Origin of the sequence: Pseudomonas sp. FP2309 (assembly GCF_030687575.1) — a bacterium.
Lineage (GTDB): Bacteria > Pseudomonadota > Gammaproteobacteria > Pseudomonadales > Pseudomonadaceae > Aquipseudomonas.
In genome coordinates this window covers 2,324,742-2,382,412 of sequence record NZ_CP117439.1, presented here as the reverse complement: position 1 = coordinate 2,382,412, position 57,671 = coordinate 2,324,742, and the positions used below count along the sequence as shown (strand labels likewise).

Annotated in this window: 28 protein-coding genes (2 of these 28 cut by a window edge); 15 read left to right on the top strand and 13 right to left on the bottom strand. The window is 61.9% G+C overall.

The genetic code is table 11. From position 1 onward, the window contains the following. A protein-coding gene (locus tag PSH59_RS10890) for a non-ribosomal peptide synthetase (RefSeq protein ID WP_305395025.1) crosses the window boundary here: on the top strand, positions 1-5,772 show its 3' portion. The gene continues 2,934 nt to the left of window position 1, outside the view; the window shows 5,772 of its 8,706 coding nt (coding positions 2,935-8,706); the start codon falls outside the window, past its left edge; it ends in the stop codon at positions 5,770-5,772. A 318-nt stretch (positions 5,773-6,090) separates the two neighbouring features. Beyond that, a protein-coding gene (locus tag PSH59_RS10885; protein WP_305395024.1) for an IS3 family transposase occupies positions 6,091-7,253 on the top strand; the annotation gives its coding sequence in 2 pieces (ribosomal slippage) (positions 6,091-6,346 and positions 6,346-7,253; 1,164 coding nt in all). Here the strand turns inward: PSH59_RS10885 and PSH59_RS10880 are convergent. The 8 genes from PSH59_RS10880 to PSH59_RS10845 form a co-directional block, all read right to left on the bottom strand. Beyond that, complete coding sequence (locus PSH59_RS10880) at positions 7,184-18,700, bottom strand: hemagglutinin repeat-containing protein (RefSeq protein ID WP_305395023.1); 11,517 nt, start codon at positions 18,698-18,700, stop codon at positions 7,184-7,186. The genes PSH59_RS10885 and PSH59_RS10880 overlap by 70 nt on opposite strands. A gap of 33 nt (positions 18,701-18,733) precedes the next feature. Beyond that, positions 18,734-20,401 carry a ShlB/FhaC/HecB family hemolysin secretion/activation protein gene (locus PSH59_RS10875; protein ID WP_305395292.1) on the bottom strand — a complete coding sequence of 556 codons (1,668 nt, stop codon included), beginning with the start codon at positions 20,399-20,401 and terminating at the stop codon, positions 18,734-18,736. 296 nt (positions 20,402-20,697) lie between these two features. Then, positions 20,698-23,130 (bottom strand): TonB-dependent siderophore receptor, encoded by a 2,433-nt coding sequence (locus PSH59_RS10870; protein WP_305395022.1) that lies wholly within the window; start codon positions 23,128-23,130, stop codon positions 20,698-20,700. A gap of 177 nt (positions 23,131-23,307) precedes the next feature. Further along, positions 23,308-26,469 (bottom strand): amino acid adenylation domain-containing protein, encoded by a 3,162-nt coding sequence (locus tag PSH59_RS10865; RefSeq protein WP_305395021.1) that lies wholly within the window; start codon positions 26,467-26,469, stop codon positions 23,308-23,310. Then, on the bottom strand, positions 26,466-36,752 hold the full coding sequence (locus PSH59_RS10860) for a non-ribosomal peptide synthetase (RefSeq protein WP_305395020.1): 10,287 nt from the start codon (positions 36,750-36,752) through the stop codon (positions 26,466-26,468). The genes PSH59_RS10865 and PSH59_RS10860 overlap by 4 nt, the downstream gene beginning before the upstream one ends. A 212-nt stretch (positions 36,753-36,964) precedes the next feature. Then, a complete protein-coding gene (locus PSH59_RS10855) occupies positions 36,965-38,137 on the bottom strand; it encodes an MFS transporter (protein WP_248083615.1) in 1,173 nt (390 codons plus the stop codon). 40 nt (positions 38,138-38,177) lie between these two features. Beyond that, positions 38,178-39,533 (bottom strand): MATE family efflux transporter, encoded by a 1,356-nt coding sequence (locus PSH59_RS10850; RefSeq protein WP_305395019.1) that lies wholly within the window; start codon positions 39,531-39,533, stop codon positions 38,178-38,180. Between the two features lie 214 nt (positions 39,534-39,747). Further along, on the bottom strand, positions 39,748-40,581 hold the full coding sequence (locus PSH59_RS10845; RefSeq protein WP_248083613.1) for an IclR family transcriptional regulator: 834 nt from the start codon (positions 40,579-40,581) through the stop codon (positions 39,748-39,750). A 242-nt stretch (positions 40,582-40,823) separates the two neighbouring features. Between PSH59_RS10845 and PSH59_RS10840 the strand changes: the two genes are divergently transcribed. The 10 genes from PSH59_RS10840 to PSH59_RS10795 all read left to right on the top strand — a co-directional run bounded on the left by PSH59_RS10840 (position 40,824) and on the right by PSH59_RS10795 (position 50,500). Continuing rightward, positions 40,824-41,852, top strand: a complete 1,029-nt coding sequence (locus PSH59_RS10840) for an ABC transporter ATP-binding protein (protein WP_305395018.1) — start codon at positions 40,824-40,826, stop codon at positions 41,850-41,852. Next, positions 41,849-42,694: an ABC transporter permease gene (locus PSH59_RS10835; protein ID WP_248083611.1), complete on the top strand. Its 846-nt coding sequence runs from the start codon at positions 41,849-41,851 to the stop codon at positions 42,692-42,694. The genes PSH59_RS10840 and PSH59_RS10835 overlap by 4 nt, the downstream gene beginning before the upstream one ends. Positions 42,695-42,698: 4 nt before the next feature. Continuing rightward, entirely contained in the window at positions 42,699-43,493 is a 795-nt protein-coding gene (locus tag PSH59_RS10830; RefSeq protein ID WP_248083610.1) for an ABC transporter permease, read from the top strand. Further along, positions 43,493-43,783: a (2Fe-2S)-binding protein gene (locus PSH59_RS10825; RefSeq protein WP_248083609.1), complete on the top strand. Its 291-nt coding sequence runs from the start codon at positions 43,493-43,495 to the stop codon at positions 43,781-43,783. The genes PSH59_RS10830 and PSH59_RS10825 overlap by 1 nt, the downstream gene beginning before the upstream one ends. Next, entirely contained in the window at positions 43,780-45,123 is a 1,344-nt protein-coding gene (locus PSH59_RS10820) for an NAD(P)/FAD-dependent oxidoreductase (RefSeq protein ID WP_305395017.1), read from the top strand. Before PSH59_RS10825 ends, PSH59_RS10820 begins: the two co-directional genes overlap by 4 nt. Beyond that, positions 45,120-46,217 (top strand): FAD-binding oxidoreductase, encoded by a 1,098-nt coding sequence (locus PSH59_RS10815; protein WP_305395016.1) that lies wholly within the window; start codon positions 45,120-45,122, stop codon positions 46,215-46,217. The genes PSH59_RS10820 and PSH59_RS10815 overlap by 4 nt, the downstream gene beginning before the upstream one ends. A gap of 14 nt (positions 46,218-46,231) precedes the next feature. After that, entirely contained in the window at positions 46,232-47,263 is a 1,032-nt protein-coding gene (locus tag PSH59_RS10810) for an ABC transporter substrate-binding protein (protein ID WP_305395015.1), read from the top strand. A 916-nt stretch (positions 47,264-48,179) separates the two neighbouring features. After that, on the top strand, positions 48,180-48,698 hold the full coding sequence (locus tag PSH59_RS10805) for a PAAR domain-containing protein (RefSeq protein ID WP_305395014.1): 519 nt from the start codon (positions 48,180-48,182) through the stop codon (positions 48,696-48,698). Then, positions 48,695-49,396: a VRR-NUC domain-containing protein gene (locus PSH59_RS10800; protein ID WP_305395013.1), complete on the top strand. Its 702-nt coding sequence runs from the start codon at positions 48,695-48,697 to the stop codon at positions 49,394-49,396. Before PSH59_RS10805 ends, PSH59_RS10800 begins: the two co-directional genes overlap by 4 nt. 15 nt (positions 49,397-49,411) lie before the next feature. Continuing rightward, complete coding sequence (locus tag PSH59_RS10795) at positions 49,412-50,500, top strand: DUF3396 domain-containing protein (RefSeq protein ID WP_305395012.1); 1,089 nt, start codon at positions 49,412-49,414, stop codon at positions 50,498-50,500. Between the two features lie 21 nt (positions 50,501-50,521). Here the strand turns inward: PSH59_RS10795 and nadE are convergent, their stop codons facing one another. The 3 genes from nadE to PSH59_RS10780 are packed head-to-tail and all read right to left on the bottom strand — an operon-like array spanning position 50,522 to position 53,206. Beyond that, positions 50,522-51,328 (bottom strand): ammonia-dependent NAD(+) synthetase, encoded by an 807-nt coding sequence (nadE, locus tag PSH59_RS10790; protein WP_248083603.1) that lies wholly within the window; start codon positions 51,326-51,328, stop codon positions 50,522-50,524. A 1-nt stretch (position 51,329) separates the two neighbouring features. Continuing rightward, positions 51,330-52,547 carry a nicotinate phosphoribosyltransferase gene (gene pncB, locus PSH59_RS10785; protein WP_305395011.1) on the bottom strand — a complete coding sequence of 406 codons (1,218 nt, stop codon included), beginning with the start codon at positions 52,545-52,547 and terminating at the stop codon, positions 51,330-51,332. 11 nt (positions 52,548-52,558) lie between these two features. Beyond that, positions 52,559-53,206, bottom strand: coding sequence for a nicotinamidase (locus tag PSH59_RS10780; protein ID WP_305395010.1), 648 nt, complete (start codon positions 53,204-53,206; stop codon positions 52,559-52,561). A gap of 146 nt (positions 53,207-53,352) precedes the next feature. Between PSH59_RS10780 and PSH59_RS10775 the strand changes: the two genes are divergently transcribed. Beyond that, positions 53,353-54,045 carry an NUDIX hydrolase gene (locus PSH59_RS10775; RefSeq protein ID WP_305395009.1) on the top strand — a complete coding sequence of 231 codons (693 nt, stop codon included), beginning with the start codon at positions 53,353-53,355 and terminating at the stop codon, positions 54,043-54,045. Between the two features lie 42 nt (positions 54,046-54,087). Here the strand turns inward: PSH59_RS10775 and PSH59_RS10770 are convergent, their stop codons facing one another. Beyond that, complete coding sequence (locus PSH59_RS10770) at positions 54,088-54,861, bottom strand: L-iditol 2-dehydrogenase (RefSeq protein ID WP_248083599.1); 774 nt, start codon at positions 54,859-54,861, stop codon at positions 54,088-54,090. A gap of 20 nt (positions 54,862-54,881) precedes the next feature. Then, complete coding sequence (locus tag PSH59_RS10765) at positions 54,882-56,141, bottom strand: sugar ABC transporter substrate-binding protein (RefSeq protein ID WP_370694418.1); 1,260 nt, start codon at positions 56,139-56,141, stop codon at positions 54,882-54,884. Positions 56,142-56,401: 260 nt separating this feature from the next. Between PSH59_RS10765 and PSH59_RS10760 the strand changes: the two genes are divergently transcribed. Beyond that, entirely contained in the window at positions 56,402-57,340 is a 939-nt protein-coding gene (locus PSH59_RS10760; protein WP_305395007.1) for an AraC family transcriptional regulator, read from the top strand. A 155-nt stretch (positions 57,341-57,495) separates the two neighbouring features. Then, on the top strand, positions 57,496-57,671 hold the 5' portion of the coding sequence (locus PSH59_RS10755; protein WP_248083596.1) for a nucleoside-specific channel-forming protein Tsx. It continues 772 nt past the right edge of the window; 176 of the gene's 948 nt are visible here — the first part of the coding sequence; it begins with the start codon at positions 57,496-57,498; the stop codon falls past the right edge of the window.

Here is a 57,671-nt window from a genome sequence, read left to right as displayed (position 1 = left end):
AGCCTGCCGGACTACATGCTGCCCAGACACCTGGTGCTGCTGGACAGCCTGCCGCTGACACCCAATGGCAAACTCGACCGCAAGGCCCTGCCCGCCCCGGATTTGAGCGTCACCCAGCACACCTATGTGGCACCGCAGACCGACACCCAACAGCGTTTGGCCGCTATCTGGCAAGACGTGCTCAAGGTCGAGCAAGTCGGCCTCACCGATAACTTTTTTGAACTGGGCGGCGACTCGATTGTGTCGATCCAGGTGGTCAGCCGTGCCCGTCAGGCAGGTATTCGCCTGACGCCCAAGGACGTGTTCCAGCACCAGACGATTCTCGGGCTGGCCGGCGTGGCGCAGGCCATCGACACGCAGGCGCAGGACCAAGGACCGGTGCAAGGCGCCTCGCCGCTGACGCCGGTGCAGCATGTGTTTTTTGCCGAGACGGTGCCCGAGCGCCAGCACTGGAATCAATCGATCCTGCTCATGCCATCCCAACCGGTCAACGCCGAGGCGTTGAGCCAGGCGCTGGAACAGTTGCTGCGCCACCACGATGCACTGCGCCTGGGCTTCACTGTGCAGGACGGCCAATGGCATGCCGCACACCGCCCGTTCGACAGCACCGGGCACGCGCTGCTCTGGCACCGCCAGGCCGCCGACAGCCAGGCGTTACTCGCAGCCTGCAACGCGGCGCAACGCAGCCTGAACCTGGAACAAGGCCCGCTGCTGCGTGCGCTGCTGGTGGACCTGCAAGACGGCACTCAGCGCCTGTTGCTCACCGCGCATCACCTGGTGGTCGATGGCGTGTCCTGGCGCATCCTGCTGGAAGACCTGCAAACCAGCTACAGCGCCTTGTTGCAAGGCCAGGCGCCTCGGCTGCCGGACAAGACCAGTGCCTTCAAGGCCTGGGCCGAGCAATTGCAAGCATATGCCCGCGGTACCGCGTTGCAGGAGCAGATGCAGTACTGGCAACGCCAATTGCAGGGCGTCAGTGACGATCTGCCAGGCGCCCGCCGCACCGCCAGCCTGGCCGGCAGCCAGGGGCAATTCGTCAGTACCTGCCTCGACCCACAGCTGACCCGACAGTTGTTGCAGGAAGCGCCGGCGACGTATCGCACCCAGGTCAACGACCTGCTGATGACCGCCCTGGCGCGGGTGATCTGCCGCTGGACCCACGCCCCGTCGGCCCTGATCCAATTGGAAGGGCATGGCCGCGAAGACTTGTTCGACGCACTGGACCTGACCCGCACCGTGGGCTGGTTCACCAGCGTGTTCCCGGTCAAGCTCACCCCAGGCCAGCACCTGCCGGACTCCATCAAGGCGATCAAGGAGCAACTGCGCGGCCTGCCGGACAAAGGCATTGGCTACGGGGCGCTGCGCTACCTCGGCGATGCGCAGACCCAACAAACCCTGGCGGCCCTGCCGAAGGCGCGCATCACGTTCAACTACCTGGGGCAGTTCGACCAGAGCTTCGATGAAGACGCCCTGTTCAGCCCCGCGCCCGAAGACAGCGGCGACAATCAGGACCCCAATGCGCCGCTGGATAACTGGCTGAGCATCAATGGCCAGGTCTACGGCGGTCAATTGCAGCTCAATTGGACCTTCAGCCGCGACATGTTCGACGCCTCGTGCATCCAGCAACTGGCCGATGATTACCGTGACGAACTGCACGCCCTGATCCGCCATTGCCTGAGTCCCGAGGCGGGTGCGGTCACGCCGTCGGACTTCCCTCTGGCGAACATCTCCCAAGTGCAATTGGACACCTTGGCGGTGGACGCCCGCAGATTGGATGACCTGTACCCGCTGTCGCCCATGCAGCAAGGCATGCTGTTTCATTCGGTGTATGAACAGCGTGGCGATACCTACGTCAACCAATTGGCCGTCGACATTGAGGGTTTGGACGCGGCGCGCTTCATACGCGCCTGGCAAACGGTCATCGAACGTCACGACATTCTGCGCAGCGGCTTCCTCTGGAAAGACGGGCTGGTTCAACCGTTGCAGTGTGTGCACAAGCACCTGAGCGTGCCGGTGCGCGAGCTGGACTGGCGTAATCAGCCCCTCAAGCACGGCGCGCTGGAGGACCTGGCCAGGGCAGACCGTGAGCAAGGCTTCGACCTGCAGCAGGCCCCGCTGCTGCGCCTGATCCTGGTGCGCCTGGATGAACACGCGTACCACCTGATCTACACCAGCCACCACATCCTGATGGACGGCTGGAGCAACTCCCAACTGATGGGCGAAGTGTTGCAGGCCTACGCCCACCAGCCCCTCGCGCCATTGACCGGACGCTTCAAGGATTACATCCGTTGGCTGCAACACCAGGACCGCGCAGCAGGCCAGGCGTTCTGGACCCGGCAGTTGCAGGACCTGACGGAGCCAACCCGACTGGCCAGTGCCTTTGGCGGCAAGGCCCTTGGGGAGTCTGAGGCACACGCCCACGGCGTGCACCTGCACCGGTTAGACCGCGACAGAACGGCGGCCCTGGAAGCATTCGCCCGGGACCAGAAGGTCACGCTCAACAGCGTGGTGCAAGCCGCGTGGCTGCTCCTGCTGGCCCGCTACAGCGGCCAGGACACCGTGGCGTTCGGCGCCACCGTGGCTGGCCGCCCGGCGGATCTGCCCGGTGTGGAAAGCCAGCTGGGGCTGTTTATCAATACCCTGCCCATCGTGGCCACGCCGCAACCCCATCAGAGCGTGAGCCAGTGGCTGGCACAGATCCAGGCGCAGAACCTGAACCTGCGCGAGCACGAACACATGCCGCTGCATGAGATTCAGCCGCTTTCGCCGCTGGGCGCCCAGGCACTGTTCGACAACATTCTGGTGTTCGAGAATTTCCCCGTGGCGCAGGCATTGCAGCAAGCCGCCCCCGCTGGACTGGTGTTTGGCGAGGTCAAGGACTTCGAGCAGACCAACTACCCGCTGACCCTGGCCGTCTCCCTCGGCGATACGCTGTCGCTGAGCTTCGAATATGCGCTCGCTGAGTTCGCCCCGGCGACCGTTCAGCACATCGCCGAGCATTTGGACACGCTATTGCTGCGCATGCAGACGCACCCGGAGCAGGCGCTCGGACACCTGCAGGTGCTCAGCGATGCGCACCAGCGCGACCTGATCAGCCATGCCGAGGGCGGTGCGATCCACGTCAGCGCCCAGCTGTGCGCTCACCAATTGATCGAGGCTCAAGCGGCAAAGACACCCGACGCCGTGGCGATTGTGCTCGACGACGCGCAACTGACCTATGGCGCCCTCAACGCCAGGGCCAACAGGCTCGCCGGCAAGTTACGCGCCTGCGGCGCCGGACCGGACCAGTTGGTGGGCCTGGCGGTGGAGCGCTCGCTGGACATGGCCGTCGGCCTGCTGGCGATTCTCAAATCGGGCGCCGGCTACGTGCCGCTGGATCCCTCCTACCCCCAGGATCGCCTCAGCTACATGCTTGCCGACAGCGGCCTGAAACTGCTGTTGATTGAAGATGCCTTACGGGACCGGTTGCCGGTGCCCGCCTCGGTACACACGCTGAACCTGAGCGACGGGCTGGAGGGCTTCAGCGTCGCCGACCTGCCCCATACCGTGACGGCGCAGAACCTCGCCTATGTGATCTATACGTCAGGTTCCACCGGTCAACCCAAGGGCGTGGCCATCAGCCATGGCGCGCTGAGCGAATTCTGTGAGATTGCCGGCGAGTATTCGCAATTAACAGCCGAGGACCGTGTGCTGCAGTTTGCAACCTTCAGCTTTGACGGCTTCGTCGAACAGTTCTACCCGCCGCTCTGCCGTGGCGCCCGCGTGGTGCTGCGCGGCACAAGCGTGTGGGACACCACAACGTTCTATGAACAGATCCTGCACCACGGCATCAGCGTTGCCGACCTTCCCTCCGCGTATTGGCACCTGTTCGCCATGGATTGCGCGGCAGCCGGCCCGCGCAGTTATGGGCGGTTGCGCCAGGTCCACGTTGGCGGCGAGGCCATGTCGGTTGAAGGCCTGCGTCATTGGCAGGCCGCCGGCCTGGGTTCGGTGCGCCTGCTCAATACCTATGGCCCGACGGAGGCAACCGTGGTGTCGAGCACCCTGGAGTGCTCGAACCTGAACCCTGCGAGTTTGTCCGAACACGGCATTCCCATCGGTCGCGCCCTGCCCGGCCGCAGCCTGTACGTGATGGACAAAGACTTCTGCGCGGCCCCTCTGGGTGTCGTGGGTGAGCTGTACATTGGCGGTGCCATCGGCCAGGCCCGCGCGTATCACCAGCGCCCCGGCCTGAGCGCCGAACGCTTCGTGCCCAACCCGTTCGTGGGCGGCGGCGAACGCCTCTACCGCACCGGTGACCTGGCGCGCTACAACGCCGAGGGCAACGTGGAGTACGTGGGCCGCATTGACCATCAAGTGAAAATCCGCGGTTTCCGGATCGAGTTGGGTGAAGTGGAAACCTGCCTGCAGGGCTGTGAAGGGGTTCGCGAAGCAGTCGTCATGGCAATTGACGGGCAAACCGGCAAACAGCTGGTCGGCTATGTGGTGGCAACCGCCGCCGCACGCGCGATGGAACAAAGCGCTTTGCTCACGGTGCTGCGCAATCACGTCAAGGCGCAATTGCCGGCGTACATGGCACCTGGGCAATGGGTGATTCTGGACCGACTGCCGCTGACGCCCAACGGCAAACTCGACCGCAAGGCCCTGCCCGCGCCGCAGAACGTCAGCGTGACGGCGCCTGCTGCTGCGCCACGTACCGCGCTGGAACAGCAAATGGCGCAGATCTGGAAAACCGTGCTCAACGTTGAGTCGGTGGGCTTGCAGGATAACTTCTTCGAACTGGGTGGCCATTCGCTGCTGGTGTTGCAGGCGGTCAGCCTGATCAACCAGACCTGCGGCAGCCGACTCAGCCTGCATGATTTCATGGGCTACCCGAACCTTGAAACGCTGTGCCGGAACCTGCAAACGCCGTCCACCCAGCTGGCGGTGCGCCTCAACCCGCATCAAGGCCCGCAGCCGCCGTTGTTCTGTTTCCATCCGATCTTCGGCATGGTCCACAGCTACCAACCCCTGGCCATGGCGCTGCGCGAGCAATCGCCTGTCTATGGCGTGCTCTGCAAAGCCTTCCTCGACGGCGTCTGGCAGGACATCAGTTGGGCCGACATGATCGAGTTGTATGTGACCACTATCCGCAATGTCCAGCCCCAGGGCCCCTACTCCCTCGCCGGCTGGTCACTGGGCGGCAACCTGGCCATGGAAGTCGCCCACCGCCTGGAAGCCGCAGGCGATACGGTGGCCTTCCTGGGCCTGATCGACGCGCCGCCGCCGGCCTCGGTCGAGGTCTTCTGGCAGGCGGTGCAGGCCCGGCACGGCACGCCTGCAGCCCCGGCGCGCAATGCGCTGGAGCTGTTCAAGCGTTTATTCCCCGAACAGGCTGACGCGGCAGAGGTGCACTATCGACAACTGCCGGAGCTTGAGAAGCAGGCACGCTTTATCGACTGGGCAAAACAGCAGCTCAAGGACAGCCCGACTCAAATGGCAAGCCTGTTGCTTGGTGAGCGTGAACTGGCCTTGGGCGAAGTCGTGAGCCAGAAACTGGAAGCATTGGCGCAGGACTTCCGTTATCGCCCGTTGAACGTCGCCTTGCACTGCTGGTGGGCCGGACACGACAAGTCGCCGGCGCTGGTCGAGCTGCTCGAAGCAGAGCTCAAAGCCGCGTTGGGCGAAGAGTGCCTGGCCCTGTCGATGCCCCTGGCGTGCGACCACGAAGCGATTGTCAGCGAGCCCTCGCTGATCGATTCCCTGAGCCATTCGTTGCTCGGCACGCGCTGAGTTGCACACGATGCGGCGACACCGATTGGGGTGTCGCCGCTGCTTGTTCCAACGCGCTTCCCTCCCCCTTTTATCCACGCAAAATTAATTCACCGGTCGCTGCACCCGCGCCGCCTGCTGCAGCCGAATTTCCCTGGGCCTTAGCAACTACGGCGCCTAGTACCGCCTGAGCCATGATGCGGACGGTGTCATTGCCCTTTTCCACAGCAGGTGCCAAAAGCGGCCCTTAAATCACTGTTCAAGCAGATAGACCGTGTAGTGGTCTAATGATTCCGGACACCCATTTAGGCGAGAATGCTCGCCAGATCGAGGTGTCAGATGACCAAACAACGCCGCTCCTTTACTCCCGAATTCAAACGCGAGGCTGCCGACCTCGTGCTCAAACAAAACTACAGCTACATCGAAGCCAGCCGTTCACTCGGCATTGGTGAGTCGGCATTGCGCCGCTGGGTTGACCAGATTCAGAAAGAACATAAAGGCATCACCCCGCAGAGCAAGGCTCTGACTCCGGAACAGCAAAAAATTCAGGAGCTGGAAGCCCGGATTGCTCGGCTTGAGCGAGAGAAATCAATACTAAAAAAGGCTACCGCGCTCTTGATGTCGGAAGATCACGAGCGTTCGCGCTGATTGACCAGTTGAGTGCACATGAGCCGGTTGATTGGCTGTGCAAGGTGTTTGACGTCACGCGCTCGTGTTACTACGCCCAGCGCCTGCGGCGCCGCACGCCCGATGTTGAACAGCTTCGATTGCGAAGTCGCGTCAGTGAGCTGTTCTCGCAAAGTCGTAGCGCTGCGGGCAGTCGCAGCATCCTGTCGCTGATGCGTGAAGACGGTGAGCAGATCGGTCGATTCAAAGTGCGCAGCTTGATGCGCGAGCTTGATTTAGTCAGCAAACAACCCGGCTCCCATGCCTACAAACGAGCAACAGTAGAAAGACTGGATATCCCGAACACATTGAACCGCGAGTTCGACGTGCCAGCGCCCAATCAAGTCTGGTGCGGCGATATCACCTACATTTGGGCGCAAGGAAAGTGGCATTACCTGGCTGTCGTCCTGGATCTTTGTACGCGTCGGATCGTGGGCTGGGCGCTGTCGGAAAAGCCAGACGCTGAGCTGGTGATCAAAGCGCTGGATATGGCTTACGAGCAGCGTGGCAGGCCTTCGGATCTGCTATTCCACTCGGACCAGGGATCGCAATATGCAAGCCGACTCTTTCGCCAGCGGTTGTGGCGATACCGTATGCGCCAGAGCATGAGCCGACGAGGAAACTGCTGGGATAACGCACCGATGGAGCGCGTATTTCGCAGCTTGAAAACAGAATGGATACCGACCGTGGGCTATCGAACTGCGCAGGAAGCACAGCGCGATATCAGCCATTTTTTGATGCATCGCTACAACTGGATTAGGCCTCATCAATTCAACGATGGGTTGGCCCCAGCGCGGGCCGAGGAAAAACTTAACGTCGTGTCCGGGATTAGTTGACCACTACACTTCTTGTCTGGATAGAGCTGGCGCGCTATTAGCTCTCCAACACTAGCGCCTGCCGCTCCGGCCAGCGCTGAGTTGCCCTGCGCTTGCGCAACCAGCGCCCCTAGCACCGCATGCGCCATCAAGTTGGCTTCGGGATTATCGGCGGTCAGACTGTGGATTTGCTCTGCGAGATAGGGCGCAGCGGCGCCGGTTAGCGCCTGCGCGATATTTCCGCCAGCAAGCCCCTGCAACGCTGCTGTGACTGCTTGCGCCGCACGTTGATAATCGCTGCCCGTACCATACTGCTGCATAACGGTATTGGTGATCTGCGTCGCAATTTGCTCCGCTGTTGGATCGGTGTTACCCCCTGCGATCAAACTGTCTCGTGCAGCTGCGATCGCCGCTGGATCTTTCTGAGCTTTGGCAGCGTTAATGGCACCTTGCGTGCGAATGATATCCATCGACTGGGTACCGATCTCACTGATCAGCCTTACCTGTTGCAGGCGCTTCTGCTCTTTCTCTTTATCGAAGATTGGGCTGATGCTGTCGTTGGCGTGTTCGACATCGTGGCTAAGAGTCGCCACATCTTGCTGTTGTTTGGCAGGGTCGCGAATATCGAGGGTGCCATTGGAGAGGGCCGATGAGGTCGTACCGCTTGCGCTACCACTATGGTTGTAAGCGATCAAAGTACCGCTGGGCATGTTGCTGGTAAAACCGCCACTGCCGTCGCTGGAACTGCTGACGCTGGCACTTTGCATTTGGCTCTTGTATTCGGCCTCGTTCTTGATATCACTCCAACCGAGAGTGCCTGTACTCAGCCGATTCTTATCGGCCTCTGCGGTACTGGCGATGACGCTTCCATCAAGTTGTGTGTGATTACCCACATCAACCTGATAACCACCTTTACCCGCGTATAACCCGGTCTGCTCCTGCACGCTTTGGTATTTGGAGTCAATCTTGGTTTGGCTGACGCTAAGACTGGCTGAGCCACCTGTGCCGATGATCGCGACACTCACGCCGCCACTCACATCAGTTTGCTTAGACTTATAATTGTCGGTGTCTTGAAGGCTCTGCAGTGTCAGATCGCGACCGACACTGGCAGCGATTTTGTCAGCACTGACCTGTGCGCCCTTAAGGGCAGTGTCTCGCCCGCTGACCAGGTTAGCCTGATGTCCTGCGTCCAGCGTGGTTTCAGTCCATGTGGTGCCGGTACCTTTTTCATTACCAGTGCCTTTATTCGCGTTGGCGAAGATACTCAGGCCACCGCCTTGAGGCCCAACCCCCAAACTAATCCCGATTGCGCCACCGCCACTATTGTTTTTGCCATCCAGCTTTTGGCTATTGGCGGTTGCTTCAAGACGGATATCCCGCTCAGCGGCCAGCGAAATGTCGTTGACTGCTTTGAGGCTACTACCTTGAACATGGATATCTCCGTCTACCCCAGGAGTACCGTTACCGACGGCGACAATGCTGAGATTGTTGCCGCTGGTCAGGCTACTGCCTTGGCTAATCGTTTGTTCTTGGGTCTGTTTTGAACTGGACTTCTGCGCACCGAGGGAGATGCTAATACCGACAAACTGCCCGGCGTTGTCAGCAGTCATTCCACCGTTCTGCTGAGCAGCCTGCCAAGCCTGAACGCCAGTTAACCCTGCTTTGATACCTTGCAAGGCGGATACACGGCTGTCGTCTTCCTGCTTGGCTTGCTTGGCCGTTTGATAAGCGGTATCGACCGCACTGCCGACAGTTCCGGAGAGTGCCAGCGTCAACCCACCGCTTTTGCTTTTAGAGGTTTGCTCGCTCTTGTTGTTATTTTCGGCCGCAATGATGTTGACGTTTTGGCCAATGAGGTTGATGTCCTTGCCTGCAATAACATCAGAACCTTTTATGGTCAGATCTTTACCGGCCTGAATATCGACACTGCCAAGAACGCTGCCGACGGTACTGGCCTTACTACTCTCAGTAGTGCTGCTCGATGTATTTTGAAAGCTAGTCGAACCTATGGTGAAACCTATACCACCAGTCCCCAACAGGCCGGATTTTTTACTCGACGTAGAATGGCTTTCTTCGAAGGTTTCAGTTGCCCCATCGATCACAACGTTGCGCCCAGCAATCAAGCTGGTGGAATTGGTGGAAACTACGTCACTGGCGGTAGTGCCAATGTCCCGACCGGCACGGACGACCACCGTGTCGGCACTGATGGAGGAGCCCTGTTGAGTGATAGAGCTGCTGCTGTCGATGCGTGTCTGCTGGCTGCTGGACAACAAACCGCTGCTGGTCTTGATTTTGCGGTAGTAGCTGTAATCGCTGTTTTGCGCCGCGTTCAGGTCTAGATCGTTTCCTGCGTACAGGTACGCTTCCTTCCCGGCACTTACACGACTGGCACTTACCAACAGATCCTGGCCCGCATTCAAGGCAACGTTGCCTCCAGCAGTCACTGTCGTGGAAACCTGCTGAACGTGATCCTCCTGACTCGTCACCTTCTTGGTCTTACCATACGAATGCTGCTCATCCGCCGCCGAAGCCAGGGTCAGATCACCCACCGCACTCATACTCACATCACGCTTGGCAGCAATCTGACTGGCAATCGCGGTGACATCCCGGCCAGCGCTGACCTTCAAGTCTTGCCCTGCATCGACGGTCGAGCCGTATTGGGTAATGGTCTGGTCCGTATGCAAACCACGCACGCCGCTGGTGACTTGTTCAGCAGATACAACGTTAACGTCACGTCCGGCAACGATCGTGGTGTCCGTGCCGCTTTTGAGCACGCCACCTGTGTTGTTGACGTCTTGCCCAGCCTTGACGGTCAGGCCGTTGGCGGCTTCGATACGGGCGGCGTTATCGACGAAGTCAGTGCGCTCGGTTCGGTAGCCGCTGCTGCTTTCGTGGGTGGTGACGGTGCGTTCGTTGATCACGTCGCGGCCGGCGGTCAGTGAGACGTCGCGGCCGGCGATGACACCGCCTGCCTTGTTGATCAGGTTATTGCCGGCCAGCAGGTCAAGCCGATTGCCCGCTTCTACCAAGCCACTGTTCACCAGGTCGTTGCCGGCCGTGGCGGAGAGGTTGTTGCTGGCTTTCAACGTGCCGGCGTTGTTCAGGTCCTTACCAGCGATCAGGGTTACGTCACTGCCCTGGATAAGGGCGCCGTTGGCGGCCAGGCGATTGTTGGCGTTGGCCAGGTACAGCACTGGCACCAGCACTTGCTCGCCGTTCACCTCGGCATTTTCCATCCAGACAATGTCGTGGGTCAGGGCTGCGACTTGCTCGGAGGTCAAGCTGACACCAAGCGACAGGTTGAGCTCCTGTTTGCTGGCGACGGCGTTGTTCATCAGGTACTTGAACATGCCCTCGTCGGAGGTCTGGCCGTCGATGTAACGCTGGCCGGTTCGGGCGACTACGGCTTGCTGAATCAGGCTCTGTTCATAGAAACCGTCACCCAAACGCTTGGCGCTTTGGTCCGGGTCGTAACCGAGGTTGGACAGCAGGTAGTCCGAGCTCATGAACTGCTTGAGGTCGGTGAGCACCGGGTTGGTTTCGATCAGGTATTTCTGCGGTTTGGACTGACCGCTGCTGGCGGGCAAGCCCTGGACGCGGTTAACGGTAAACGCCGTGGAACGACCGGGCAGTGCTGAGCTATCCGCGTCAGCGGCCGGCGTGCTGGCATTGATTGCGCTGGCCCCAGCGCTCACGTTTGGCGTCTGACGATCTGTCGCGGTCAGGTCCACGCTGCTGGCCGAAGCCTGAGCGTTGTTGCCCAGTTGAATGCTGCGGGGCTGAACATTGGGCAGTGTTTGCTGACGCTGGTCCGGGCTGACGGCGCCGCTGCCCATGGTCCAGCTCTGCGCACCGGTGGTCACCGGGGTAGTACTGCCTTGAGCGCTCAAACGGAACAGGCCGTTTTGCCCGGTGGGCAGCGCGAAGCCCGGCAGGGACAATGGGTTGACTTGCTGCTGTGAGAGGTTAGGCGGCAATTGCTGGTTGAGGCTGATACGTGTGGAGAACGCACTGCCCGCCGCCCCCGTATCGGTGCGCGGGCCGCTACCTACATAGGTATAACCAGGGCGTACGGCACCGTTACCGATAGTGTTCTGGGCGTTGACGTTGACCGTGCCGCCGGCTTGGATGATCGCCGCGTAGCTCTGGTCGCCGGAAGCCAGTTTGCGGGTGCTGCCCAACCCCACAAGCTCGGATTCGGTCATGCCAATAAAGTTGGCCATCCCGCCCTGAAGGCCACTCAGGTTAGCGGCGCTGTAGCCGCTGCTTTGATACCAATACTGGTTCGTGAAGGCATTTGCGGCGCTGTACCAGCCGCCCGCGTTGCTGGTTCGCTCGGACAAGAAGATACGGGTGGTTTCAGTTTCACCGGTTTCAACACCGCTGTTGGTCAGGTTGACCAACGTGGCGCTCAATTTCCCCGCCGTTGCGATGGTGCTGCTCTGGTTCAGCAGGTCACCACCGTTCAGGGTCAGGTCGCCGCCAGCCGTGATGCTTGACGCAGCGCTGGCCGCAGTGACCTCAAGTTTCTCGCGCTGGACGATCTCCCAAACGTGGTTCTGTTTTCCGCTGCAGTCACCTGCGTTGTACCCTTGGATGCAGGTCACTTCTCCGATCCTGGCGGTGTAGATGCCTGCGTTGTTGACGGTGAGCACGTCCCGAGTGTTCTGGATGGTGCTCGCCGAGAGGCTCATGCTGCCGTCGCTCTGAATCGACGCGGAATTATTGAGGATGCTGGTGGCCTGGGCGCCTTGGCCGTCACGGTCAATCGTGAGGTTGCCCAAGCTGTAGATGTTGGCGTAATTGTTGTTCAGCGCGTTGACCCGCAGGCCCATGTTGCCGCCACTGAAGATCAGCCCGCGATCGTTGGCCAGTGAGCCGGTGGTTACGGTCAGCGCTTGAGCACTGCCCAGCGTGCCCTGGTTGTTGATACCCGCTGCGTTGACGGTCAGGTTAGTCGCCGAGGTCAGGCGACCGACGTTACTCAGTTGGCCACCGACTGACACCGTCGTGTCCCCGCCGCCGGCGATGCTCGAAGCAGAGTTCAGGTTCACTTGCCCGGCACTCAGTCCGAGTGTCCCAAGGCTGCTGAGCCGGCCATTGCCTGAGTACGTGCCACCGAGGTTCAGGCTCAGCGCACCGTCACTGGCGATGAGTCCGTCGTTGGTCCAATTGCCACCGCTACCGACGAGACTGGTGGACGCCAACAGTTGGCCACTGGCGGTCTGGGTGAAGTTATTGACGTTGACGTTCAGCCGCGCGGCCTGGATGACGTTGCTGTTGCTCCAGCTGTCGGCGTTAAGCGTCATGCCGCCGCGAGTGACGATCGAGCCGCCGGCGCCCGTGACGTTGGCGGTAGAGATGTCGAACGTGCCGTCGCCCACATGCAGCAAGCTGCCGCCAGCATTGAGAAAGCCACCTGCCGCCAGGCTCAGGTTGGTGTTCGCGCTTTCCAGCGTGCCGTTGCGGTTGTCAAACAGCCCGCCTATCTGGAAGTCGGTTTTGCCGCTGCCGCCCAGGGCGCGCAGTTGGCCTGTCTGGTTATCGAGGCTCGCGGCCTTGATTGCCAGGGTGCTGTCGCTTTCGATGATGCCCAGCCGGTTGTTCAGTGCGCCACTGAGGTTGAGGTCGATCTGCTGACCGGCAATCTGGCCATCGTTGTCGCCGCTGTTGTCAAAGTTGCTGCCGGTGACGTTGATCTTGCCTTTGGCGTACAGGCCGCCGTTACGGTTGTCGAAATTGCCGGTGGTGATGATCGCATCACCACTTTGCGCCGACACTCGCCCGCCGTAGTTATCGATGCTACCCAAAGCGGTCAGGTTCAAGCGCTGTGCCTGGGTCAAGCCGCCTTGACGGTTGTTGTTCAGGTCATAGCCGTTTTTCAGCGCACCGGTCAGGTGCGTGTTGAACGCGGCTTGCAGGCTGGAAAGCACGCCGCCGCGGTTGTCGAGGTTGTTGGCGTTGATCGACAGGTCACCGGCCTTGGCGATAATCCGGCCGCTCTGGTTGTCGATATCGCCGCCCGTGACGACGGTCAACGCGCCCTGGCTTTGCAAGGTACCTTTGGCGTTGGCGAGGTTGGCCGCCTGGATATTCAAGTCGCCTGTCTGGCTGTAGATCAAGCCGTCAGCACTGTTCTGCAGGGCGCCCGATGTGGTGATCGTCAGCAGATCGTTGGCCGCGACGGTGCCCCGATTACGATTGTCCAGGCCGCCGGTGAGCAGCGTCATCAAGCCTTGGCTGACGAGTTGGCCGCCCTGGTTATAGATTTGCGTCGAACGCTGAACCCGCAACGGGCCAACGCCGGCCAGTTTGCCATTGGTGTTGGTCAGCACGCCCAACAAGTCGAGGGTCACCGCCGCGTTGCCGACCAGGTTGCCACCGGTGTTATCCAGCGTGGTACCGGTGAAGCCAAGGCCCTGATGGGCGTTGACGGTGCCGCCGGCATTCCCCAGCGTCATCGCCTGAATCACCAGCGCCGAACCGCTGTCGATCAGCCCGCCTTGGGTATTGTTCAGCAGGCCGCCGACGGTCAGGGTCTGGCCGCCGCCACTGGAGACCACGCCGCCGTTGCTGTTATCCAGGCTCGCCGCGTTGAGATTGAGGTTTTTGCGGCTGACGATTGCGCCTTCACCGCTATTGAGTACCGCACCACTGACGGCGACGGAAACATCGCCGTCGCGACTCGACAGCGTACCTTTGTTGCGGTTATCAAGACCGTTGCTGGTCAGGTTCAGGCCCTGCCAGCCGGACAGCAAGCCACCGAGGTTTTGCACGGCGTCGGCATTCACTGTCAGTACGTTGTTGCTGATCAGTTTCCCAGCGGTGTTGTCGATCGCCCGCGCATTCAGACCGATGCTTTGAGTGCTGGAGATTTCACCGTTGCGGTTACTCAGGTCGCGTAAGTGCTGAATGCTCAAAACGCCTGCGGTGTTGATCAGGCCGCCGCTGTTGTCCAGGTCTGCCGTGGCCGCTCCAAAATCGATGGCAATTGCGCTGCCCAACAGTGAGCCATTCTGATTATTGAGGCGGCGACTGTTGATGGTCAGACCGCTGGTGGCGTTGATCAGGCCGTTATTCTGGTTATTCAGCTGTCCGTCGAGGTTCAGGTCCAGATTGGCACGGCTGGTCAGCGTGCCGCCGCTGTTGTCCAGGCTGGCGGCTTTGACGTCGAGTGCGGCGGCCGCTATCAGGCCTTTGAGGTTGGTCAGCGCCTGATCAACACGCAGGGTTACGCCCTGATTACTCAACAGCTTGCCATTACTGTTGTCCAGGCTGCGAGCCGTCACGTTGAAAGCTTGGGCGCTGGAGATTTCACCGCCATCGTTGTTGATGTCGGTGAGTTTTTTGAGCATCAGCAACGGCGCGCTGATCAACCCGTTCTGGTTGTTCAGTTGGCCCTGGTTCATGTCCAGCGTCAGGGCGGTGTTGCTGAACAGTTGACCGCCATGTTGATCCAGGCCAGTGACGCTGGCGGTCAGGGCGCCGGAGCTGGCGATTCGACCGCTGTCCTGGTTGGTCAGTTGAGAGGTTGTCAGGTCCAGCGTGTCGCCACTGTTCAGCCGCCCGTTGTGGCTGTTATCCAGCACCCCTGTGTTCACGCGCACGGCGCCTTTGCCGCTGATGCTGCCTTTGTTGCTGTTATCGAGGCTGGCACTATTGAGCACGAGGCCGGCGTCGGTAACGATCTCACCGCCTTGGTTGAGTACGACGCCCGTAGTGGTCAACGTCAGCGGCCCCGCAGCAGACAGGCTGCCGAGGGTGTTGGTCAGGCTGGATGAGGTGACGTCCAGCCTACCTTCGGCACTCAGCAGACCTTGGCTGTTGGTCAGATCGCCGGAGAGTCCGGCCTTGAGATTTTTCTGGCTCAACAGCAAACCACCGCTGTTGTCGAGGTCCTGTCCAATCAGCGTCAGGTCAGTCTTGCCCGACAGCAAGCCTTTGACGCGGTTGATGACATGATCGACTGTCAGTGCCAGCGCGCCCTGCGCAACGACCTGACCGCCATCGCTGTTGTCCAAGCGATTACCCACCAGGCTAACGTCGGATGCGCTCAACAACTCGCCCCCACGGTTATCGACGGAGCCGACGTTCGAGTTCAGTGCGTTGTTTGCCTCGACCAGGCCACCCTTGCGGTTGTCGAGGCTAGTACCGGTCAGCGTCAGGCCACCGGTTGCAATCAACTGCCCGCCCTGGTTATTGAAGTTTGCGACGCTGGTCGTGACATCGGCTTTACCGGCGATCTGGCCACGGCGGTTGTCCACGCTGTCGGCGCTGACCTGCACATTGCCGTCGGCGATCAGGGTGCCATCCTGGTTGACGACCTGACCGTCTACCGTGACCCCGAGGGTGCTGCGGCTGCTGATCAGACAGCCAGTGTTGTCCAGACCGGCGCTGTGCAGGTCCAGGGTCTGAGCGGAAATCAGTCCCTTGACGCTGGTCAGCAACTGTTCGACGCGCAGGGTCAGGCCCTGATTGCTGATCAACTTGCCGTTGCTGTTGTCGAGGTTACGAGCGTCCAGTGCGAATGCCTGTGAACTGGAGATCTCACCGCCCTGGTTGTTGATGTCCTTGAGGTTTTTCAGCATCAGCAACGGTGCGTTGATCAGGCCGTTCTGGTTGTTCAACTGACCCTGATTCAGGTCCAGACTCAGGGAGGTTTTGCTGAACAGTTGACCGCCCTGCTGATCGAAACCGGTGACACTGGCGGTCAATGCTTTATCGCTGGCGATTCGGCTGGCAACACCGTTGCTCACCTGAGTCGCGCTCAGGTCCAGGGTATCGCCGCTGATCAGTTGACCACCCTGGGTATTGTCGAATGCACGGGTCGTTACAACGGTCGCGTTCTTGCCGCTGATCGAACCTTTTTGGCTGTTGTCGAGGCTGGCGCTGTTGAGAGTCAGGGTGCTGTCTGTACTGATAGAACCGCCCTGATTCTTCAGCACGCCCGTGGTGGCCAATGCCAGTGCTCCGGCACTCGACAGGCTGCCGCCAGTGCTATCAAGACTGCCTGCATTGACCGTCAGAATCCCTTCACTGCTGATCAGACCAGCGACGTTGCTCAGGGCGTTGTCGAGGCGAATATCCAGACCTTGCTGAGTCACAAGGTTGCCACCGCTGTTGTCCAGGCTCTGCCCGATAACCGTCGTCGCGCCTTTGCTGAACAGCTGGCCTTTGGTCTGGTTAATGATCTGTGCCACACGCAGGGCCAGATAGGTGCCGGCGAGGATCTTGCCGCTATCACTGTTGATCAGTTGTGAGCCTTGCAGGCTGACATCGACGGCGCTGGAGATTTCCCCTCCACGGTTGTCGACTGCATCGACGTTGAGTTTCAGCGTTTTTGTGGCGCCTACCAGACCGCCACCACGGTTATCCAGTACCTTGCCGCCCAGGGTCAACGCGCCTTGGGCGACCAGTTCGCCGCCCTGGTTGGTGAACTGCGCAACATTGGCGATCAGGTCGGTTTGGCTGGCAATGCGACCGCCGCTGTTATCAGTGCTCGTGGCCTCCAGGCGCAACGGACCTGTGGCGCTGAGCAAGCCGCCACCGTTATCCAGATGCGTACCGTTGAAGTCGATGGCTGCCTGGCTGTTGAGCAGGCCTTGCTGACGGTTATCGAGTTGCCCGACATTCAGTTGCAGGTCATTGGTGGCGCGTACTTTACCGGTGCGGTTGTCCAGCGAATCGCTGCGCAGGGTCAGGCGATCCTTACCGCTCAGGCTGCCATTACGGTTGTCGAGGCCGCCAGTCTGCAGGTCAACCGCGTCTTTGGCGCTGAGGTCGCCGCTTTGATTATCGAACAGGCCCGTGATGCGTGCGGTCAGACTGCCATCGCTGATAAGGCTGCCGTTATGGCTGTTGTCCAGACTGGCGGCAGTGATACTGACGTTCTTGCCGGAGCCCAGCACACCGTTCTGGTTATTCAGGGCGCCTATCAAACCAATGTTCAGTGCAACGTCCCCGGTCACCTGACCATCGCTGTTATCCAGCGAGGAGGCATTCACCGTAGTATTGCCGGCGCTGGAAAGCTCGCCATTGTGGTTGTTCAACTGCCCAAGATTGGCGGTCAGGCTGCCTTGGCTGGTGATGACGCCCTGAGTGTTGAACACCTGATTAGCGGCGAGATTCAGCGTACCGCTCCCCAACACCCGACCGTTGTTCTGATTGTCCAGAGTCCTGGCGTTGAGGGTGGTGGTTTGTCCGCTGAGCGTGCCACCCTGGTTGGTCAGGGTCTGAGTTGCGTTAGCAACCAGGTCACGACTGGCGATGATGTTCTTGCCAGTGTTGTTGACGCTCTGTGCACTGATGCTGACATCGCCCGTGGCATTACGAGTGTTATCGGCATTGACCCCGCCTTCGATGATGCCGTTGTTGGTCAACTGGCCGCCGCTGGTGAGGGTGATGCGGTCCTTGGCGACAAGGTTGTTCTGACTGGTCAGGTCACCTTGGGTTTTCACATCCAGGGTGGTGCCGGCGTAGACCGGCCCCTTGGCTTCCAGGCTGTCAGCCGTGACGTTGACTGCACCGGTGGCCGCAGTATCGACGACGCTCAGGTGCCCATTGGCATCAAGCTGAATGTCACCCGCACTAGCAGCCATCTTGCCATCGAGTTTCACCCCGACACCGGCTTCGCTACTCACCAACTTGATCGCCCCGGCATACATCCCACCCAGGGACGAAGAGTCGATCGCCAGTTGCGGTGCAGTCGCCGGGTCGGCGGCACGCGCGGTGGCCTTGAGCGTCTTGGCGTCAACGTCATTAGCGCCGGCAATGATCGTCAGGTTCTTGGCCTGGATCTCCGCATTGAGCTTGGCCGAGCGGGTGATGATTTCGAAGCGATCGATGTTGTTGGCATTAAGGCCCGCACCTTCGATGGCGACGCTGCCTCCGTCGACTTGGTAACGATTGACCTGGCCGTTTTCGATCACTGCTTTACCGGTGGTCAACGTGGCTTGCGGGGTATTGATAAAACCGCAGCCATTGCAGGTGATGCCATACGGGTTGGCCACGATCACGTGGGCCGATTGCCCCGCCACCTCGGTGTACCCGCGCAACTGACTCGGGCTGCCGCCGTTGACCTCGTTGAGGATCACGCTGGCTGCTGTGCCGTTGAGGTTCTGGTTGCCGAGGATGATCCCGCCCAACTGGGTCGACTGGGTGCGGCTGGTGGCGTTGTTGAGGATGACGCCCTGCTGGCCGACGTTGTAATCCTGGAACTGGTTATGGGACAACCCGCTGCCATTGGGCGCCGCGATATTGACGATGGGTACGCCATTGCCCGCCTGGCCCAGCGTAGTCCCCGGCGCGCTGACCACAATCCCATCCGCCTGCGCCAGCAACGGCTGCCAGAACATCGCGTTGGCCAGCACCAACGCCAAGCCACGCTTGGGCAACCCCAGGAAGTTGGAACGACTTTTCAAGGCCGCAGAAGGTTGGCGCGCGAGGAAGGCGAACTGGCGAACGTCCATGTCATGTCTCGATGCCCAAGGGGCGGTAAAGATTTAAAGGAAGAAATCCAGGCGGAAATAGACCGGCGCTTCACGTTCAGTGATCGGCCCCGGGCGTTCCAAAGAGTGTGCAAAGGTCACCGTGGCGGCGACGTTCTGGCTGCGTGCAAACAGCTCCAGCGAATTGCTGGTCATGCGCCCGTGCTGTTCGGCGTTGTAGCGGCCATGGCTGATCACTCCCTGGTCGTAGCCGAGGCTGGTGCCGTACTCGCTGAACACCGGCTGCATCCAGGCCCAGGTCACCGGGCGACTCCAGCGCAGGTCGTTGCGCCAGTAGCCGCCGCTGTCGCCGGACAGGCTTTGATCCTTGTAGCCACGAATCGACGATTGCCCGCCCAGGCTCATGCGTTGCGGGCTGAACAGCACGTCTTCGCTGCGCTGGCCGGTCATCAGGCTGCTGAAACTGAACGACTCGCCCCACAGCTTGAACGGGTACAGGTAGCTCAGGGTCGCGGTGTATTTGCGGTAGCGCGCATCGGCCTGGCCGGGCCGTGGGTTGTGGTTGGCCTGGGCGTCGAACGCGCCAATGCCATCCTGCATGCCCAGGTCGATGTTGAGGAATGAGCCGCCAATGCGTCGGCCATGGTTGATGCCAAACTGGGCTTCGCTGAGGCGGTTGCTGCTCAGGGCGAGTTTGCTGTCTTCGATAAAATTGTTGGTGCGCAGGTAGGCCACACCGGTGCTGAGGGAGGTTTTGCTCAGGGCGTCGCGGTGGATCACCCGCTCCAGGCGCAACTGGTGGTTTTGGCTGTCGCCGGTCTGCTTGAAGTTGAAATTATTGGCCTGGGCCAGGGAGCGGTATTCGGTTTCGCTGTAGGTGTAATTGAGGTTCCACCAGCCGAACGGCAGGCTGTAATTGAGCATCGAATTGCGCGAGGTTTTCTGGTGGTCGCTGACGGCATCGTGGCCGCCGCGCAGGGAGAGTTGGTCGGCCAGGCCCAGCGGGTTGTCCCAATCCAGGCTGGCGCCCCATTGCTGTTCACCGGTGCTGCGCTGGCCGCCGTTGTGGCGGGACAGGCCGACGCGCCAAGGTTTTTGCGGCGTGTTTTTCACCAGTACTTCACTGCCGCCGACTTCTTTGCCCGGCGCCAATTCCATCTGCGCCTGGTTCGATGGCAGGCGGTTCAGTTGATCGACCATTTGCTCGATCTCGCGCAGGTTGAGCAGGTCGCCCGGTTTGCCTGGGAAGCTCATGAACAGTTGGCGGTCGGTGATGCCGCTGCCTTCGGCGCCCTTCATTCCTTCCAGTCGGCCCTCGACCACTTGCACCTTGAGGTTACCGCTGGAGAGATCCTGTTGCGGCAGGTAGGCGCGGCTGGTGACGAGCCCTTTCTCAAGGTAGCGGTCGGTGATGACCTTGAGCAGCTCATTTAGCTGCGGCACACCGAGGCATTGGCCGATATAGGGTTTGAGCAGGCTTGAGCGCTCGCCTTCAGACAGCGCGTCGGCACCGGTGAGTTCGATGGTTTTGATAGGGAAGCAACGGGTGTCGGCGGGCGCTGTCGGCTTTGCAGGAGGGGCGGCCTTGCCGGGCAGGTCCTTGAGTTCTTCGAGGCGCCGTTGTTGCTCTTCGAGCAGGCGGTCCTGACGATCACGGATCAGGTCGGTGACGCCCGGCGTGTTCTGCGGGGTGGCACCTTGAGCCGTCCCAGCTAATCCCAGGCAAAAAAAGCGGACAGCAGGCTGAGCCTGGCCCGAGGTACCGAACGCCACATTTCCAGATCCCTCCGCATGGCGTTATGCCATCAACTGGCGGCGATCCTATGGTGGCAATTTAATGGCGTCAATTAAATTGTAAGTAATTATTCCGATCTAGAGACAGAAGAAAATCGGCTTTTCAGATCATGTCCTTTGATATCAATTGCTTAACCAAAAAATAACCCGCGCCTCCATTACTCGAATCGCAAAAAATACCCCCGAGCCTTGCGGCACGGGGGTATCGGAGGCGGCTGCCAGGATTAGAACTGGTACTTGAGCCCCACCATTATGTTGCGCGGATCACCGCTGTAATAGCTGTTGTACAGACCATAGCCCGAGTAGTACTGACGATCGAAGATGTTGTTGAAGTTGAGCGAGGCACTCAGGTGCTTGTCGATGTCGTAGCGTGCCAGCAGGCCCACCACGGCGTAGCTGCCTTCCTTGGCCTGTGCTTCCAGAGAGCTGTCGACGTAGTACGTCTTGCCCTGCCAATTGAGATTACCGCCAACCGTCAGGTCTTTGAGCGCACCGTCGAGCTTGTAGGTGCTGGCCAGTTTGAACTGACGCTCCGGGCGTTGGGTGTCGAGACGTTGATGCTGCTCATCCCGCGGCCGGGAATAGGTAAAGCCAGCGAGCACTTGCCAGCCCGGCAACACTTCGCCGGACGCCTGCAGTTCGAAACCGGTGGTGGTGTTGGTCACGCCTTCATAGGCGTCAAGGCCCTGGTCGGTGCTGCCAACGTACTGCGCGTAGTTGTCCTGTTTGGTCTTGAACACCGCGACGCTGGTGTTCAGCGCGCCACCGTAGAACTCGGACTTGAGACCGGCCTCGTAGTTTTTCCCGGCCATCGGTTCCAAGACCTTGCCGCTCATGTCGATGTTGCTTTGCGGTTCAAAAATGTCGGTGTAGCTGACGTACACGGAATGCTGTTCGGTCAGGTCGTAGACCACGCCGGCGTAAGGAATGACCTTACCGGTTTTCTTCGCGTCATCGTGGTCCGGGTTTGCCGGGTCCGAGTTGTAGCCCAGCTCGCCTTCACGCTTGTAGTTGACCACGCGGCTACCGAGTATCACCGACAGATCGTCGGTAGGCTTGAGGCGTACGGCGCCAAACGCACCGACTTCCTTGATGTGGTAATCCTGGGTGGTCCAGGTGGCGTAGGACGTAGGCTTGGGCGGGTTGTTGCCCCAACTGTCGAAGTCCACGCTCAGGCGCGAGGAGTTCAGGTCCGCGTTTTCCGAGAAGTAATCCGAGCGACGGTCACTGACGTTGAGCCCCAGAATCAGGTCGTGGGAGCGACCGAACAGGGAAAACGGCCCGGTGGCATAGGCATCGACCGAATCGGTGTTGATGACGTAGGTCTTGTGGCTGCGGAACAACTGGGCCTGGCGCGTCGTTCGGTCGGGGTAAGGGCCCCAGCCGATGATGTTGCCCTGCAGTTGTTCGGTATCGCCCTTCCAGTGGCTGGCTTCGACACGCAGCATCCAGTCATTGTCAAACTGATGCTCGACACCACCAAAGTACTTGGTGCTTTCACTGTCGCCGTAGGCCCATTTGGCCGCCGGGCTTTTGGAACGGGAGAAGTCGGTACGTGTACCGTCGGAGTAGAACAGCGGCAACTGGCCGAAGCTCGAACCGTTGGAGTTGATCTTCTGATAGTCGATACCACCGTAAATCATGGTGTTGTCGCTGATATCCGCCTCACCAATGGCGTAGAACACGTTCTTTTTCGACGAGTAGTAATCGATGAACGAGTTGGCGTCGTCGTACGCCGCGACCACGCGACCGCGCAACGCGCCGTTTTCCGTGAGCGGCCCGGACAAGTCCATCTCGGTGCGATAACGGTCCCAGGTGCCGCCGTTGGCGGACAGGTAGCCCTGGAACTCTTTGGTCGGACGCTTGCGCACCAGGTTGACCACACCGGCCGGGCTGCCGACGCCGCTCATCAAACCGGTGGCGCCGCGTACGACCTCGACCCGGTCGTAAATCGCCATGTCCCGCACACCCAGGCCATTGGTGTTGGTGGTGAAGTCCGAGGTGGGTACGCCGTCATACTGGAAGTTATTGAGCGCAAAGCCACGGGAGTAGAAGTTGAAACGTTCGCTGTCATCGTGCATCACCGCCACGCCTGGGGTTTGCTGCAGCACATCGGAAATGGTGCCCAGGCCCTGGTCAGTCATCTGCTGGCGGGTGATCACGGTGACCGACTGAGGCGTTTCACGCAGGCTCAGTGGCAACTTGGTGGCGGTGGTGGCCGCGCCGGTGGTGTAGGAACCGGTGTTTTCGGTGGTCTGGCCCATCGCCAGGCCGCCAATTTTCACAGCATCGAGTTGAAGCGCGCCGTCTTCCGGTGGCCCGCTGAGCAATACCGTGTTGTCCTCAATTCGATAGGAAATGCCCGTGCCGCGCAGCAGTTGTTGCAGCGCCGACGACACATCCAGATCGCCGCGCAGGGCGACCGACCGCTTGCCTTGGACCAGATCCGGCGAATACAGGATCTGACGACCGGATTGCTGGCCCAGCTCACGCAATGCCCCTTCCAGTGACTGGGCGGAAATGTTCAGTTCTGCCGCCGCCAGGGAGCCGGAGAGCCCCAGGGACAGGCCGAAAACTGCCGCAGTGAAGGTGGAACGCCCCATGATTGCATCGAAAGACCGCCGCAGTGCGGTGGTGGTGTGTCGTTCAGCAGACATTTATATGCCCTTATGAGTGAGGTTGGTCAGTAACACCTATCACGAATGAGAATGCTACTTGTTTGAAGTCAGACATGAGACGGATCATCGCCGTAAAACCGGAAAGTTTTTTTGCGAAAAAAGCAGGTCGTCACCGAAAAAGCCTGCGCGCCCTCGTCGGGCGCGCAGGCTAAGGACTTACGCAGTAGCGTTGGCGCGGGACTTGGCCAAAAGCGCTTCGCGCTGCTCCGGCGACAGGCTATTGAGCTTCAAACGCACCTGGGCGGTACGTTCCAGGGCGCCCGGGACGCTTTCATCGCGGGTCAGTGCCGCCGCAAGCTCGGCCACGCTGGGGTGGTCGAACACCACGCCTGGGTGCACCTCGAGCTGCAATTGCTTGCGCAGGGCCGAGACCAGCTTGATCACCAGCAACGAATGCCCGCCGATGGCAAAAAAGTTCTGCTCGACGCTCAGTCGCTCGATCCCCAGCAACTGCGCCATGCCCTCGGCCAGCAGGGTTTGCAGCGCGCTGCTGGGCGCGACATGCACCTGTGCCGTCAACAATGACTCAGGCGCCGGCAGGCCCTGGCGATCCAGCTTGCCGTTGGCCAACCGAGGCAGGTGATCCAACACGAAACAATGGGTGGGCACCATCGCCGCCGGCAGACTGGCCGCCAACGCTGCACGCAGCTCGTCGGCCCAGCCGGGCCCAGAGGCTCCTTGCGCTTCGACGTAAGCAACCAGTTGCACATCGCCGTCCACGGCGGCACCGGCGCGCCACGGCACCACCACCGCCTGGGCGACGCCCGGCAGCGCGAGCAAGGCCTGTTCGATCTCCGTCAGTTCGATACGGAACCCCCGCACTTTGACTTGATGGTCGCGCCGGCCCATCAATTGCACACCGCCCTGTGGCCGATAGCGCCCCAGGTCGCCACTGCGATACAGACGTTCACCGGGGCGCCGCGGGTGCTCGATAAACGCGTCGCGCCCCTGCTCACCCAGGTAGCCGCGCGCCACTTGCTGACCGCCGATATACACCTCGCCCACGGCGCCCAAGGGGACTTCACGCAGGTGTTCATCGAACAGGTAGACCGCGCAGCCGTCGAACACCTGTCCCAACGGCACGCCGGCGCTCAAGTCGCTGTTACGCGACAGCGGTTGATACAGCACGCCGACCGTGGTTTCCGTCGGCCCGTAGTGATTGAACACGCGACACGCCGGCGCCACCTTGAATATCAGCTCGACCAGGCCCGGCGCCACGGCTTCGCCGCCCAGCACCAGCGTGGCTGGCAGGTCAGTGCTGTCCTGGTCGAGCAAGGCACTGAGGTGCGACGGCACGATTTTCAGGCAGTCGACCGCGTGAGTACGCAGGAAATCGGCAAAGCGTTTGGCGTCCTGCATGTGCTCGTCGCTGGCAATGTGCAGCGCAGCGCCGAGGTACAGCGCGCCAAACAGCGTGGTGTGGCCCAGGTCGGCCGCCACCGTGGAGGTCATGGCAAACGCGCTGCACTCAGCCAGGCCCAGCGCTGTCGTAGACGCCTGCACATAGTTGAGCAATTGCCGATGTTCGACCACCACGCCTTTGGGCACACCGGTGCTGCCGGAGGTGAACAGCACGTAAGCGGGTTGGTCGAGCGCGGCCGGCGCCCAATCGAATCGCTCGGCAGGATCCAGCGGCGGTAACCCGTCGACGCGCACCACCGCCACGTCGCCGTCTGCGTGATCGGCGTCACTGAGTACCCGCACGGCACCGGCCTGTTGGATGACCAGCGCCTGGCGGTGCTGCGGCCATTGCGGGTCAAGCGGCACCCATGCCGCGCCGACGCGCCACACTGCAAGAGAGGCGATTACCAGCTCCAATGAGCGCGGCAGCCGCAGCGCTATCCTATCGCCCGGCTGCACACCCTCAAGGCGCAAGTGCCGCGCCAGTTGCTCGACCCGCTCATCCACTTGGCGATAGGTCAATTGAGTACCGGCAAAGCTCAACGCCAGCGCCTCGGGAGTGCGCTGGGCCCACTCGGTAATGCGTGTCGGCAGACTCGGCCCCTGCAACGACAAGGGCGCTCCGATGCACTGCTGTTGCAGCGCACCTTCCCGCGCACTGATCAACCCCAGGTCTGCCAGCGCCGTGGCGGGGTTCGCCAGCAGGCTGCGTAACAGTGTCTGATATTGCTCCAGCAGCGCCGCCATGGACGCCTCGTCGTAATGCGCCGGATCAAAGCGCAAGTGCAAGGCCCGCGCTTCGACCAAGCGCAGTTCGAGTTCAAACGGTGCAACGCCGTCGTCCAACGCCACCACCGACCAACTGCCGCCCCCCACCGTCACGGACGCCATCACGCCTTCGTGGGCAAAGCCACACGCCAGGTGCGCGGCGCTGGGCGGCGCCTCCACCGGCCAGTGCTCCTGCCAGGTCAGGTGCGCCTGTGCCTGCGCGTCCAGGGTCGGCAACCATTGGCCAAGGCTGTGCTGCAACGGCACGTCGATTACCAGCGGCAAGGTTTTTTCGAACAGGCCCATGCAGTCGGCAAAAAACTCATAATCGAGCCGACAATCGTGGCGCCAGCCCACCTGCATGCGGGTCTGGCCGCTGATCCGCGCCAACAGGCCCCACCACGCGGCCCTGGCAATCCGCTCCAGCGGCTGGTCCAGGTGCTGTGCGTAAGCGCCAAGCCCGCGCTGCAGGTCAGGGTCGAGGTCTACCGCCAGGCGGTTGCTGACCTGCGCGCCCGCCGGGCCGTGGCGCCGGCAGGCCAGTGCCGGAGCGGCCGCGGTGCCCTGCTGCCGCCAGTAATCGCGACCGCTGGCGGCATCTTCATCCTGAGCCATTTCCCCGCGCCACTCGACGTATTGGGCGTACTGCGCGGCCTCTTCGTCGATCGCCGTAGTTTCATCGGCCGCATACGCCTGGTGCAAAGCACGGTGGAACACCTGCAACCCGTTACGATCACTGAGCAGCGCCGAAATACGCAGCGCCAAACCGTAATGCTGCTCGCCCAGACGGCACAGGTGCAGCATCGCCAACGGCTGTGCATCTTCGGCGAACCCCTGCTGTTGGAGGTCGCGCATATGCTGTTCAAACGACGCGAGGTCCGGCATCGCCGCCGGTTCCAGCACCAGCGGCCAATGGGCACGCGGCTCGAGGGTCTGGCGCACACCGCGATAACTCGCCACGCGAATCAGGCGGGTGGCCAGGATCGGCTGCCGGGCCAGCACCTGGTCTGCCGCGCGCTGCAACCGCGCCGGGTCCAGCTCGCCACGCACCTCTATCAGCAACAACAAGGCCGAATGGCGGCCCTCGGCGGCAGTGCCCAGGGCGGCCTGCTGTTCCGGGCTCAGGGCCTGGTCAAAGGCAGTGCTCATTGGCCCACCTCCTCTTCCAGCGTCTGGCGGTTTGGCGTTGTGGAGCAGGCATTCAGATCGGCCCGATCAAACATATCGCCCATCGCCACCACAATCTTGCGCGGCCCCTCGAACGGATCGCGCGCATGGGCGGCGAGCATGTTGTCCATCAACACCACATCGCCCTGCTGCCAGTCAAAACGCACCGCGCACGCCTCGTACAGTTGGCCCACCAGTTCCATCACTTCATCCTCAATGGGCGTACCGTCCCCGTAGTAGACGTGCCGGGGCATGTTATCGATGCCGAACAGGCCGATCAGGTCGTCGCGCACGTCGGCGTCCAGGCAGTAGATGTGGTGCAACTGCACCTGGTTGAAGAACGAACGCGCACCGGTCAAGGGATGGCGGACCACCGCCGGGCAGTGGGTGCGGGTCTGCAATTCATCATTGTCCAGCCACTGCCACTGGATGCCGGCGGCGCGGCATCGCGCTTCGACCTCTTCACGGCTGTCGGTCTTGAAAAAGTGCCGCCACGACACGTCGAGCTTGTCGGTGAAGGTGCGCACGTAGAGCAGGCCCTTGCTCTCGAACTTCGCCAGCAGGTCCGCCGGAAGCCGGCGGCACATCTCGCGGCAATCGACGATAGGCGTCGCGCCGCCCACCGGCGACGGCAACTCGCAATAGAACATCTGCTTGCGCGGCCAACGGTCCTGGTGCGAGCTCTCGTTGTGGAACAGGATCATTTTCTTTTCCGGGTACGGCGTGGACCGGTAGGTATTCTTGCCGCCGTCCTTTTTCGGCAGATCGCCGTAGTTACCGTAGAGCCCCGGCTGCAACGCTTCGGCGAACTGCTCGAATTCCTCGATACCGTTCAGGGCGAAACCGCGGAACAAAATGCTGGCGTGACTGGCGAGTTTTTCTTCCACCAGTGCGCGGTTGTTGCGCACCCATTCGATGACATCCAGGCCGCTGTCCGCCGGTTGCGCCAGCAATGGGAACACCTGATCCGGGCGCAACGGCGAGAACCGCACCTGCGCCGCGCCGGCCGGGGCTGCCGCAGGGCCCTTCTTGAGGAACTTGTTGAGCTTGTCGAACTTTTTGCTTGCGACCTTTTCCGTGGCAGGCACTTGTTGTGCAGCAGACATGACGAATTCTCCTGAGAGTGTGTGTCGGTCCTGCACCGCTTGCTCGAGAATCCCGATCCAGCTGCGCATCATTCTTTCGATGCTTTCGCGACGGAACAGCGCGACGGCGTAAGACCAATGACAAACAAGGCTATTTCCTAGTTCTTCAACGAACAGGCCCATCTCGAATTTCGAGTGGCGCTCTTTTAATTCCACGGGCTCCAATTCCAAGCCATCGACCTGCAAGGTCGCGTTGGGGGTGTTGTTCATCACGAACAGCACTTGAACCAGCGGATTGACACCCTTGATACGTTCCACCGCGCAGGCATCGATGATCAGGTCCAGCGGCAGTTCCTGGTGCTCGAAGGCGTGCAACGCGTCGCGACTCACCGTGTGCACGTAGTCGCTGAACGGTTGCTCCTGCAGCAGCCGCGAGCGCATCGGCAAGACGTTGACGAAGAACCCGATCAGACCTTCCAGCGCCTGTTGCTGACGACCGGCGATGTCGGTACCGATCACCAGATCCGCGGTCTCGCATGTCCGGTGCAGCATCAGTTGGAACGCCGCGAGCATCAGCAAGTACGGCGTGCAGCTCAGTTCCTGGGCCAGGGTCTTGATCGATTGATACAACGGCGCCGGCAGGCGTAACGCCAGGCCATCGCCGTCATGGCTCGGCTGGGCCGGACGCGCAAAGTCATGGGGCAATGGCAGGCAGGCCGGCGCGCCTCGCAGCGTCTCGCGCCAATAGGCAGTGTCGGCGGCCAGCCAACCCTCGTTGAGCAAGCGTTGCTGCCAGAACCCATAGTCGAGGTACTGCACCGGCAACGCCGCCAAGGGTTTCGAGCCGTCGTACAACGCGAGCAATTCCTGCACGAGCACGGCCATCGACCAACCGTCGGAGATGATGTGGTGCATGGCGAAGAAGATCAGATGCTCGCCCGCCCCCAGGCGCAGCAAGTGCACACGCAACAGCGGCACCTGCTCCAGGTCGATGCGCTCGGCGGCGCAGTCGAGCAACCATTGCTGCCTCGCCTGCTGCCGTGCTTGAGCGTCCAGGTCACTGATATCCAGCAGGCGGATCGGCAAGTCCACTTGCTGCGCGACCCGCACCAAAGGGTTGCCGTCTTCGTCTTCGTGGTAACTGGTGCGCAGTATTTCGTGGCGGTCCATCAGTTGCACAAAGCTGCGCTGCAAGCGATAGAGGTCCAGTTCGCCGCGCACACTCAGTGCAGCCGGCAAGTTGTAGGCGGCGCTGTCGCTGGAAATACGCTCCACCAGCCAAAGCCGCTGCTGTGCCAACGACAGCGGCAGCACGCCCTCTCGTGGCTGCGCCGTCAAGGCCGGCAGGGTCCGTTTGGGTTCGGCCTGCACGCGGCGCTGTTCCAGGCGTTCAGCCAGGGCGCCCAGTTGTGCGCACTCAAACACATCGCGCAGGCGCACTGCATCGAGCCCTGCGGCGTGGGCACAGGACACCACACGAGTGGCCAGCAGCGAATGCCCGCCCAGCTCGAAGAAATGATCGCTGAGGCCCACTTGCGGCACCTGCAAGACCTGCTCCCAGATCGCCGCCAGTTGCCGTTGCAACGGCGTGACCGGCGCCTGGTACGACGTACGTCCTTGGTTCAGGTCCGGCAGTGGCAGCGCCTTGCGGTCCAGCTTGCCGTTGGGGCTCAGGGGCAGGCCCGCCAGCAGGATCAGGTGAGTCGGCACCATGTAGTCGGGCAACACCCCCTTGAGCTGCGCTCGCAGGCCATCGCGCCACACGCCCTGCACCTCTGCTTCGGCGTGCACCAACCCGGCCTCGCGCGGCACCACCCACGCGGCAATCTGCAAGCCGCCCGGCCCCTCCACGGTCATGACCAACGCTTCGCGAACCCCTGGGTACGCTTGCACACGGGCTTCGATTTCGCCGAGTTCGATACGGAACCCGCGAATTTTCACTTGATGGTCGGCACGTCCGACATAGTCGATCACCCCGTCAGCGCGATAGCGCGCCAGGTCGCCAGTGCGGTACAAACGCCCGCTGCCGAAGGGGTCGGGAATGAATTTTTCCGCGGTCAGGGCCGGCCGGTTGAAGTAACCGCGCGCCAGCAGCTCACCGCCAATCAACAGCTCGCCCACGACGCCCACCGGCACCGGGTTGAGCGCATCGTCCACAATGTAGATCGCACGGCCATCGAGCACCCTGCCGATCGGCATCATCAGCGGCACGGCCAGCGCGCCGGATACGTAGTCGGCACAGTCCAGCGCCGTGGCGGTCACTGTCGCCTCGGTGGGGCCATAGGTGTTGTACAGCGCAATGTGCCCAAGCCCGGCGTCACGCCAGGCATGCAACCCTTCCGGTGGCATCGCCTCGCCCCCCGCGTGAACCTGGCGCAGGCGCCCATAGTTGCGCGGCCCGACGGCGGCGAAGTCACGGGCCAGCATGTGCCAATACGCGGTGGTCACGTCGACCACGCTGATGCCGTGGGCCATGACCTGCCGGTAGAACGTCTCGCTGTCCCACAGCTCGCCGCCGCGCAGCACCACACAGGCGCCGGTGCACAGTGCCGGGTAGAGTTGCTCGACAAAACCGTCGAAGTTGAACGTACCGAACTGCAATACACGGTCTTCAGGCGTCAACTTGAACAGCGCCTGCATCACCTGCACGTGCCGCGCCACGGAACCCCGGTTGATCCCCACGCCTTTGGGGCGGCCGGTGGAGCCGGAGGTGAACATCACATACGCGAGGTGCGTCGGCTGGGCCAGGTTTGTCAGGTCATGGGACGGGGAATCGACCAGCCATTGTTCGCGGGTGTCCAGGCACAGCACGTGGACATCTGCCGGAATCGGCAACTGCGCCTGCAGGTCGGATTGGGTCAGCAACAGGTGCAGGCCGCTGTCCTCGATCATCCAGCCCAGGCGCTGGCTCGGGTATTGCGGGTCAAGCGGCACGTAGGCGCCGCCGGCCTTCAGGATGGCCAGCAGGCCGACAATCATGTCCAGGGAGCGCCCCACCGCCACACCCACCAGCGCATCCGGGCCAACCCCGAGTTCGCGCAACGTGTGCGCTAACCGGTTGGCGTCCCGGTTGAGCTCGGCATAGGACAACTGCTGCGCATCCAGGATCAGCGCAGGGGCTGCACCGCATGCCCGCGCCCTGGCCTCGAATGTCTGGTGCACACAGGCATCGGCCGGGGCGTCTTGCGGTGGGTTCCAGGCGTGCACCATGGCCTGATGTTCAGCCGCCAACAACGTCGACAGCTGTCCGAGTGCCTGCGCCGGGGCGTTGACGAACTGCTCCAGCAGATGCCGCAGGTGCCCGAGCAACCCCTCGACGGTCTGCTCGCCAAAGCGCTCGCGCTGATAGCCCAGGCTCAATGACAGGCGTTCGCCGCTGTGGACGGTGAGGGCCAGCGGGTAGTTGGTGTGCTCATGATTCTGCGCGGCGCTGAACCGCAACCCGTCGCTGCCGCCTTGCTGCAGGCTCTGGGCCACCGGGAAATTTTCGAACACCAGGATGCTGTCAAACAACGCCTCGCCTGCGGAGCCGGCCCAACGCTGGATGTCGTACAGCGGCGTGTGCTCGTGCTCACGCAGGGCTAGGTTCAACGCCTGGACCTGGACAATCCACTCACTGACCGACTGGTGCGCCTGGGGTTCGGCGATCAGTGGCAAGGTGTTGATGAACAGGCCGACCTGCTCTTCGATGCCGGGCAACTGCGCCGGACGTCCGGAGACCGTGGTGCCCAGCGTCACGCACTGCTGGCCGGTGTAGCGCTGCAACAGCAGTAGCCAGGCGGCTTGTACCAAGGTGTTGACGGTGACCTTCTGTTCACCGGCAAACGTCGCCAGGCGCCGAGTGGCTGAGGCCTCCAGCAGCAGATCGGTTTCGGCATAGCCCTGGCCCGGCGCGTCCTGGCGCGGCAGCGCCGAGGCCAGCAGGGTCGGGCCATCCAGGTGGCCAAGGCGCTCGAGCCAGAACGCCTGGCTCGCCGCCGCGTCCTGGCGCTGCAGCCATTGGATGTAGTCGCGGTACCGCCCTGGCGCCTTGGCCGAGGGCTCGCCGGCATAACGGGCGAGCATGTGCGCCAGCAACTGCGCGTTGCTCCAACCGTCCATCAGGATGTGATGGTGGGTATAAATCAGGTGATAGCGCTGTTCATCCAGGCGGATCAGGGTCAAGCGCAGCAAAGGCGCCTGTGCCAGGTCGAAGCCTTGCCGGCGATCCTCGGCGGCGAACGCCTCGACATCCCGCGCGGCGGGCGAACGGTCGCGCCAGTCCAGTACGGTCAGCGGCAGCTCGACACTGCGTCGTACCCATTGCAGCGGTTGCTCGCTGCCGTTCTGCCAGATAAACCCGCTGCGCAAAATGTCATGGGCCTCCAGCGTCGCTTGCCAGGCCTGACGAAAACGCTGCACGTCCAGGCCTTCGACATCGACCGCCAACTGGTTGACATAGGTGTCGTCGCCCTGTGCATACAGCGTGTGGAACAACATGCCCTGCTGCATCGGCGACAGCGGGTAAATGTCATCGATGGCGGGCCCCGGCACCGGCAACTGGTCAAGCTGCTGCTGGGTCAGGTTCGCCAACGGGAAGTCGGACGGCGTGACTTGCCCGGCGGGCGTGGCGCAGCAATGTTCGATCAGGCCTTTGAGCTCGACCGCGTAATCGTCGGCCAGTTGCTGAATGGTCGAGACCTGGAACATCTCGCCACTGAAGCCCCAACTCATCGACAATTGCCCGCCGTAGACCTGGCCTTCCACGGTCAACCAGTTGGCCAGCGGTGCCAGAGGGTCCTGGGCCAGCCCGTGGCCTTCGCTGGACGGCAAGAACAACGCCTGCTCATCGAACTGGCGGTCAAACTGCCCCAGGTAGTTGAAGGTAATACGCGGCTGCGCCAGGACCGCCAACGTCGCGGCGACTGCAGGTTCGGCCAGGTAGCGCAACACGCCGTAACCCACGCCTTTGTCGGGCACGGCACGCAGTTGTTCCTTGACCGCCTTGATCGAAGTCGATACGTCGTCGGCGGGGGTCAGGGTGACCGGAAACAGGCTGGTGAACCAGCCCACGGTGCGCGTCAGATCCAGGCCGTCAAACAGGTCCTCGCGACCATGCCCTTCCAACTGAATCAGGGTGCTGCCCTGCCCGCTCCAACGCGTTATTACGCGGGCCAGCGCGGTCAACAGCAGGTCGTTGACCTGCGTGCGATAGGCCGCCGGGGCCTGGGCAAGAAGCTGGCGCGTGGTGTCGGCATCCAGGGTGCACGTGACTTTGCGCTCCAGGCCTTGATGCAACGCGCCATGGGGGTTGTCGCATGGCAGGTCGTGAACCGGCGCGCCGCCAAGCGATGTCTGCCAGTAGTCCAGTTGCGGCACAAAGCGTGGCACGCACGCTTGCAGGCGCGCGCTCCAGTCCTGATAAGTGCTGGTCTTGTGCGCCAGTTCAGCACCGGTGTAGAGCTGCTGCAGATCTTCAAGCAATACCCGCCAGGACACGCCATCCACCACCAGGTGATGGACGGCCAGCAACAGGCGCTGGCTGTGATCGGGCATGTCCACCAGCAGCGCGCGCAGCAAAGGGCCCTGCTGCAGATCCAGGCTGCATTGAGCCTGGGTGCACGCCTCGGTCAGCGCGTCGGCGCTGTCTATCTGGCGCTGCCACAACAGCGGCGCGTCGGTGTGCTCGGCGTAGTGTTGCTGCCAGCCATCGTTGCCGGGCTCATAACGCAGGCGTAAACCGTCATGGTGGCGCGCCAGGCGTTGCAGGGCATCCTCCAACAGTGCCGGCACCACCGGCTGCCGAGGCACCAGCAGCAACGACTGGTTCCAGTGTTGGCGCTGGGGAATATCCAGGGCAAAAAACCATTGCTGCACCGGGCTGAGAACCACCGCCCCGCTGGCCAGGCCTTGGTCGACCTGCGGCTCGTGGCGTTGCTCGGCGACTTGCGCCAGGCTGCGGATCGTTTGGTGCTGGAACACATGCTTGGGGCTCAGGCCGATGGCGGCCTGGCGCGCACGGCTGACCACCTGCATGGACACGATAGAGTCGCCGCCCAGCTCGAAGAAGTTATCGTCGAGGCCGACACGCTCCAGCCCCAACAGCGCTTGCCAGATCGCCGCCAGGGCCTTTTCCACCGGGTTACGCGGCTCGGCATGTTCACGCAGCGGCTGGCTGGCGTCGATGGCCGGCAGCGCCTTGCGGTCGAGCTTGCCGTTGGGGGTCAAGGGCAGGTGCGAGAGGAACAACAAATGATTGGGCACCATGTACGCCGGCAACACCTGTTTGAGCGCGCCCTTTAGTCTTTCTCGCAGGCTTTGCTGGGCGGCGGCATCCTCCAGCACGCCGGCGTCGGAGGGTACGATCCAGGCCACCAGTTGCTGGCCACTGGCGCTGTCCTGGGCCAGTACCGCCAGCTCGCGCACGCCCTCGTGTTGCAGCAGGTGTGCTTCGATTTCCCCCAGTTCAATGCGAAAACCGCGCACTTTGACCTGGTGGTCGATACGCCCCTGGTATTCCAACACGCCGCCGTCCTGATAGCGCACCAGGTCGCCGGTGCGGTACAGGCGCTCGCCGTCCACGGCGAACGGGTTGGGTACATAGCGCTGCGCCGTGAGCGCGGCGCGCTCCAAATAGCCACGGGTGATCCCGGCGCCCGCCAGGTACAGCTCGGCGCAGATGCCTTGGGGAACGGCCTGGAGTTCGGCGTCCAGCACGTACGCGGCGGTATGGGTGATCGGCCGGCCAATGCTGGCGCGGCCGCCCGCCGTGCGGCGCGTGAAGGTTGAGTAAGTGGTGTCCTCAGAAGGGCCGTAAAGGTCGAAGACGTGCTCGATGCCCGGCTGTTGATACAGCGCCTCCACCAGCGTTTGCTTGAGGGGTTCGCCCGCCAGGTTGATGATGCGCACACCGGCCGGGATCTGCGCAGTGCGTTGCAGGGCCGCGATAGCCGACGGCACCGTGTTGATCAGGCGCACCTGGTCACGCGCCGCCAAGTCCGGCAGCTCCAGGGCATTGCGCGCGATGATCAGCGAGCCGCCGAGGGCCAGGGTGACGAACAGCTCCCACACCGACAGGTCGAAGCACACCGAGGTCGACGCCAACACCCCTTGCATGTCGTCCTGACGGTAAACGCGCTGCGACCAGTCGATCAGGGCCAGCACGTTACGGTGGGCAATCGCCACGCCTTTTGGCTTGCCGGTGGAGCCCGAGGTGTAGATCACATAGGCCAGGTTGTCCGGTGTCACGTCTCGGTCGGGTGCCGTCAGCGGCCACGGCGCCAGCAGCGCGGACCAGTCGTCAAGCAGCACCACCTGAGTGCCGGTCGCGGCAGGAAGGCTGGCGGCCACCGCGTGTTCGGTGAGCAGCACCAAGGCGCGGCTGTCTTCGAGCATGTAGGCCACGCGTTCGGCCGGGTAATCCGGGTCAAGGGGCACGTAGGCGCCGCCGGCCTTGAGTACCGCGAGCAGTGCGACCAACAGGTGCTCGGAGCGGGTCATCGCCACGCCGACACGCACTTCCGGGCCAACGCCACTGGCGACCAACAGATGGGCCAGTTGGTTGGCCTGCTGGTCCACCTGCTGGTAACTCAGGGTGCGGGTGCCGCAGGTGACCGCCAGCGCGTGCGGGTGCTGCGCCACCTGGGCGGCAATGCGCTGGTGGATGCACAGGTGCCGGTCAAACGTGTCCTGGCTGGGGTTCCAGTCAACGATGATGCGTCGGTACTCGAGCGGGTCCAGCAGTGGCAAGGCACCAACCGTTTGCCGGGCGTCGTCGACCATGCCCTGCAACAGGCGCAACCAGTGGCCAGCCATGCGTTCGATCGTGGACGGCGCGAACAAGTCATCGGCATAGGTCAGCGCGGCATGCAGGGTGCCGGACTGTTCGTAGGTATCCAGGGTCAGGTCGAACTGTGTGGTGCGGCCTTGCCACTGCACCGTGCTTAATTCCAGGCCCGACGCGGTGCTGATCGTGGAAATATCGGCCACATGGGGCTGGTGGTTATACATCACCTGGAACAGCGGCGTGTGGCTCAGGCTGCGCTCGATGTTCAGCGCTTCGACAAGCCGCTCGAAGGGCAGGTCCTGATGGGCCTGGGCGCCCAGCGCCGCTTCCTTGACGTCGCGCAGCAATTCGTCAACGCGGGTCTGCCCGGTCAGTTCAGTGCGTAGCACCTGGGTGTTGACGAAAAAACCGATCAACCCCTCGACTTCACCGCGGTTGCGGTTGGCGATGGGCACCCCGACACGGATGTCGCCCTGCCCGGTGTAGCGGTGCAGCAGGACATTGAACGCCCCCAGCAACAGCATGAACAACGTGACCTGATGCTGCTGGGCACAGGCGCGCAATTGCTCGAGCAGCCCGGCGTCCACCGCGAAGGTGTGACGGGTGCCGCGGTAGCTGGGCATGGCGGGACGCGGGTAGTCGGTGGGCAGCTCCAGCACCGGATGCTGGGTGCCCAGGCGTGCCTGCCAATATTCCAACTGCCGCGCCTGTTCCCCCGCTTCCAGCCAGCGCCGCTGCCAGAGGGCGTAGTCGCTGTATTGGATCGGCAGCGCCGGCAGTTGCGGCGCTTCGTTGCGCTCATGGGCGTCGTAGAAGCGGATGAACTCCTCGATCAACACGTTCATCGACCAGCCATCGGAGACGATATGGTGCAGGGTCAGCAGCAGCACGTGCTCCTGCGCCGCCAGCTTGAGCAATTGCACACGCAGCAGCGGGCCATGCTCCAGGTCGAACGGCAGCTCCGATTGACGGGTCGCGGCCGCGTTGACCGCCTGCTCCTGCTCGCCGGGCGCCAAGTTGCTCAGATCCACCCCTTCCACCGCCAGCACCGGCGCCACCGCCACCTGCAACAGGCGCTCATCCGCCTGGCGCTGGAACACCGTGCGCAAGGTTTCATGCCGCGCCACCAGACTGGCGAACGCCTGCTCCAGCGCCTTCAGGTTCAGCGTGCCCCTGAGCCGCACCGCGCCCGGCAAGTTGTAGGCACCGCTGGCCGGGTCCAATTGCCAGAGAAACCACATGCGCTGCTGTGCATAGGACAGCGCCTGGCGATCCTCCACCTCGACACCTGCCGGAATCGGAAACCGCGAAAATTCCACCCCTTCTTTCTGCAGCGCTTGCAGGAACAGCTGGCGTTTTTCCAGGGGCAACCCGATAAACCGGCGAGCAAGTTTCAAGGAGTCTTCAGCATTCATTTGTTGGGATCCGGAGCAATAGGCAGGAAGCACAAAGGCACGTCGTCCCTATAAAACGAATCTCGCAAAGAAAAATTAGCGGCGGCTTGGGTGTGGGACGGCGCGTCCCACCATGAAAAACGGCGCGTCAAATGGCTCAACGCGCAAACAGCGTTTACCTGGCGCAACGCGTCACGCTGTGGCGTCGTCCGGGCTACACACCGATTGGCTGATTAACCCAACCGGCGATAACCCAGCACCGCCGAGCCCAGCACCACCGCACCGGCGACCAGGGCCACCCAGAAACCGCTGGCGGCACCGAAGTGGTCAATCATCCACCCTGAGCTGGCGGCCCCCAGTGCAACGCCGATGCTCAGGCCGGTGATCAACCAGGTCATGCCTTCGGTCAGGCGACTGGCCGGGACGATGCGTTCCACCAGCGCCATGGACACGATCAGCGTAGGCGCGAAGAACAGCCCGGACACGAAGATCGCTGCCGCCAGGCCCGGGATATTGGTCACCAGCAGCAACGGCAAGGTGGTCAGCGCCGTGGCCACCCCGCAGAACAGGAATTGACGGGGCAACGACGCCTTGAGCTTGAGGGTGCCGAAGGCCAGGCCCGCCAGACACGAGCCGATGGCATACACCGACAACACGATACTCGCCGCGGCCGGCTGGCCCTGCTGCTGGGCAAACGCGACGCTGACCACGTCCACCACCCCCACGATGACGCCCATGGCCAGCAGCAGAATCATCAGGATCAGCACCGAAGGCGACGCGATCAGCCACCCGGCGTGGTGATCGTGATGCGCGTGCACCGGGGGCTCGGTCGCCCGTTGCAGCACAAAGGTGGTCACCCCCACCGCCAGTAACAGCGCGGCCACCAGCGGCCCGGCTTCCGGGAACAGCACCACGCTCAGGCCCACGGAAAGCGGCGGGCCGACGATAAAACATACCTCGTCGAGCACCGACTCCAGGGCGAACGCGGTTTGCAGCTTGGGTTGGCCACGGTACACCTCGGTCCAACGCGCCCGCACCATGGCCGACATGTTCGGCATACAGCCCGCCAGTGCGGCGAACAGAAACAGCGTCCAGTTCGGCGCTTGCATGCGGGTGCACAGCAACAGCATCAGCAACCCGCCGCCGCCGATCAGCGCAGCGACTGGCAGCACCCGCCCCTGGCTGTAGCGGTCCACCAGGCGCGACACCTGCGGCGCGCAAAACGCGGTGGCCAGGGCAAACACCGCTGCCACCGAGCCCGCCAGGCCGTAGCCGCCATGCACCTGGGAGAGCATGGTGATCACGCCGATACCGGTCATCGACACCGGCATACGCGCCAACATACCTGCCAATACAAAGGCGCGGGCGCCGGGGACCTGGAACAATTCGGCGTAAGGGTTCGCCATGATTCAAATGCCTTCTGTACTTAAATTTCGCAACGGTTTGTCACACCAACCGCTTGATCTGCTTGTGCCGCCACACCAGGCGGTAATAGGCCGTCTGCAACGCCAGCATCGCCAGGTACGTCACCGGAAACGCCATCCACACGCCCTCCAGACCAAAGTGGGCGTTGAGCAGATAGGCCATCGGCAGTTCCACGCACAGCACGCAGAAGATCGAGATCGCCACCGGCATCAACACCACGCCGCTGGCGCGCATGATCCCGCCGATCACCGCCTGGAAGCCGAACACCAGGATGCTCCACAGCATGATATGCAGCAGGTGTTCGGCGTTGACCCGCGCCGCATCGTCGGTGATGAACAGGCCCAGCAACCAGTGAGACAGCCCATAGCCCAGCACAATCAGGCCACCGGTGAGGCCGGTGTTGATCAACAGGCCGGTGCGCAGGATCGGCCCGATGCGCTCCAGACGGCCGGCGCCAATCGCCTGAGCGCCGAGGATCGACGCAGTGATGGCAATCGACAGCGCCGGAAACTGCACATAGTTGACGATCTGCGTCACCGCGCCATAAGCCGCTGTCGCCTGGGAGCCGTGACCGTTGACCAGCGCCAGGATGACCAGCTCCGACAGCGACAGCACCACCATCTGCAGGCCCGTGGGCAGGCCGATGCGCAGGACTTTGCCAAGGATCACGCGGTCCAGGCGCAAGGCCGCGAGCAGTTCGCGGTCCGGCGCCATCACATGATTTTTATGCCGCAGGCGCAGCACCAGGAACAGCATCGCCAGGGCGTTACCGACCAGGCCCGCATACACCGCGCTCTGGATGCCCAGGGGCGGCAGGCCGACCCACCCGCGAATCAGCGCCGGGGTCAGCAGCAGGCCGACCAGGGTCGAGACCATCAAGGCCAGCAAGGGTGAAATCGTGTCGCTGACACCGCGCAACAACTGGGTATAGAGGATGAACACCAGCAGCAGCGGCATGATCAGCATCATCATCTGCGCATAGCCCACGGCGTCATCGAGCACGTCAATCGGCGTCCCCAATGCCTGCAACGCCGGCCGCGCAAACAGGCCGCCCAACACCGCCGCGATCAACCCCACCAGCGCCCCCAGCGTCAGGGTGGCCCCGGTGATCGACTTGACCATCGCGGTTTCCTGGGCGCCCCACGCCTGGCCGATCAACACCGAGGCGCCCGCCCCCAGGCCGATCACCAGCGCGATAAAGAAGAACACGATGGGAAACATCCCCGACACCGCGGCCAACGCCTGGGTACCGAGCATTTGCCCGACGTAGATGCCGTTGAGGGTGCCGGAAAAGCTCTGCAGGAAGTTGGACAGCACCATCGGCGCCAGAAAGATCAGGTAGACCTGCCACAGCGGGCGTTGCAAGGGGCTTTGCATGAAAAACGGGGCCTCGGAGGACGAAAGCGTCCGAGGTTTATACCGTAACTGGATCCAATCTTCCCGTGCTTTATCACGGCACCGGTTCAACCACCAGCCGGGCGTTGCGCACGGTTCCCGTCAGGTGCCGGGGATCGCCTTGCACGATGCATTCGCCCAGTGCCGGTTCCAGTTCGACCCGAAATCAATCCAGCCCCGGCAAACAGGTTGACGCTCAAGGGGCGTCGAAGGTTTGCGAGGGCCTGCGTAACGTGGGATCAAACGGATTGATCCTGGGCCCGATCGCCGCCGCCTCGCGCTTCAACAACTCCACCACCATCGGCAAGCGGCCGGGCCCCAACCGGTCGCTGATGGTCGCCACACTCAACGCCGCCACCGCGTGCCCGTCACGGTTGAGGATCGGCACCGCCAAGCCCGCCATGCCTTCCAGCACCCCGGTGTTGCGCGCCGCGTAGCCCAGGCGCCGCACGTTTTCCACCTCCGAGCGCAGCAGCACTTCGTCATACAGGTGGAAGTCCTTGAGCCGTGGCAGGTTGTAGCGGATCACCGTTTCGCGCTCCTGCTCCGGCAAAAACGCCAGGATCGCCAGGCTGCCCTGCCCCACGCCCAGGGCCACGCGCCCACCGATGTCACCGGTAAACGTGCGAATGGGGTACGGGCCTTCGCTGCGGTCCAGGCAGATCGCATCGAAGCCGCTGCGCGCCAGCAGGAACAGCGAGTCGCCCAGTGAGGCGCTCAAGCGCAGCATGCTGGGGCGTACGAGGTCGCGCAGGTTGTCGGTCTTGCCCGCATTCGCCGCCAGGGCAAAGAACTCCAGGCTCAGGCGATAGCGCTTGCTGCGCGCATCCTGCTCGACCATGCCTTCGTCCATCAGGCTGCGCAGCAGACGGTGCGTGGTGGGTTGGGAAAGACCGACCTGCTGCGCAAGCTGAGTCACCCGTTCGCCGCCCTGCGGCACCTCACCCAGGGCACGCAGCAGCGCAAACAGCCGGGACACCCCGCCTGCACCGACCTCTTTGGTGCTTTCATTCCGCTCAGTGGAATCCATCTCGCTTTATCTCATTAATTATTCTATTGAATGAATAAAACAGAAATTAATCATCCATTCAGTGAAATTCCATCTTTCGCCCATCCTAGTCTTCGTCCTAATCTGCGTCCACAGGGGCGAATTGAACAACAACCGGCAGCCGACTTGAGATCGAGCGCCAACGCACCCGCAACACCCTTTTCGCATCTGCCCAAAACAAAAAAGCGCGTTTCGACGCGACTCAAAAAAGGTGGAACGCAGACATGGCATTTCTCCAACTCAACGCCTTGAGCAAACGCTACGGTGCCGTCGACGCAGTGGTCGCCACCGACCTTGCGGTGGAAAAAGGCGAGTTCGTTTCCCTGCTCGGCCCGTCGGGCTGCGGCAAGACCACCACCCTGCAAATGATCGCCGGCTTCGTCGACGTGAGCGGCGGGCAGATCCTGCTCGACGGCCGCGACATCACCCACGCCAAGCCCGCCAGCCGAGGCCTGGGCGTGGTGTTCCAAAGTTATGCGTTGTTTCCGCACATGAGTGTGCGCGACAACGTTGCCTTTGGCCTGAAGATGCGCAAAGTTCCGGCCGCCGATATCGCCAACAAGGTCAAGACCGTGCTCGAGCTGGTGCGGCTGGCCCCGCACGCCGAGCGCTATCCTCGGGAGCTGTCCGGCGGCCAACGCCAGCGCGTGGCCCTGGCCCGCGCCCTGGTGATCGAACCGCCCGTTTTGTTGCTCGATGAGCCGCTGTCCAACCTCGACGCCAACCTGCGCGAAGAAATGCAGTTCGAGATTCGCCGCATCCAGTGCGCCGTGGGCATCACCACGCTGATGGTTACCCACGACCAGGCGGAAGCGCTGTCCATCAGCGACCGCGTGGTGGTGATGCAGGCCGGGCGCGTGACCCAGATCGACGCCCCTTACAACCTGTATGAGCACCCGCGCACACGCTTCATCTCGGACTTCGTCGGCAAGGCCAACCTGCTGCCAGGCGATTACGATCAACTGGGCATCCCGCAAGTGCGCCACGAAAGCGGCGACGGCGATCTGACCCTGAGCCTGCGCCCGGAGAAAATCCAGTTGGTGCAGGCCGGCACCGGGCGCCTGCAGGGCCAGGTGCTCGGCCGCTATTTCTTCGGCAGCCAGTGGCTGTACCGCATCCACACGTCCTTGGGCGACATCACCGTGGTGCGCAGCAATGACGGCAGCGCGCCGCTGGGCAACGGTGCGTCGGTGGGCCTGGATTGGCAGGCGGACTTGCTGCGGGTATTGGCGGCCGATGAGGTGCACCCATGAGTCGCGGCTACCTGCTGTCATTGCCGGCGCTGGTGCTGTTTGCCGGGCTGCTGATCCTGCCGCTGGGCCTGACGCTGGTGCTGTCGTTCAACGTGTTCGACTACCAAGTGGGCGTCAAAGCGGATGAATGGACGTTCGCCCACTACCTGTCGCTGTTCAGCGACGCGTACTTCTACGAGATCTTCTGGCGCACCTTCTGGATCAGCGCGCTGGTAACCTTGCTCTGTGTGGTGATCGGCGTGCCGGAGGCCTACATCCTCAGCCGCATGGGCACGCCGTGGCGTTCGGTGTTTCTGATTCTGATCCTCACGCCGCTGCTGATTTCGGTGGTGGTGCGCGCATTCGGCTGGAGCCTGCTGCTGGGCGCCGACGGGCTGATCAACCAAGTGATCCAGTTGCTCGGCGGGCGCCCGGTGAAGCTGCTGTACACGCCCTTCGCGGTGATCATCGCGCTGGTGCACGTGATGCTGCCGTTCATGATCATCCCCGTGTGGACCTCCCTGCAAAAACTCGACCCGTCGGCCGAACAGGCCGCGTTGTCGCTCGGCGCGAGCCAGGCCACGGTGATGCGCCAGATCGTGTTGCCCCAGGTGATGCCTGGTGTGCTATCCGGCACGTTGATTGTGTTCGGGTTGGCCGCCAGTTCGTTCGCGATCCCCGGTCTGCTCGGCGGACGACGCCTGAAGATGGTCGCCACAGTGGTGTACGACCAGTACCTCTCGGAACTCAACTGGCCCATGGGCGCGACCATTGCGGTGGTGCTGCTGGCTGTGAATCTGCTGATCATGCTGAGCTGGAACCGCATGGTCGAACGCCGCTACAAAAAGTCCCTGGGGGTTTAAGCACATGTCCAGAAACGGTCCTTTGGCCCTCGGCTTTCATAGCCTGGTGGTGCTGTTCATGATGGCGCCGCTGGTGGTGGTGTGCCTGGTGGCCTTCACGCCGGAAAACACCTTGAGCCTGCCCACTTCGGGCTTCTCCCTGCGTTGGTTTCGCGCGGTGTTTGAACGCGCCGACTTTATCCAGGCGTTCTATAACAGCCTGATCCTGGCGTTCACCGCCGCAACCCTGGCGACATTGATCGCGGTGCCGGCGGCCTTGGCCATCAGCCGCTATCAGTTTCCGGGGCGCAACTTTTTCAGTGGGTTGTTCCTGTCGCCGATCATCATCCCGCACCTTGTGCTGGGCGTGGCGATGCTGCGGCTGTTTGCGCTGATGGGGGTCAATGGCAGCTTTACCTGGTTGATGCTCGCGCATGTGGTGATCATCACGCCGTATGTGCTGCGCCTGGTCCTGGCGGCGGCCATCGGGATTGACCGCAGTGCCGAGCAGGCCGCCGAATCCCTCGGCGCGGGCCGCTTTACCTTGTTTCGGCTGGTCACGCTGCCGATGATCCTGCCCGGTGTCGCCGGGGGCTGGCTGCTGGCGTTCATCAACAGTTTCGATGAAGTGACGCTGTCGATCTTCGTCAGCTCACCGGCCACGCAAACTCTGCCGGTGCGCATGTATGTGTACGCCACCGAATCCATCGACCCGATGATGGCGGCGGTGTCGGCGCTGGTGATTGCGCTGACCGCCGCGACCATGATCCTGCTCGACCGGGTCTATGGCCTGGACCGCGTGCTGGTGGGGAAACACTGATGGCCTTGTTTAAACGTTTGGCCGAGACCCGGCGTCCGGTTGTGGCCTTTACCCTCGACGGCCAACCCGCCACCGGCCTGCTCGGCGACACCCTGCTGACCGCCGTGCTGACCTGCGCCGAGCACCTGCGCGGCAGCGATTTCAGCGCCGAACGCCGTGCGGGTTTTTGCCTGATGGGCGCCTGCCAGGACTGCTGGGTACGCCTGGACGATGGGCGGCGAGTGCGCGCCTGTTCGACGCTGTTGGAAGAAGGCCAGGCGATCAGCCGCGATACGGGGCGCCAGGCATGAAGCCGATTGTGATTGTGGGCGCAGGCCCGGCCGGTATCAGCGCCGCGCGCACGTTGCTCGACCATGGCATTCGCCCCTGCCTGGTGGATGAAAACCTGCGCGGTGGCGGACAGATTTATCGACGTCAACCGCCCGGCTTCCAACGCACGGCCAAGCAGATCTACGGCTTTGATGCGCGCAAGGCCCAAGCGGCGCACAACACGCTGGATACACTGGCGCCGTTGATCGACTACCGCCCCGACACCCTGGTATGGAACGCCGAAGACGGCCGCCTGGACATGCTCAATAACGGCCGCGCCGAGAGCGTCGACTATGCCCAGATCATCGTCGCCACCGGCGCAACCGACCGGATTCTGCCGGTACCGGGCTGGACCTTGCCCGGCGTCTACAGCCTGGGCGCGGCGCAGATCGCCTTGAAATACCAGGGCTGTGCGATTGGTGAGCGCGTGGCGTTCTGTGGCAGTGGGCCGTTGCTGTACCTGGTGGCGTATCAGTACGCCAAGGCCGGGGCGCACGTGGTGGCAGTGCTCGACAGCGCACCCTTCAGCGCCCAATGCCGTGCGCTGCCGGCCTTGCTTGGGCAACCGGCAACCTTGGCCAAAGGGATGTACTACCGCGCCTGGCTGACGGCCCATGGCATTCCCGTGCATCAGGGCGCGACGCTCGAACAGATCGACGGCGAGCAACGCGTCAGCGCCATTCGTTTTGGCCAGCGCACCCTGGAATGCGATGCGGTGGCCTTCGCCCACGCGCTGCGCAGCGAGACACAACTGGCGGACCTGCTCGGCTGTGGGTTTGCCTGGAGCGCCTTGAACCGCGCCTGGCTGCCGCAACGGGACAGTGCCGGGCGCAGCAGCGTCGCAGGCGTGTACCTGGCAGGCGACGGTGCCGGCATCATGGGCGCGGATGCCGCACACATGGCCGGCGAGCGTGCGGCACTGGCGTTGCTGGAAGACCGAGGGGTCGCCATTGAGCAACGCCGCGCGGCGCAGTTGGAGCAGCAACTGGCGAGCATCCAACGTTTTCGCCATGGCCTGGAAACCGCGTTCCCCTTCCCTGAACACTGGGCGGCGCAGGCACCGGATGCAGTGATTGTGTGCCGCTGCGAAGAGGTCAGCGCGGGCGACGTGCGCGCGGTGGTGGATGAAGGGCATTGGGAAATCAATCGGGTCAAAGCCCATTGCCGCGTGGGCATGGGCCGCTGCCAGGGCCGCATGTGCGGGCTGGCGGCCGCCGAGATCGTGGCTGAACGCAGTGGGCGCGGGGTTGAACAGGTCGGCCGGTTGCGCGGCCAGGCCCCGATCAAGCCGCTGCCGTTTGGTGTGCAGGTGCAGCCATGATCGACGTGATCGTACTGGGTGGCGGGATTGTCGGCGCGTCGGCCGCCTTGATGCTTGCGCACAAAGGCCAGCGCGTCGCGTTGGTGGATCGGGACTTTTGCGGCTCGCACGCCAGTGGCGTGAACTACGGCGGCGTGCGACGCCAGGGGCGGCCGCTGCATCAATTGCCGTTGTCGCAACGGGCGCATCAGCTGTGGGCTGATCTGCCGGGGCTGATTGGGATCGATGGCGAGTATGTGCGCTCCGGGCATTTGAAGCTGGCGCGCAGCCACGCCGACTTTGCCGCGTTGCAGGCCTACGCCGAGCACACCCGAGGCTTTGGCCTGGGCTTGCAACTGCTCGATCACGCCGAGTTGCGCGCGCGTTTCCCGTGGGTGGGGGACGTGGCGGTCGGCGCCTCGCTGTGCCCGCAGGACGGGCATGCCAACCCACGACTGGTCTCGCCCGCCTTTGCCCGCGCGGCGCGGCAACTCGGCGCGGCCGTGTTTGAGCAGGCCGAGGTGGTTGGAATTGAACACGACGGGCAGCTGTTCCAGGTGCACTGCGCCAACGGCCTGCAGCTGCAGGCGCCGTGGCTGCTCAACTGCGCCGGCGCCTGGGCCGGCCATGTCGCCGCGCAGTTTGGCGAACCGGTGCCGATGACCTCGGCGCACCCGGCGATGCTGGTCACCGAGCCGCTGCCGGTGGTGATGGACGTGAGCACCGGCGTTGAAGGCGGCGGCATTTATGCGCGCCAGGTGGCCCGGGGCAATTGCATCCTGGGCGGCGGTCGCGGCTTTGCGCTTGGGCCTTTGCAGGCCCGGCCGGGTCAGGCGGCGGTCCTGGAGATCCTGCGCAACGCCGGCGAACTGTATCCGTTTCTCAAAGGTGCCCAGGCCATTCGTACCTGGAGTGGCACCGAAGGTTATCTACCCGATCATGAACCGGTGATCGGTCCCAGCAGCACCACACCTGGCCTGCTCCACGGCTTCGGCTTTGCCGGTGCCGGGTTCCAGCTCGGCCCCGCCGTCGGTGAAGCCCTGGCAGAGATTGTCTGCACGGGCGCCAGCCGCCAACCCATCGAAGCGTTTTCCATCCGTCGTTTCCAAGCCTGAGAGGAAAAACATCCATGAACACACGTATTGCGCTGTCCTGCTTGTCCCTCGCCCTGCTCGCGTCTACCGCCCATGCCGCACCAACGCTGTACCTGGGCATGAACGGCGGCACCATGGAACGGGTCTACGCCGACAAAGTGCTGCCGGCGTTCGAAAAGGCCAATAACGTCAAGGTGGTGATCGTGCCCGGCACCTCGTCGGACATTCTCGCCAAGGTCCAGGCCAACAAAGACAACCCACAGATGCATGTCATGTTCCTCGACGACGGCATCATGTACCGCGCCATCTCCATGGGCCTGTGCGATAAGCTCGCCGCCAGCACGCCCCTGGAGCAGATCCCGGCCAAAGCCAGGATCAAGGACCAAGCCGTGGCGGTGACCCTGGGCGTCACTGGCCTGGGGTATAACGCCAAGATGTTCAAGGAAAAAGGCTGGGCCGCGCCCACCTCATGGATGGACCTGGCCGACCCGCGCTTCAAGGACAAAGTAGTGTTCCAGTCCCTGGCCTCCTCCACCTTTGGTCTGCACGGTTTCCTGATGTTCAACCGCCTCCAGGGCGGCGATGAAACCAACGTGGAACCGGGCTTCAAGGCCTGGCCGAAAACCGTCGGCCCCAATGTGCTGGAATACATCGCCAGTTCGGCGAAGATCTCTGAGATGGTGCAGACCGACGAAGCCGCGATCTTCCCGCTGACGCCAACTCAAGTCGCCACCCAAAAGCTGTTGGGCGTGCCGATGGAATACGCGCAACCCAAAGAAGGCGCGGTGGTGCTTAACGTGGCCGAGTGCGTGATCGCCCGTAACGACCAGCCGGAACTGGCGCAAAAGCTCGCAGCCTTCCTGCTCACCGCAGAGGCCCAGGCGCCGGCATTGGAGGAAGGTGACCAGATCCCGTCCAACCCGACCACGCCCACCACCGACAAGACCCGCGCACGGGTTGAAGCGATGCAGGGTTACTTGCAAACGGCGATTTCGATTGATTGGGACCAGGTGAACCAGGCACGGCCGGGGTGGAATGCGCGGTGGAGCCGGTCGATTGAGCGGTAGGCTGGCCTGGCGGTCGCTCCCACGTGGTTGACGTGGGAGCTGCGCCTACTTTGCCCTGCGCGCCCTGGTTTTGAGTTTATTGGAATATTTTTTATAGGTCGTTCTCACCGCATTGCGCTGAATGCGGATTTCAAACAACTTCTGCCTCATTTCTCGATGACGATCAGTATTGAGCAGCAGTAACCCCAGGAGGGGAAACACTACCCCGCGAGAAAACGCTACGGTATGCGGGCGGGATTGAATCGTTGATATCACTAGCATCAGGCAGAAAGCGAAATAGCCCATTAACAAACTAGCTGCCCATGAACACTGGAAAGTAACGGATGAGAAAGCTAATAAGTGATTCATTCACTCTGCAATCTCCTCGTACAAACCAATTACCATCGTCGTTGCACTTCCAATATGACCATTTCGGTAACTTCCGGCCAAGCCCAAAATCCCTCCCAAAATATCTTTTAACTGAGTCAACGTGGCACGACGAATTTGGTCGCAGCTGTAACGCTTCGGCAGTCCCCCCGCTCGCATACAAGCTGCGACTCCCTCGGTTCATTCTCCAACCGCCGCACAGAATCCAACCGCGCCATCGACCTCGGCATCTCCCGCAAGATCAGGCCTTGGGGAAACCGTCCTTCAATACGCTGGCAGCCATTCCTTTACTCCTGAATTCACAAGAGCGCAGAGCGTAAAGAATCAATATCCCATAACCATGTAGGAGATTTTCCTTTTTACTGACGGACACTTCCCGTTCTCGCTAAGCATCTTGTAGTTAATCGGAGGAATCGGAAAAGTACGCCACGCACCACTATCGGCGAACGGTCAGACAAGCGACGAGTATGGCGATTGATATGTTTTCGAAGCGCCTCGGTAACTCAGCACGCTTTCTTGACCTTCAATCACTTTTGCAAGGACAGGCATTATGAGTGGCAAACCCGCCGCCCGCGTTACTGACTCTACGGCATGTCCAATACCGGGGCATGGCAGCAACCCTATCATCGAAGGTTCTCCTGACGTCTTTTTCGATGGCTTGCCCGCAGCACGCCAAGGTGATGTTTCTGCTTGCGGGAGCCCAATCAGCTCGGCCGTGTCATCAACGGTTTATATCAACGGAAAACCTGCCGCAACGCTGGGCAGTGTCGGTGAACATGGCAACGTGATCATCGGTGGATCGGGAACGGTGATCATCGGCGATATATTCACACCGCCCCCGCTCAGCCCCACGGTGCCATTAAGCGGTTCCAAAGCCCATTACTCCGGACGCTTTCAACTCATAGATCAGGAAACCGGCAAACCTATCGTTGGCCGCAAGGTTAAGGTCTGGTCCAGTGCCGGTTGGAGCGCACTCGACATTACAAATATCGAAGGCATGACATCGTGGATTAACCACGCTGCGTCGGCGTCCATCCATATTGACCTGGCACAGGAAGGCGAAGAATGAATGATCAACACGGCCTTTCTCAGGGTGGCACGAGTCCCGGAGGAAAAACCAACCCGGTGGGCATCCTGAAGCCGAAGCTCGATCCCCGAGACAAGAATGTACTGTGCTCGGCAATTTGCTATTGCAGCAGCACACCCAACATCAGCCAAGATGGCAAGAGTCTCAAACAGGGCTGTGTGGCCCAGCGCCTTGGGGAGCTTGACGAGATTCTCCAGAGGCGCAGCCCGTATAAGCCAGAGGTCAGTTACGACATGACCAAGAAACCACCACAGCCAATCCTCGACAGCCAAACAGGGAACAGCCCTCATGGCTGGATACCGGGTTGGATCAACAAGTATTGGAATGAAGACCCAGAGCATCCACCGTTCAAGCCTGGGACTGGGATGATTCGCCGGCCTGACGTGGTGATTGTCAAAGATGCCAGCAGGCCGCCAACGCAGGACAATATCAAGCAAGTGGTGGAAATGAAGTTTCCGCCTGACCCACCGGATACACGACAGGCGCAGGGCTATGCAAAAATTGCTGGCAACAAAAACAAGGTCGTTGAGATGACATCCACCGAATGCGACTGCAGCCAAGAACATCAGCAGTCCAACGTGCCAGTGGAGCAGCTCGGGTGGGCCGCAGCCATCGCTGGTGGCGTGATGTTTATCCTGACGCGTGGCCGCTCCCCTCGGCCGATGATCCCCGCTTACTGATTCGGAGGCCCCCCCATGGAACCGGAATTCAATGTAGCCGAAGAACTTGCCAAGCAACCACACCTGCTGGAAATACCCGGTCACCTGTTGATGAAGGGCGGGCCCCAGAGCTATATCGGCGCGGTACTCTGTCTGCGAGGAACACTGTATTTCAAGGAGGCCCATACACCCTTAGTGCGCGAAGCCTTATGCAAGTGCTTCGACGACTTCAAGCGTCTAGCCGAGCCCCATCTCACTTGGCTCTGGCGTGAGGAGCCTAGACAGGGTCAACCACTGTCAGCGTATGGTGAGACAAAGTCACTGCGTGAAATGCTGGGCGCAATGGATGAAGACGACTACCTCAGTTTCTACTACACCAGCGGCAAGCAATCCAACGACGCCAGCGCTTGGCTCTTCGATATTTTTGGGATGCAGGGATGGGCGGCAAAGATGGGAGATGACCTAAGCGCTCTGGAGTTCTCAATACCGCTTCTGTACCAAGAGCAGAACCCACTCGGTTTCCTGCGCTTGTTTCTTGACTCAGCACGCCGACTGGCTCCAGAGCAGGGCTACGCCGGACATGCCTTCAATCTTTCCGTCACCAACCGGGATGGCAACGAGCCTACCGAAGCCTTTATGGCGGCGCGCATGCCTGGTTTGGACGTAGGAACAGCCGGTCTGCTGGTTAATATCCCCGAGTTCAAACCCACGAAAATCAAAACGGTCAGTTGGCTGACCTTGCTCGACCAAGCGCGCCTGGATCTTGTTGGCGGCCTGGTGGGGCTGCGTGCGCAGCTACCCTCAAGCCATTTTGCCTTCTATGACTACGGTAACGGCGTCGTGATTCAGGCCGGCGCATACCCGTACCTTGCCGGTGATGCCGATGATCCGAAGCCCGCCGCCTATGTATTACTGAACCATGTACTCAAGGGCATTCGCTACGAGACGGTGGGTTCATTGCACGGTGGCTCTCATGATGGCGAGTTGCGCCTGGTGGACTGGTCGGCTGACCAGTGGCTCAAACGCTTGGATGTGGATGCAGACGACCTACCCGGCTGGCGTGCCAAGCTACTTCGCGACGAACCCTGCCTGGATGCTACAAACACTCTGCCAGGGCGCTTGTAGATATGGAGTGCATTGCTGAAATCAAGGCGTAATCGGCAGCGCACGCTTGTGCGCTGTCTTGCTGTATGCCGCCTCGACAATCGCCCGCACCCGCTCACTCACCGGCTCACCCATCAAGTACGCATCGATCTCTTCGTAAGAACAGCCATAGGCATGTTCATCCAACTTGCCCGGCGCCAGTTCTTCGAGATCGGCGGTGGGGTGTTTGTGCACCAGGTTTTCCGGGGCGCCAAGTGCGCTGGCCAGCAGGCGCACCTGGGTTTTGGTCAGGCCCGACAGCGGTGCCAGGTCGCAGGCGCCATCACCGAACTTGGTGAAAAACCCCATCAGTGCTTCGGCGCCGTGGTCGGTGCCGACCACCAGGCCGTTGTGCAGGTTGGCCACGGCGTACTGCGCGATCATGCGGGTGCGGGCCTTGACGTTGCCTTTGATGAAATCGAGCTGGGCAGCACTGGCCTCAGGGGCGGTCAGGCTCGCCATCAGGCCGTCGACGCCGGCGGCAATGTTGAGGGTATCGATGTGGTCCGGGACGATGTAGTCCAGCGAGGCCTGGGCATCGCGTTCGTCGGCCTGGGTTTTGTAAGGCAGGCGCATGGCGATAAAGCGCGCGGCGTAGCCTTCACTGCGCAGTTGCTCCGCCGCCAACTGGCACAGGCGGCCAGCGGTGAGGGAGTCGACGCCGCCGCTGATACCCAGCACCAGGGCCTGGCAGCGCGACTGACGCAGCGTGGTCTTGATGAAATCAATGCGTCGTTGGATTTCCCTGGCCTCACCGCCCTTCCCCAAGGTGCGGTCGATATTGAGTTCCTGAGCGATACGATCCTGCATGTCACACCTCCACGTTGCCGACGTTGAATACCTTGGCTGCATACTGCAAAAACGAGGCGTCTTCGCAGACGTTCTTGATCGGGTCATCGGAGAATTTCACCACCGGTTCGCCGTGTACCCGCACCAGTTTCATCACGATGCTCAGCGGCGCCACACCGTCCACATCGCACGCCAGACTGGTGCCCATGCCGAAGCCGAACCTGGCCTTGCCGCGCACGTGGCGCAGGATCGGCAGGCATTTTTCGAAGTTCAGGCCATCGGAGAACATAAGGTCTTTGGTCATGGGGTCGATACCGAGTTCCTTGTATTTGGCCAGCACCTTGTCGGCCCAGGCGATGGGGTCGCCGGAGTCCTGACGCAGCCCGTCGTAGAGCTTGGCGAAGTACAGGTCGAAATCCTTGAGGAAAAAGTCGGTGCTGATGGTGTCGGTCAAGGCCACACCAAGGCGCCCACGGTATTCACGCACCCAGTTTTCCAACCCGGCGTTCTGGCTCTCGCGCAAGCGACCCAGTTGCTGGTGCACCATCATCCACTGGTGCGCCATGGTGCCGATCAGCGGCAGGTCGAATGCGTAGGCCAGGTGCGCGTTGCTGGTGCCGACGAATTGGCCGGGGAAGTCACGGCGCATGATGTCCACTACTTCGCGCTGGGCCTTGAACGAGAGGCGCCGGCGGGTGGAAAAATCGGAAACACGCAGGTCGGCGAGTTCATCTCGGCTGAGGTTTTTCTCCAGCCAGTCGAACTTCTGATAGAGCTTGCGGGTGACGTCTTCCAAGGTGACGTCGGGGTATTTGTCGCGGTTGCGCAACTCGCTCACCAGCGCCAGTACCGGCTGTTCGAACATGATGCAGTGCAGCATCGGACCGACCACGCGGATGTTCAACTGGCCGTCGACTTCGCTGACATGGATATAACGCAGGTTGAAGCGGAACAGGCCAAGGAAGCGCTCGTAGTCCGGGGTGAGGTATTCGCGAAAGCGCGGGTTGAACAGAAAGCGCAGCTCGCCTTCTCGCATTTGCAGGCCCGCGAGTTTTTCCAGCTCGTCGCGCAATTGCGGGATCAGGTGGCCGAGTTTTTCTTTGGAGCGGACGATGAAGTTGTATTCCACATCCACATTCGGGTGCTGGTGCAACACCGCCTGCATCATGGTGAAGGTGTAGTAGTCGGTGTCCAGCAAGCCCTGGATCACCGGGGATTCGTAGTCGTAGGCACTTTCCATGGTGGTTCTCCTTAACGCGTGGCCATCGTGGCCAGTTCTTCGCGGGTGCGGCTGATGCCGGCACCGGCCTTGAGCAACGCACTGACGGCCTCGACACCGCCCTCCTCGCTGATACCCCGGCATGCCGGCAGATGCAGGACCACTTCAAAGCCGGCCTTGAGCAACTGCAAGGCGGTGGTCTTGACGCAGTAGTCCAGGGCCAGGCCGCCGACGAGTACACGGCTGACGCCCTGGGCCTTGAGGTACTCGATCACCCCGGTGGAGAGCTTGTCGTGCAGGTCGTGGTAGCAGGCACCGTAGGGGTGCAGGTCGGGTTCGACGCCTTTCCAGATGAAGTAGTCGTAGTCATAGGGCGTGGGCAGTTCGTCGAGCAACGTGAAGCCTTCGGTGCCCGGCACGCAGTGGGCGACCCAGGTGAGGTCGGCATGCTCCAGGCCGGTGGCTTTCAACATCTGGCTCGGCTGTGTGACCACCCAGAGGGCATGCGGGGTGTGCGCGTCTTTGCTGCCGACACGGTGGCCAGCCAGGCTGGCCATGTAGTTGAGTTCGGCGCCGATCTGGTCGCCACCGGCCACAGGCAACTCATCGGGGCACAGCGGTGTGAAGCTCTTTTGGGCGTCGACATCGAATGAAGCAAGGGCAGATTTCGCAAGCGTCATGATGGTTCTCCTGTGGCCTGGAAACAAAAGTACACGTCATGTACTTTCATAGCAAGAAACATTTATTTATATGTGCCCAAGCAAGTACATGACATCGCTGTTCGTTCCGTTAGACTGTGCCCCACCGCTGTTCAGAAGGACGTCATATGCCACTTAGCGCCTACCTCCACACCGTCGACCTGTGCGTGCTGTTTTACTGCCGCGCGTCGGGCGAACTGAAACTGCTGTTGAACAAACGCGAGGCCGAGCCCTTTGCCGGGCATTGGGCGTTGCCGGGCGTGGTGGTCAATGGCGGCGTGCAAGATCTGAGCCTCCAGGCTGCCGTAGAACGGTTGCGCGCCAGTGACAAAGTCGGCCTGGACCTGGCCTGGAGCGAGCAGGTGGGTACGGTGGGTGATGCGTTTCGCGACCCGAGATGCTGGTCATCGTCCACGTTCTACCTGGCAATCGTGGCGGATGAGGTGCCATTGGGTGAGCATCAGGGCTGGTTTTCACTGAACGCCGTGGCGGAAGGCCGTTTCAAGCTGCCGTTCGATCACAACCTGATCGTGGCAGCGGTGCAGGAGCGGCTGGTGTCCAAATCGCTGTACAGCAGCTTGCCGCTGATGTTCCTGGGAGAGGAGTTCAGCGCGCCGCAAGCGACCACGATCTTTTCCCTGGTGCTGGCACGCCCCGTGTTGAAGACCAGTATTCGCCAGCGTTTGTTGAAGCTGACCGAGGCGGGTTATTTGCGCGAGACCGGCCGCAAGAAACACGGTGAAGGCGGCAGGCCCCAGGCCACGGTGGAGAACCTGAAGCCTGGGGAAATCTATCTGTTTGATCGCAGCTTTGCCGAGTAGCCCCGATTTAACGAGCATCGGCAATCAAATGGCTGTGTGACGCTAGCTCATCCAATTGCCGCCATCGACGTTGTAGGTCTGGGCCACCACATAGTCAGCCTCTTTCGAAGCGAGAAAGATCGCCATTCCGGTGAGGTCTTCAGCCGTACCCATCCGCCCAAACGGCACCTCGGCCCCTACCCGCTTCTTCTTCTCACCGGGCGCCAAGCCTTCATGCCGGGCAAACAATGCATCCACGCCGTCCCAATGCTCACCATCCACCACACCGGGGGCGATGGCGTTGACGTTGATGCCCTGCTTGATCAGGTTGAGCCCCGCCGATTGGGTGAGGCTGATCACCGCCGCCTTGGTCGCACAATACACCGCCACCAACGCCTCGCCGCGCCGCCCTGCCTGGCTTGCCATGTTGATGATCTTGCCGCCGCGGCCCTGGAGGACCATCTGCCGGGCCGCAGCCTGCAGCGTGAACAACGTGCCGGCGACGTTGATCGAGAACAGCCGGTCATAGCTGTCGCGGGTGATGTCGACGATGGGTGCCAGGTCGAACAGCGCCGCGTTGTTGATCAGGATATCCAGCTTGCCCGCGTGGGCCACCACGGCGGCAATCGCCGCGTCAATGGAAGCCTGGTCGCTGACGTCCATCGCCACCGCATAGGCCTGGGGCCCCAGTTCGGTGGCCGTCGCCTGGGCGCGTTGCAGGTCGATGTCGGCGATGGCAACGGTCGCGCCTTCCTGGATATACGCCTGGGCAAACGCGCGGCCGATCCCGCGCGCCGATCCAGTGATCAGCGCGCTTTTACCTTCGAGTCGTTTCATGGTGTGGGGGTCCGTCAAGGTTACTTGGGATAGCCGGCGCGTTTCATCTCGCGCTCGGTGGTGGACTGCGCCTGTTCCAGGGCCTGATCAACCGTCATGCCACCGGTGAGCGCCGCCGAAAACAGCTTGCCGACCGAGGTGCCGATGGCCTGGAACTCGGGAATCGTCACGTACTGGATGCCCATGTACGGCACCGGCTTGACCGAAGGGTTTGCCGGGTCGGCGTGTTTCATCATCTCCAGGGTGACCTGAGCAAACGGTGCCGCCTTGAGGTAGGCGTCGTTGTAGGTGGACTGGCGTGTGCCCGGAGGTACGTTGGTGATGCCTTCTTTATCGGCGACCAGTTGGATGTAGTCCTTGGACGTGGCCCAGATAATGAAGGCCTTGGCGGCGTCCTTATGTTTAGAGGTGGCCGGGATAGCCAGGGACCAGGCATAGAGCCAGGAAGAGCCTTTGTCCGTCACCTCGGTGGGCGCCGCGGCAAAACCGACGCTGTCGGCGACCTTGCTCTGGCGGGTGTCGGTGGTGAAGGAGCCAGCGACACTGGCGTCGACCCAGATCGCGCACTTGCCGCTGTTGAACAGGGCCAGGGTTTCGTTGAAGCCGTTACTGGAGACGCCCGGCGGGCCGTACTGCTGGAGGGTGTTGACGTAGAAGTTGGCGGCGGCCTTCCACTCGGGGCTCGTCAGTTGGGCTTTCCAGTGTTCATCGAACCAACGCGCGCCAAACGCATTGGCCATGGTGCTCAGCAATGCAATGTTTTCGCCCCAGCCGGCCTTGCCGCGCAAGCACATGCCGTATTGGCCTTTGTCCTTGGCCGTGAGCCTGGCGGCGAACTCACCGAGCTGGGTCCAGGTAGGATGCGCGGGCATGCTCAGGCCAGCTTGTTTGAACAGGTCGGTGCGGTAGTAAGTGACGGTGCTTTCGCCGTAGAACGGCAAGGCATACAGGGTGCCATTGACCGACAGGCCCTGACGCACCGAAGGGAAGATATCCTCGGCGTCATAATCGGCCGGCAGTTGGTTCAGCGGTTCCAGCCACTGTTTGGCGCCCCACAGCGGCGTTTCGTAGGTGCCGATGGTCAGCACATCGAACTGCCCGCCCTGGGTGGCGATATCGGTGGTGAGGCGTTGGCGCAGCACGTTTTCTTCGAGCACCACCCAATTGAGTTTGATGTCCGGGTGCTGCTGCTCGAACACCTTGGACAGGCGCTGCATGCGGATCATGTCACTGTTGTTGACCGTGGCAATGGTCACCGTATCAGCCGCATGACTGGGCATGGCCAGAGCCAGACCGGACAGCAGGAACAGTGCTTTGGGGAACGTTGACATGGCGGTTTCCACCTGTTGTTTTTGTTGTTGAGCGCCGATTACAGCAGCTTGGACAGGCCCTCACAAACGAATGGCGGATGCCCGAGTGATACTTTTTTAACCCTGCTGCCAGGATCAAAAAAGTACCAGCATCGGACAAAATCCGGGGTAGCGCCTGAAGGGCCGGGGCGCGTATTTTTAAGGCAATCCAATAAAAAACAGGCCGCACCATGCCCGTGAGCCGCGCCCAGCTGTTTGAACACCGCCCTGCCGAACGCGAAGTGATCCTGCCCGAGCCGGACCACTGCTTCCGCTGGTTCGAACATGACTACCCCTACGACCTGGCGCGCTGGAACCACCACCCCGAATTCGAAATCCACCTGATCCGCCAAGGCAGCGGCAAGTTGGTCGCGGGCGACTATATCGGTGCGTTCGGTGCCGGCCATGTCGCGCTGATAGGCCCGGACCTGCCCCACGACTGGATCGGCGAACTGGCCCCCGGTGAACACCTGAGCGGACGCGATGTGGTGCTGCAATTCGACGGCGCGGCCCTCCTCGCCCTGCGCGAGACGCTGCCCGAGTTGGGTGATGTGCAACCATTGTTCGAACAGGCCCGGCGCGGCCTGGAGTTTACCGGCGACACCGCGATACGGGCGGCCCAACACATGGAGGCCATCGGCCGTGCCCACGGCCTGCAGCGGCTGATCCTGTTCCTGCAGTTGCTGGACACCCTGAAAAACGCCCCGCCGCCCCAGGTAAAAACCCTGGCCAGCGCCTGTTATGCGCCAACCCTGGACGCGCGCAGCGCCGAGCGCATCAACAAAGCCTTCGACTACTTGATGCGCGAACTCACCGGTGACGTACGCCTGTCGGTGATCGCCCAACAGTTGGAGATGAGCGAACCGGGCTTCTCGCGGTTCTTCAAGCGCAACACCGGCCACGGCTTTATCGACCTGATGCGCAAGTTCCGCGTGCAGCGCGCCTGCCGGCTGTTGCTGCAAAGTGACCGGTCGGTGGCGGACATTTGCTTTGAGGTGGGTTACGCCAATCTGTCCAACTTCAACCGGCACTTTCGCATCGAGATGAACCAGACCCCGAGTGACTACCGCCGCGAAAGCGCGATGCATCTGTACAACCGCATCGAAAAAATGCCACCCAGTCATTTTTGACCAAAAGGTCGACTAATTCGGCTTTTTCCCAGGCCATTCAAGCCATTGAGAGAAGTTGGTACAGCCTGTGCAAACGTTTGCGGTACGAACTTGAGCATCAAGTTCACCACGGCCCGCAGCAGCGGGTTCAAACCGCGTACGAATAGGGACTTTCCATGCACCCCACCTCAAGGCCTCGTCCTCTCTTTGCTGTTTGCGTGCTACTGGCCGCCGTTACGGGAGTACTCAGCGCACCCATTTTGGCGCAGGATCTGCCCGTCAATGACTCAGCTCAGGGCGAAACCCTCAGCGCTGAAACACAAAGCCCGAACAAAGGTGCCTACCTCTCCGA

Bases quoted from the DNA above. Each gene is read 5' to 3' on its own strand.
- pncB (WP_305395011.1), bottom strand. From the start codon at position 52,547: ATGGAAAGTGCCTACGACTACGAATCCCCGGTGATCCAGGGCTTGCTG.
- PSH59_RS10865 (WP_305395021.1), bottom strand. From the start codon at position 26,469: ATGAGCACTGCCTTTGACCAGGCCCTGAGCCCGGAACAGCAGGCCGCC.
- PSH59_RS10855 (WP_248083615.1), bottom strand. From the start codon at position 38,137: ATGGCGAACCCTTACGCCGAATTGTTCCAGGTCCCCGGCGCCCGCGCC.
- PSH59_RS10770 (WP_248083599.1), bottom strand. From the start codon at position 54,861: ATGAAACGACTCGAAGGTAAAAGCGCGCTGATCACTGGATCGGCGCGC.
- PSH59_RS10795 (WP_305395012.1), top strand. From the start codon at position 49,412: ATGGAACCGGAATTCAATGTAGCCGAAGAACTTGCCAAGCAACCACAC.
- PSH59_RS10845 (WP_248083613.1), bottom strand. From the start codon at position 40,581: ATGGATTCCACTGAGCGGAATGAAAGCACCAAAGAGGTCGGTGCAGGC.
- PSH59_RS10830 (WP_248083610.1), top strand. From the start codon at position 42,699: ATGTCCAGAAACGGTCCTTTGGCCCTCGGCTTTCATAGCCTGGTGGTG.
- PSH59_RS10850 (WP_305395019.1), bottom strand. From the start codon at position 39,533: ATGCAAAGCCCCTTGCAACGCCCGCTGTGGCAGGTCTACCTGATCTTT.
- PSH59_RS10765 (WP_370694418.1), bottom strand. From the start codon at position 56,141: ATGCCCAGTCATGCGGCTGATACGGTGACCATTGCCACGGTCAACAAC.
- nadE (WP_248083603.1), bottom strand. From the start codon at position 51,328: ATGCAGGATCGTATCGCTCAGGAACTCAATATCGACCGCACCTTGGGG.
- PSH59_RS10880 (WP_305395023.1), bottom strand. From the start codon at position 18,700: ATGGACGTTCGCCAGTTCGCCTTCCTCGCGCGCCAACCTTCTGCGGCC.
- PSH59_RS10820 (WP_305395017.1), top strand. From the start codon at position 43,780: ATGAAGCCGATTGTGATTGTGGGCGCAGGCCCGGCCGGTATCAGCGCC.
- PSH59_RS10805 (WP_305395014.1), top strand. From the start codon at position 48,180: ATGAGTGGCAAACCCGCCGCCCGCGTTACTGACTCTACGGCATGTCCA.
- PSH59_RS10870 (WP_305395022.1), bottom strand. From the start codon at position 23,130: ATGTCTGCTGAACGACACACCACCACCGCACTGCGGCGGTCTTTCGAT.
- PSH59_RS10775 (WP_305395009.1), top strand. From the start codon at position 53,353: ATGCCACTTAGCGCCTACCTCCACACCGTCGACCTGTGCGTGCTGTTT.
- PSH59_RS10825 (WP_248083609.1), top strand. From the start codon at position 43,493: ATGGCCTTGTTTAAACGTTTGGCCGAGACCCGGCGTCCGGTTGTGGCC.
- PSH59_RS10815 (WP_305395016.1), top strand. From the start codon at position 45,120: ATGATCGACGTGATCGTACTGGGTGGCGGGATTGTCGGCGCGTCGGCC.
- PSH59_RS10760 (WP_305395007.1), top strand. From the start codon at position 56,402: ATGCCCGTGAGCCGCGCCCAGCTGTTTGAACACCGCCCTGCCGAACGC.
- PSH59_RS10840 (WP_305395018.1), top strand. From the start codon at position 40,824: ATGGCATTTCTCCAACTCAACGCCTTGAGCAAACGCTACGGTGCCGTC.
- PSH59_RS10780 (WP_305395010.1), bottom strand. From the start codon at position 53,206: ATGACGCTTGCGAAATCTGCCCTTGCTTCATTCGATGTCGACGCCCAA.
- PSH59_RS10810 (WP_305395015.1), top strand. From the start codon at position 46,232: ATGAACACACGTATTGCGCTGTCCTGCTTGTCCCTCGCCCTGCTCGCG.
- PSH59_RS10835 (WP_248083611.1), top strand. From the start codon at position 41,849: ATGAGTCGCGGCTACCTGCTGTCATTGCCGGCGCTGGTGCTGTTTGCC.
- PSH59_RS10800 (WP_305395013.1), top strand. From the start codon at position 48,695: ATGAATGATCAACACGGCCTTTCTCAGGGTGGCACGAGTCCCGGAGGA.
- PSH59_RS10860 (WP_305395020.1), bottom strand. From the start codon at position 36,752: ATGAATGCTGAAGACTCCTTGAAACTTGCTCGCCGGTTTATCGGGTTG.